The sequence below is a fragment of the Methylobacterium sp. CM6244 genome, assembly GCF_054817885.1.
This window is the reverse complement of the sequence record NZ_CM139247.1, coordinates 4,106,059-4,163,729: the sequence shown is the minus strand read 5'-3', so window position 1 is coordinate 4,163,729 and position 57,671 is coordinate 4,106,059. Positions and strand designations below refer to the sequence as shown.

At 63.4% G+C, this 57,671-nt stretch carries 44 protein-coding genes (2 of these 44 only partly in view); 29 read left to right on the top strand and 15 right to left on the bottom strand.

Annotated elements, in window-relative coordinates:
- The 3 genes from ACYQML_RS19555 to ACYQML_RS19545 all read left to right on the top strand — a co-directional run.
- Positions 1-518: the 3' portion of a PepSY-associated TM helix domain-containing protein gene (locus tag ACYQML_RS19555; RefSeq protein WP_461233771.1), read on the top strand. Its footprint begins 871 nt before the window's first position; the window shows 518 of its 1,389 coding nt (coding positions 872-1,389); its start codon lies off the left edge, out of view; its stop codon occupies positions 516-518.
- Between the two features lie 25 nt (positions 519-543).
- Positions 544-954 (top strand): hypothetical protein, encoded by a 411-nt coding sequence (locus tag ACYQML_RS19550; protein ID WP_461233770.1) that lies wholly within the window; start codon positions 544-546, stop codon positions 952-954.
- Positions 955-1,017: 63 nt separating this feature from the next.
- The gene (locus tag ACYQML_RS19545) at positions 1,018-3,339 is read left to right on the top strand and encodes a TonB-dependent receptor family protein (RefSeq protein WP_461233769.1); all 2,322 of its coding nucleotides are present in this window, start codon (positions 1,018-1,020) and stop codon (positions 3,337-3,339) included.
- Between the two features lie 79 nt (positions 3,340-3,418).
- Here ACYQML_RS19545 and ACYQML_RS19540 read toward each other — a convergent pair whose 3' ends face one another.
- Positions 3,419-5,635: a TonB-dependent siderophore receptor gene (locus tag ACYQML_RS19540; protein WP_461233768.1), complete on the bottom strand. Its 2,217-nt coding sequence runs from the start codon at positions 5,633-5,635 to the stop codon at positions 3,419-3,421.
- A 475-nt stretch (positions 5,636-6,110) separates the two neighbouring features.
- On the opposite strand from ACYQML_RS19540, the gene ACYQML_RS19535 reads away from it, so the two are divergent.
- From ACYQML_RS19535 to ACYQML_RS19510, 6 genes are all read left to right on the top strand, one after another.
- Positions 6,111-6,908 carry a lytic murein transglycosylase gene (locus ACYQML_RS19535; protein WP_461233767.1) on the top strand — a complete coding sequence of 266 codons (798 nt, stop codon included), beginning with the start codon at positions 6,111-6,113 and terminating at the stop codon, positions 6,906-6,908.
- A gap of 154 nt (positions 6,909-7,062) precedes the next feature.
- Positions 7,063-7,524, top strand: coding sequence for a DUF4126 family protein (locus ACYQML_RS19530; RefSeq protein WP_207411948.1), 462 nt, complete (start codon positions 7,063-7,065; stop codon positions 7,522-7,524).
- 419 nt (positions 7,525-7,943) lie between these two features.
- Positions 7,944-8,324 carry a response regulator gene (locus tag ACYQML_RS19525; protein WP_018043373.1) on the top strand — a complete coding sequence of 127 codons (381 nt, stop codon included), beginning with the start codon at positions 7,944-7,946 and terminating at the stop codon, positions 8,322-8,324.
- 84 nt (positions 8,325-8,408) lie between these two features.
- Positions 8,409-10,319, top strand: a complete 1,911-nt coding sequence (locus ACYQML_RS19520) for an AI-2E family transporter (RefSeq protein WP_056427234.1) — start codon at positions 8,409-8,411, stop codon at positions 10,317-10,319.
- 4 nt (positions 10,320-10,323) lie between these two features.
- Entirely contained in the window at positions 10,324-11,712 is a 1,389-nt protein-coding gene (locus tag ACYQML_RS19515) for a pentapeptide repeat-containing protein (RefSeq protein WP_246747904.1), read from the top strand.
- A 68-nt stretch (positions 11,713-11,780) separates the two neighbouring features.
- Positions 11,781-14,759 (top strand): response regulator, encoded by a 2,979-nt coding sequence (locus tag ACYQML_RS19510; RefSeq protein WP_461233766.1) that lies wholly within the window; start codon positions 11,781-11,783, stop codon positions 14,757-14,759.
- 138 nt (positions 14,760-14,897) lie between these two features.
- Here the strand turns inward: ACYQML_RS19510 and ACYQML_RS19505 are convergent, their stop codons facing one another.
- Positions 14,898-15,230, bottom strand: a complete 333-nt coding sequence (locus ACYQML_RS19505) for a hypothetical protein (RefSeq protein ID WP_461233764.1) — start codon at positions 15,228-15,230, stop codon at positions 14,898-14,900.
- Positions 15,231-15,347: 117 nt separating this feature from the next.
- Entirely contained in the window at positions 15,348-15,545 is a 198-nt protein-coding gene (locus ACYQML_RS19500; RefSeq protein WP_056427242.1) for a hypothetical protein, read from the bottom strand.
- Between the two features lie 273 nt (positions 15,546-15,818).
- Between ACYQML_RS19500 and ACYQML_RS19495 the strand changes: the two genes are divergently transcribed.
- The 7 genes from ACYQML_RS19495 (at position 15,819) to ACYQML_RS19465 (ending at position 24,925) form a co-directional block, all read left to right on the top strand.
- The gene (locus ACYQML_RS19495; protein WP_461233763.1) at positions 15,819-16,730 is read left to right on the top strand and encodes a glycosyltransferase; all 912 of its coding nucleotides are present in this window, start codon (positions 15,819-15,821) and stop codon (positions 16,728-16,730) included.
- A 245-nt stretch (positions 16,731-16,975) separates the two neighbouring features.
- Positions 16,976-17,950: a GDP-mannose 4,6-dehydratase gene (locus ACYQML_RS19490; protein ID WP_461233759.1), complete on the top strand. Its 975-nt coding sequence runs from the start codon at positions 16,976-16,978 to the stop codon at positions 17,948-17,950.
- 208 nt (positions 17,951-18,158) lie between these two features.
- Complete coding sequence (locus tag ACYQML_RS19485) at positions 18,159-19,343, top strand: FkbM family methyltransferase (protein WP_461233762.1); 1,185 nt, start codon at positions 18,159-18,161, stop codon at positions 19,341-19,343.
- 75 nt (positions 19,344-19,418) lie between these two features.
- On the top strand, positions 19,419-21,539 hold the full coding sequence (locus ACYQML_RS19480; protein ID WP_461233761.1) for a glycosyltransferase: 2,121 nt from the start codon (positions 19,419-19,421) through the stop codon (positions 21,537-21,539).
- Between the two features lie 30 nt (positions 21,540-21,569).
- Complete coding sequence (locus ACYQML_RS19475) at positions 21,570-22,502, top strand: GDP-L-fucose synthase family protein (protein WP_461233760.1); 933 nt, start codon at positions 21,570-21,572, stop codon at positions 22,500-22,502.
- A gap of 431 nt (positions 22,503-22,933) precedes the next feature.
- Positions 22,934-23,908 carry a GDP-mannose 4,6-dehydratase gene (locus ACYQML_RS19470; protein ID WP_461233759.1) on the top strand — a complete coding sequence of 325 codons (975 nt, stop codon included), beginning with the start codon at positions 22,934-22,936 and terminating at the stop codon, positions 23,906-23,908.
- A gap of 84 nt (positions 23,909-23,992) precedes the next feature.
- Positions 23,993-24,925: a GDP-mannose 4,6-dehydratase gene (locus ACYQML_RS19465; RefSeq protein ID WP_461233758.1), complete on the top strand. Its 933-nt coding sequence runs from the start codon at positions 23,993-23,995 to the stop codon at positions 24,923-24,925.
- Between the two features lie 39 nt (positions 24,926-24,964).
- Here ACYQML_RS19465 and ACYQML_RS19460 read toward each other — a convergent pair whose 3' ends face one another.
- From ACYQML_RS19460 to ACYQML_RS19435, 6 genes are all read right to left on the bottom strand, one after another.
- Positions 24,965-26,896, bottom strand: a complete 1,932-nt coding sequence (locus tag ACYQML_RS19460; RefSeq protein ID WP_461233757.1) for a glycosyltransferase family 4 protein — start codon at positions 26,894-26,896, stop codon at positions 24,965-24,967.
- Positions 26,897-27,117: 221 nt separating this feature from the next.
- Positions 27,118-29,964, bottom strand: a complete 2,847-nt coding sequence (locus ACYQML_RS19455; RefSeq protein WP_461233756.1) for a glycosyltransferase family 4 protein — start codon at positions 29,962-29,964, stop codon at positions 27,118-27,120.
- Complete coding sequence (locus tag ACYQML_RS19450; RefSeq protein WP_461233755.1) at positions 29,961-31,268, bottom strand: FkbM family methyltransferase; 1,308 nt, start codon at positions 31,266-31,268, stop codon at positions 29,961-29,963. Before ACYQML_RS19450 ends, ACYQML_RS19455 begins: the two co-directional genes overlap by 4 nt.
- Positions 31,269-31,648: 380 nt before the next feature.
- Complete coding sequence (locus ACYQML_RS19445) at positions 31,649-32,395, bottom strand: ABC transporter ATP-binding protein (protein ID WP_461233754.1); 747 nt, start codon at positions 32,393-32,395, stop codon at positions 31,649-31,651.
- Between the two features lie 7 nt (positions 32,396-32,402).
- Entirely contained in the window at positions 32,403-33,191 is a 789-nt protein-coding gene (locus tag ACYQML_RS19440) for an ABC transporter permease (protein ID WP_461233753.1), read from the bottom strand.
- Positions 33,192-33,390: 199 nt separating this feature from the next.
- Positions 33,391-34,323 (bottom strand): LysR family transcriptional regulator, encoded by a 933-nt coding sequence (locus tag ACYQML_RS19435; protein WP_461233752.1) that lies wholly within the window; start codon positions 34,321-34,323, stop codon positions 33,391-33,393.
- A gap of 99 nt (positions 34,324-34,422) precedes the next feature.
- On the opposite strand from ACYQML_RS19435, the gene ACYQML_RS19430 reads away from it, so the two are divergent.
- From ACYQML_RS19430 to ACYQML_RS19420, 3 genes are all read left to right on the top strand, one after another.
- Positions 34,423-34,770, top strand: coding sequence for a hypothetical protein (locus tag ACYQML_RS19430; RefSeq protein ID WP_461233751.1), 348 nt, complete (start codon positions 34,423-34,425; stop codon positions 34,768-34,770).
- Between the two features lie 162 nt (positions 34,771-34,932).
- Positions 34,933-35,115 (top strand): DUF3606 domain-containing protein, encoded by a 183-nt coding sequence (locus tag ACYQML_RS19425; RefSeq protein ID WP_056427268.1) that lies wholly within the window; start codon positions 34,933-34,935, stop codon positions 35,113-35,115.
- Between the two features lie 111 nt (positions 35,116-35,226).
- Entirely contained in the window at positions 35,227-36,078 is an 852-nt protein-coding gene (locus tag ACYQML_RS19420) for an endonuclease/exonuclease/phosphatase family protein (protein ID WP_244477999.1), read from the top strand.
- Here ACYQML_RS19420 and cls read toward each other — a convergent pair.
- Together cls and ACYQML_RS19410 are read right to left on the bottom strand one after the other, a co-directional pair.
- Entirely contained in the window at positions 35,969-37,405 is a 1,437-nt protein-coding gene (cls, locus tag ACYQML_RS19415) for a cardiolipin synthase (protein ID WP_056427276.1), read from the bottom strand. The two genes, ACYQML_RS19420 and cls, sit on opposite strands and share 110 nt — an antisense overlap.
- Before the next feature lie 68 nt (positions 37,406-37,473).
- On the bottom strand, positions 37,474-39,639 hold the full coding sequence (locus ACYQML_RS19410) for an FUSC family protein (protein ID WP_461233750.1): 2,166 nt from the start codon (positions 39,637-39,639) through the stop codon (positions 37,474-37,476).
- Positions 39,640-39,915: 276 nt separating this feature from the next.
- On the opposite strand from ACYQML_RS19410, the gene ACYQML_RS19405 reads away from it, so the two are divergent.
- The 7 genes from ACYQML_RS19405 (at position 39,916) to ACYQML_RS19375 (ending at position 48,619) form a co-directional block, all read left to right on the top strand.
- Positions 39,916-41,529, top strand: coding sequence for an ABC transporter substrate-binding protein (locus ACYQML_RS19405; protein ID WP_056427282.1), 1,614 nt, complete (start codon positions 39,916-39,918; stop codon positions 41,527-41,529).
- A 158-nt stretch (positions 41,530-41,687) separates the two neighbouring features.
- A complete protein-coding gene (locus ACYQML_RS19400; RefSeq protein WP_056427292.1) occupies positions 41,688-42,641 on the top strand; it encodes an ABC transporter permease in 954 nt (317 codons plus the stop codon).
- Positions 42,641-43,570 (top strand): ABC transporter permease, encoded by a 930-nt coding sequence (locus ACYQML_RS19395; protein ID WP_311275277.1) that lies wholly within the window; start codon positions 42,641-42,643, stop codon positions 43,568-43,570. The genes ACYQML_RS19400 and ACYQML_RS19395 overlap by 1 nt, the downstream gene beginning before the upstream one ends.
- A complete protein-coding gene (locus tag ACYQML_RS19390) occupies positions 43,567-44,625 on the top strand; it encodes an ABC transporter ATP-binding protein (protein ID WP_461233749.1) in 1,059 nt (352 codons plus the stop codon). Before ACYQML_RS19395 ends, ACYQML_RS19390 begins: the two co-directional genes overlap by 4 nt.
- 58 nt (positions 44,626-44,683) lie before the next feature.
- Positions 44,684-45,706 (top strand): ABC transporter ATP-binding protein, encoded by a 1,023-nt coding sequence (locus ACYQML_RS19385; RefSeq protein ID WP_461233748.1) that lies wholly within the window; start codon positions 44,684-44,686, stop codon positions 45,704-45,706.
- A gap of 146 nt (positions 45,707-45,852) precedes the next feature.
- On the top strand, positions 45,853-47,109 hold the full coding sequence (locus ACYQML_RS19380; protein WP_461233747.1) for an allantoate amidohydrolase: 1,257 nt from the start codon (positions 45,853-45,855) through the stop codon (positions 47,107-47,109).
- A 199-nt stretch (positions 47,110-47,308) separates the two neighbouring features.
- A complete protein-coding gene (locus ACYQML_RS19375) occupies positions 47,309-48,619 on the top strand; it encodes a PAS domain-containing protein (protein ID WP_461233746.1) in 1,311 nt (436 codons plus the stop codon).
- A gap of 66 nt (positions 48,620-48,685) precedes the next feature.
- Here the strand turns inward: ACYQML_RS19375 and ACYQML_RS19370 are convergent, their stop codons facing one another.
- On the bottom strand, positions 48,686-50,800 hold the full coding sequence (locus tag ACYQML_RS19370) for a hypothetical protein (protein WP_461233745.1): 2,115 nt from the start codon (positions 50,798-50,800) through the stop codon (positions 48,686-48,688).
- Positions 50,801-50,857: 57 nt separating this feature from the next.
- Complete coding sequence (locus ACYQML_RS19365; RefSeq protein ID WP_461233744.1) at positions 50,858-52,318, bottom strand: glycosyltransferase family 61 protein; 1,461 nt, start codon at positions 52,316-52,318, stop codon at positions 50,858-50,860.
- Positions 52,319-52,927: 609 nt separating this feature from the next.
- Between ACYQML_RS19365 and ACYQML_RS19360 the strand changes: the two genes are divergently transcribed.
- Positions 52,928-53,338 carry an EF-hand domain-containing protein gene (locus ACYQML_RS19360; protein WP_419952593.1) on the top strand — a complete coding sequence of 137 codons (411 nt, stop codon included), beginning with the start codon at positions 52,928-52,930 and terminating at the stop codon, positions 53,336-53,338.
- Between the two features lie 580 nt (positions 53,339-53,918).
- A complete protein-coding gene (locus tag ACYQML_RS19355; protein ID WP_018043414.1) occupies positions 53,919-54,152 on the top strand; it encodes a GcrA family cell cycle regulator in 234 nt (77 codons plus the stop codon).
- Positions 54,153-54,274: 122 nt separating this feature from the next.
- Here the strand turns inward: ACYQML_RS19355 and ACYQML_RS19350 are convergent, their stop codons facing one another.
- On the bottom strand, positions 54,275-54,910 hold the full coding sequence (locus ACYQML_RS19350; RefSeq protein ID WP_461233743.1) for a hypothetical protein: 636 nt from the start codon (positions 54,908-54,910) through the stop codon (positions 54,275-54,277).
- Between the two features lie 417 nt (positions 54,911-55,327).
- Here ACYQML_RS19350 and ACYQML_RS19345 point away from each other — a divergent pair, with 417 nt between their 5' ends.
- Positions 55,328-55,867: a superoxide dismutase family protein gene (locus tag ACYQML_RS19345; protein WP_056427325.1), complete on the top strand. Its 540-nt coding sequence runs from the start codon at positions 55,328-55,330 to the stop codon at positions 55,865-55,867.
- A 113-nt stretch (positions 55,868-55,980) separates the two neighbouring features.
- On the opposite strand, the gene dxs is transcribed toward ACYQML_RS19345, so the two are convergent.
- Positions 55,981-57,671, bottom strand: partial view of a 1-deoxy-D-xylulose-5-phosphate synthase gene (dxs, locus tag ACYQML_RS19340; RefSeq protein ID WP_311275273.1) — the 3' portion only. The gene runs 295 nt beyond the window's last position; the window shows 1,691 of its 1,986 coding nt (coding positions 296-1,986); its start codon lies off the right edge, out of view — the gene reads right to left on this strand; it ends in the stop codon at positions 55,981-55,983.

The window sequence follows — 57,671 nt, the reverse complement described above, 5'->3', positions numbered from 1 at the left end:
TCGACTGGGCCCTGGCCATCCTCGACGGGCTCGGCATGCCACGCGGCTACGAAGTCGCGCTGCCCGAGGGTCCCACCGGCATCTATGCCGCCGCGATCTATCCGCGCGAAGTCGATCGCCAGCGGCTGATCTCCCTCGACCAATATACCGGCGCCCCTCTGGTGGACGTAGCCTTCGCCGATCTCGGCAGCGTCGGGCAGGCGATCCAGTACGGAATCGGCCTGCACAAGGGCGAGTATTGGGGCCGGCTGAACCAGTTGGCGATGCTCGCCTTCTGCCTCGCCACGATCCTTCTCAGCGTCACAGCCGGAACCATGTGGTGGAAGCGGCGGCCGGCGGGCGGTCTCGGCGTCCCGCCCTGGCCGCGCGACCGCCGGATCGCCGCCACGGTCACCGCCCTGGTCCTCGGCCTGGGCGCGCTGTTTCCGCTGACCGGTCTCGCCATCCTCGCCATGATCGGGCTCGACCTCGGCATTCAGGCCCTGCGGCGCCAAGCGCGGCGGCCGGCGGCGGCCTGACGTCATCGACGCGGGAGCAGCCCCCGTGACCGACTTTATCCGCCAGTTTTGCGCCCTGCGCGCCATCCGCATCTGCCTCGGCAGCGGGTTGATCCTGCTCGCCCTGTGGGGACAGGCGATCGCGCCGCTGGCCGGCTTGCGGATGATGGCGGACCACGCCGTACCGGGAGCCTCGGTCGACCCACTCGTGCTCTCGGCGATCTGCGGTCATGCGGAGGGCTCCCCCGCCATCGGGGATCAGTCTCCCGCCGCGCCGGCCTGCAAGGCCTGTCCGCTCTGCGCCGTCGGGCTGTCGAGCCCACTCGTTCCCCAAGCGCCATCGGTGGCGCGGCGCCAGGGATGGCACGCGCTGGCCTGGCCGATCCCGCCGCCATCCGAGCCGGCCCGTCCGCATCGCCCCTCCGGCCAGCCGCGCGCACCGCCGACCGCGTCCTGATCCAGCGCGCGCCGTCTCCCCACGGCGCATCCCCTCTGCCGCGATCCGGAACGAACCCCCTCGATGCCCAGCACCCGTCCCCCTCACGCCCCACGCCGCACAGGCGCCCGGCGCGCCCTCCTCGCCCTCGCCGCCCTACCGCTTTCGTGCGCCGACGCCCTGGCGCAGGCCGCCGAGGACGGCGTCACCCTGCCGGAACTCTCCGTCGTCGGGGAGGCCGGCCGGAGCGGGTTCGGCGTCGCCTCGCCCCAGGGCTCGGCGCCCAGCGTCATCGAACAGCCCGTGGGGCAGGTGGTGACGCAGGTCGGGCGCAGCGGCACGATCGACAATCGCCCCGCCACGGATGTCGGCTCGGTCCTCGTCAACAGCCCGGGCGTCACCGTGCGCCAGGGCAACGGCGCGCGCGACGTCGTCATCTCGATCCGGGGCAACAACGCCCGCTCCACCGGCGTCACCAAGAACATGGTGGTCCTGGAGGACGGGTTCATCCTGACGCAGCCGGACGGGGCCTCCCGCTTCGATCTCGTCGATCCGCGCGCCTATTCCCGCATCGACGTGTTTCGCGGTCCGCAATCGGCCCTGTTCGGCAACTACGCCACCGGCGGCGCGCTGGCCTTCCGGACGCGGACCGGCCGCGAGATCGACGGCTACGAGATCGGCACCGAGGCGGGCAGCTTCGGCTATCTCAGCAATTACTTCACCGTTGGCGGCGCCAGTGGTCCGGTGGAGATCAGCCTGTTCGCCAGCGACGCGCGCGGCAATGGCTACCAGGGCCATTCCTCCTACGACACCCAGACCATCAACCTGCTGGCGAGCTACACGCCCACCCCTGACAACCGCTTCACCCTGAAGGTGATCAACAACCAGGTGAACGCGGACCTTCCCGCCCGCTCCTCCCTCGACCAGTTCGGCATCAATCCCTACCAACGCGGCTGCGCGGCTGCGGCCACCGCCGCCCCGGGCTGCACGCTCACGAACCTGCGCATCAACGGGGCCTTCGGCGCCACCGTGCCCGTCACGGCGGACGAGGGCGCCTTCGGGCGTAAGGACCGCCGCACCATCGTGGCGGCTCGCTGGGAGCACGATATCGACGCGCAGACCACGTGGCGCACACAGCTCGGCTTCGACGAGCGCAACTTCAACCAGCCCTTCTATACGTCCTCGTCGCGCGGCTCGTATCCGTCCTGGAACTTCCTCACCGACCTGACCCGGCGCGGCGACCTCTTCGGCCTGCCGGCGGTGGGCTACGTGGCGCTCGCCTACAACACCATCGACAACCACATCACGACCTTTAACCGCGCGCCCTATGGCGGACCGACGCTCGGCGCGCTGATCGGCGACCAGGAGGCCGTGCAATCGAATCTCGGCGGCCGCGCCCGGACGGAGGTCGCGCTCTCGGACCAGTGGACGGGCGTCCTCGGCATCGCGGCGGAGAACACCACCATCACCGGGCGCAACGTCGCCTACGGCTATTCGGCGGCGGGACGGACGACGACGGTGGCGACGACCGACCGCAGCTTCCTCAACGTCGCGCCCGAACTCGCCCTGGTCTACCGGCCGAACGCCGCCTGGGCGTTCCGGGGGCGGGCCGCCACGGGATACACCACGCCAGCGGCGAGCAACCTGTTCATCACCCCCGCCGGCCTTCCGGGCAGCAACACCCAGCTCCAGACCCAGGAGAATCTCGGCTTCGATCTCGGCGCCGACTGGACTCCGACGGAGAATCTGCGCCTCAGCCTGACCGGTTTCTACGAGTTCTTCCGCAACGAGCTCGTGTCACAATCCCCCGGCGCCGGGCTCCTGAGCTACACGTTCAACGCCCCGGCCTCGGAGCATCGCGGCATCGAGTTCGCGGCCGACTGGGCCTTCTCACCCGGATGGCGCGCGGTGGCCGCCTACACGTTCGACGACCAGATCTATACGACATACACCGAGCAACTCAGCGCCGGAGCCTTCACCGAAAGGTTCGACCGCGCCGGCAACGCCATCCCGGGCGTGCCCGCCCACCAGCTCCTCGCCCGCATCGGCTACGACCAGCCGACGGGTCCGCTCGCCGGCCTCGGCGCCTATGTGGAAGCGGTGGTCCAGGACGGCTTCTTCCTCGACAACGCCAACCAGTTGAAGGCGCCGGGCTACACCGTCGTCAATGCCAACGTGCATTACGCGGCCGACCTCCCCGGCGGATACGCCAAACGCATCAGCCTCTACGCGGAAGTCCGCAACGTCTTCGACGAGACCTACGTCTCCTCGGCCCAGAACCTCGCGAACTCCCTCAGCGCCACGAGCGGCCTGCAGAACGGTGCGGGCGTGCTCGCCGCCACCACGGGCTCGGTCTTCGCCGGGGCGCCGCGCAACGTGGTCGCCGGGATGAGGCTGTCCTTCTGAAAACGCCGACGGGCCAGATAGGGCATCCGGCCCGTCATTGTCAGGACGATCGCGGGGTCAGCGCCTCAGCGGACCCTTGTCACCACGTCACGCGCGCCGTCACCAGGGCCTGGAACGGCTCGCCCACGGCCACCAGCAGGTTGCTGGCCGCCGATGACGTATAATAGGTCTCGTCGAACAGGTTCTTGAGGTTGAGCTGGATCGTCGTCGCCCGACCGTTCACCGCCGTGCGATAGGCCAGGAAGGCATCGCAGACGAGGTAGTGGGGCATGGTGAAGGTGTTGGCGGCATCGCCCGGCCGCTCGCCGATATAGCGGGTACCGAAGCCGGCCTCGAGGAAACCGGGGCCGAGGCGCATGGAGCCGAGCTCGCCCTCCCGCGTCACCGCGCCGAACTGGTGGGTGAGGAAGGCGGAGGCCGTCACGCGCGGCGTGTTCTGAAGCTCCTTGCCCGCGAGGATGGGATCCTCGGTCACGAGGGCCTGGGTGAAGCCGTAGCTGCCGATCACCGCCCAATCGGGCAGGATCTGACCTGCGAAGTCGAGTTCGAACCCGCGCGAACGGGCCTTGCCGGCGGTGGTGGCGAGCCGTGCCCCGTCCACCACCTGGGTGACCAGCACATTGGCCTTCTCGACGTCGAACATGGCTCCCGTCACGGTGAGGCCGGGGCCGAGATCCGCCTTCACACCGACCTCGTAGGCCTCGCCTTCCTCGGGGGCGAGGGAGCCGTTGGTCTCCAGATCGGTGACGTTGGGCCGGAACGAGCGGCTGAAGCTGCCATAGAGCGAGAGGTCGGGCGTCAGCTTGTAGACGATCCCGGCACGCGGGACCGGCTGCACGCCGTTGATGTCGGTGGTGACCACGGACGGTCGTCCGGCATAGGCGAGCTGATCGTAGATCTGCGCGCTGATTCCGGCCACCAGGATGAGCTGGTCGGTGAGGTGGAACGAGTCCTGGAGATAGAGGCTGGTGTTGTTGAGCCGGTCGCGGACGTCGCTCCCCGTGAGCGAAACCTGGCTCGACGGGCCGAGGCGATCATAGATCGGGTCGAAGACGTTGAAGCCGCCCTGGTTCGCTCCGCGAATGGTGGTCTTGCGGAAGTAATCCACCCGCTCGTACATCGCGCCGGCCAGGATGTCGTGCCGCAGGCCGAACGTGTCGACGCGTCCGGTCAGGTCGAGGCGTGCCACATGCGCGTTGAAGTCGCCGCCCTGGGTCGAGTCGGCCCTTCGGGTCAGCATGCCCCTCTCGGCATTGTACGAGACCGCGCGGACCTGATTGTCGTCGTAGCCGAGATGGCTGAAGCTGTAGCCGAAATGCAGCCGCCAATCGTCGTTGAAGCGATGCTCGATGTCGAGGCTGGCGAGATGGCTCGTGGCGTCGACGCTGCTGAAGCGTTCGTCGAAGCGGCGGTCGCGCGGGACCTTCAGGGGACGGCCGGTGCGCGGATCGAAGATGGTGCCGCGGTCGAATGGAATATTATAATGCGAGAACTCGTAGGCCACCGTCACCTTGGTGTCGTCGCCCTTCCAGGTGAGTGATGGTGCCACGACCTGTCGTTCGATCGCTCCGAAATTGCGCCAGTATTGATAATCCTGGAAATCGCCGACCACCCGATAGGCGAGGTTGGTGCCTTCGATCGGCCCGGTCACGTCGGCCTGGACGAGACCGCCGCCGAAGCTCGTCCCGGTGATGCCGAGGGCGCCGTGTGACGTGAATTCGGGACGCTTGGAGACGAGGTTGATGAGACCTCCGGGCTCCGAGATGCCGTAAAGCAGGGAGGCGGGCCCTTTCAGCACCTCCACCTGCTCAATGGCGTAATTGAAGTTCTGCTGCAGGACCGTACGGCGGCCGTCCCGCAGGATCGAGCTGTCCCGCGTGGTCCCGAATCCGCGCCGGATCACGCCTTCCTGCGTGCCTCCGAGGCTGTTGGCCTGGGCGGTGCCGCTGACGTTCCGCAGGGCCTCGTCGAGGGAGAGGACGGCCTGGTCGCGCAGGACCGTGGCGGGCACCACGGCGATGTTGGCGGGCGTGTCGAGGAGCGAGGTGTCCGACCCGGCCCCGAAACTGGTGCGCCGGGGCTGATACCCGATGGTCCTCCGGCCATCGCCGTCGACGGTGATCTGATCGAGGGACACGGCCATCGGGGACGCGGCCTGCACCACGGGGCCGTCCTGGGCCCAGGCCGTGTCCGCGAGGACGAGGGCGGCTCCGCCCGCCAGCAACCACGGCAAGCGGTTGGCGGCTCGGCGGTCGAGCCCCACCGCGTTTGTCAGGCATCCTGTTTGGTCTTGCATTGTCGGCTCCGGGAACACTCCGGGATCACAAGTATTACCAATGATATATTCTGACAATATCTAGTGGAAACATTTTAATTCTTATAAATATGCAATTTAGTGACGAATCAATAGGTGATATTTTTCATAATAACCGATATTTCATGCGTCAGTAAATTTCTACTGCTTTGTCTTGCATGCATAATAGCCTGCTTATCGACGGCGCAAGGCGATATGCGTCCGATCGCATCCCCCTCGGAGGCGAGCGGAATCGAGCGCATCGCGGAGTCGGCGGATTGTGCAACGCTGCCGGATCGAGCTCAGGCAGGGCACTCGCGGACGGTCAGGGTGGTAACCGTAAGATCACATCTTGTCGGGAACTGGGACCGGGCGCCCCGACACCTCAGCAAGGTTGTAGCCTTCCCATGCGGAACGGCTTAGGGCGATCGGCAAAGCTGGCGGTCTCCTGAGAGCTGCCGCGACGAAGGAGTTTCGGATGACCAGACGCGGCTACAAGGGAGCCATCATCGCCGCCGGCCTCGGTGCCCTGGCCTGCATGGCCGGCACGGCGCAGGCGGCCCAATGCGGCAACACGGCCAGCGGTTTCGAGGCGTGGAAGACCCAGTTCGCGCAGGAAGCGAAGGGACGCGCCAGCGCCGCGAGCCTCGCCGCCCTTATGGAGACCTCCTATTCCGGCGCCACCATCTCGGCCGACCGGGGCCAGAAGAGCTTCCGTTTGACCCTCGACCAGTTCCTGGCCAAGCGCGGCGGCCCCACCATCGTCGCCCGCGGCCGCAAGCTGAAACAGACCAACGCCGCCCTGTTCGAGTCGATCGAGCAGCGCTACGGCGTGCCGGCCGGCCCGCTCCTGGCGATCTGGGGCATGGAGACGGGCTTCGGCGCCGTTCGCGGCAACATCAACACGCTCTCCGCCGTGGCGACCCTCGCCTACGATTGCCGCCGCTCGGACTTCTTCACCGACCAGCTCTACGCGGCCCTCACCCTCGTCGATCGTGGCATCCTCAACGCCTCGACCCGCGGCGCCGCCCATGGCGAGGTCGGTCACACCCAGTTCCTGCCCAAGAACGTGCTGACCTACAGCACCGGCGGAAGCCTCGACAGCGCCCCCAACGCGCTCAACGCCACCGCGAACTTCCTCAAGGGCCACGGCTGGAGGGCCGGAGCCGGTTACCAGCCGGGCGAGCCGAACTTCGCGGCCATCCAGGGATGGAACGCCGCCACCGTCTACCAGAAGGCGATTGCCCAGCTCGGACGCCAGATCGACGGCGAGTGACGGATTTTCGGGGCCCTGCGGGGCCCCGTTTTCGTTCGGTCGAGCCGATCGTATCGGGGACACGCGCGGCGCCGCTTCCCTAAGCCCACCTTGACTTGGCCCGTGCCCGGTCGATCTTCCGGCTTCGACGATGGCGTCGCAGCAGGAAAACTCCATGGCCGGGATCGTTCTCGCGGGATTGATCGGGATGGTGGCGGGACTGCGGACCTTGACCGCGCCGGCGGCCGTCGCCTGGGCGGCGCATCTCGGTTGGATCTCCCTCGACGGGAGCTGGCTCGCCTTTCTCGGCTACCGCTCGACGGCCGTCATCCTCACCCTTCTCGCGCTCGCCGAGTTCGTCACGGACACGCTTCCCGCCACGCCGAGCCGCACCGTGCCCGTGCAGTTCGCCGCGCGGATCGCGAGCGGCGCCCTTTGCGGCGGTGCGATCGGGACGGGCCTCGGACAGCCCGTCGCCGGAGCCCTGGCGGGCGCGGCGGGCGCCGTCATCGGAACGCTGGTCGGCTCCCGGGCGAGGGCGTGGATGGCCGCCTCCTTCGGGTCTGACCGGCCGGCCGCCTTCATCGAGGATGCCGTCGCCGTCATCGCTGCGATCCTCGTCACGAGCGCAATTTAGCACCGCGTCCGGGCTTCGCCTCCCGGCCCCGCCGACGGATTCGATCTCTTCCCGCCTTGCCGCTTCGTATCTCGTCCGTGACGGACGATAGAATTGTCGGCATCGAGGACCGGAAGCGCGATTGGTGCGTTGCAGTTCATCGTCACGCCTGACACCAGGACGCTCCGCCGTGGGGAGCGACCATCCGGGGCCGGGCGAGGAGAGGGCGATGGCCTTTGCACCACTCCGCCGCACGGCCGGACATATCCGGCTCCAGCCGGCGGCGGAGGGGGCAGGGACGTCGTGGCCGGGCCGGCAGGCACGGAGACCGATGTCTTCAACACGAGTGGTCGTGCGAGAGGGATCCAGGCCTCCCGAACGAACGATCACGCAAGCGCAGGCCCGAAGAGTCGGGTCGAGATGATGCCGGAGTTCCGTTGATGGCCAAGATCCTGCTGGTGGAAGATCATGAAGAGATCTGGGACTTCCTGTCCCGCCGTCTCAAGCGACGTGGCTACGACGTCATCCTGGCCCATGACGGCGAGGCCGGCGTGCAGCAGGCCCGCGCCGGACGGCCGGACGTGATCCTCCTCGATATGAACCTGCCCATCCTCGACGGCTGGTCGGCGGCCCGCGCCCTGAAATCCAGCGGCGATACCCGGGACATCCCGATCATCGCACTCACCGCCCACGCCATGCTGGGCGACCGCGACAAGGCGATCCAGGCCGGCTGCGACGATTACCATCCCAAGCCCATCGACTTCTCCAAGCTCCTCACCCAGATCGGCGCGGCTTTGGGCGGCGCGGAAACGCCGGCCTGACCGACGGTCCGATCCAGGACTTCGCGCGTCCCGTCGGGACGGGGCTTCCACTGACACGCGTCGAGACGAGAAGACCCATCCTCCATGAGTGACGATCCCATCACCGCGCGCCTGATGCGGCAGGCGATGCCGGTGTTCACGATCCTGGCCTCGTGCCTGCTGGTCGTCACCATCGCGTCGATGCTATATTTCGGCCGCGACATCATCGTACCCGTAGTCCTGGCGATCCTCCTCAGCTTCGTCCTGGTGCCCGCCGTGCGCGTGCTGAGGCGGGCGATGGTGCCGCGCGCCGCGGCGGCGCCCCTCGTGGTGGTGGCGGCTTTCGCGGCAATCATCGGGGTCGGGCTGCTCATCACCACCGAGGCGGGCCAGCTCGCCTCCGACCTGCCGCGCTACCAGATCACCATCCGCGAGAAGATCGCCTCGGTGAAGGAGGCGACCTCGGGCAGCGGAACCCTGTCTCGCATCGTCGACATGGTGCAGGACCTCGGCGAGGAACTGCAGCCCGCGGCCCCGAAGGACGAAGATCTTCCGGGCCGTTCGGGCAGCCGCGCCAACCCGCTCCACGTGGTGGTCGCGACCCCGCAGGCCGCCCTCGCCACGACGCTCGGCGCCTTCGTCGGACCGATCCTGCACCCGCTCGCCACCGCCGGCCTGATCCTCCTCTTCACGATCTTCATCCTGCTGCAGCGGGAAGACCTGCGGAACCGCGCCATCCGGCTCGCCGGCTCGGGCGACCTGCGCCGCACCACGGCGGCCATCGACGACGCCACGAGCCGGCTCAGCCGGTTCTTCCTGGCGCAGCTCGCCCTCAACATCGCCTTCGGCGCGGTCATCGGCACCGGCCTCTGGTTCATCGGGGTGCCGAGCCCGATCCTCTTCGGCGTGCTGGCGGCGATCCTGCGCTTCGTGCCCTATATCGGCGGCGCGATCAGCGCCTTGCTGCCCCTGATCCTGGCCGCTGCGGTGGATCCCGGCTGGTCGATGGTCATCGCCACCGCGCTCCTGTTCCTCATCGTCGAGCCCATCGCCGGCCATGTGGTCGAACCGCTGCTCTACGGCCATTCCACCGGCCTCTCTCCGCTGGCGGTCATCCTGGCGGCCACCGTCTGGACCTTCCTCTGGGGACCGATCGGCCTCGTCCTCGCGACGCCGATCACGGTCTGCCTCGTCGTCCTCGGCCGCCACGTGGACCGGCTCTGGTTCCTCGACGTCATCCTCGGCGACCAGCCCGCTTTGGCGCCGCCCGAAATCTTCTACCAGCGCATGCTCGCCGGAGACCCGGCCGAGGCGATCGAGCAGGGCCGGCAGGTGCTGAAGGCGCGGGCGCTGGTGACCTATTACGACGAGGTCGTGCTGGCGGGCCTTCGCCTCGCGCAGGACGACCTCGCCCGCGGGGCCCTCGACCGGTCGCGCCAGAGCGAAGTCGGCGCGGCGATCCGCACCGTGGTCGACAGGCTCAAGCTCGCGCCGATCAAGCGGTCGGGCTCCGCCGCGAATGCCGAAGCGGCGGCGGCCATCGCCGCCGCCGGACCGGATCGCAGCAGCGCCGGCATCGTCCTGGCGCGGGACGATCTCGCTGCGAACTGGCGCGGCACCACCCCGATCCTCTGCGTCTCGAGCCGCGGTCCCTTCGACGAGGCGGCGACCCTGATGCTGAGCCAGATCCTCGGCCGCCATGGTCTGGCCGCCCAGATGACCTCGCTGGCCGACCTGCGCGCCGACAAGCGGCCGGAGCGCACCGACGAGATTGCGATGATCTGCTTCTCCTATCTCGAACCGGTCAGCCTCTCGCAGATCCGCCTCACCGTCCGCCAGGCCCGCAAGGAGCTTCCCGGTGTGAAGGTGCTCGTCGGGTTCTGGCGCGAGCGCGACCCTTCGACCCTCGACCGCCTTCGCCGGACCACTTCCGCCGACGTGCTGGTGACCTCCCTCAACGATGCCCTCGACGCGGCCCTGCGCTATGCCGCGCCGGAGCGGGCGGGACGCGGCTGAGGCCATGACCGCTCGCGACCCCGCCCAATCTCATGCCGCCACCGATGGGCTTCTGGCCGGTATCACGGAGGCGGATGGGCGTCCTTTCCGCGCGGATGAGGACCGGCTCGCCTTGTCCGGCCTCCGGGCCGGGCGCGAGGAGCTGCTGGCGCGCATCCCTCCCGGCGAGGCGGCTCCCCCATGGTGGGACGGCAGGCATCGCGGCCTCGGCCTGTCCCGCGCGCATCTCGACGGAGCCGATCTCGTCGAGGCCGACCTGTCCGGCGCCAACCTGTCCGGCGCCTCCCTCGTCGGGGCACTGGCGCGCTCGGCCCGGTTCGAGGGCGCCATCTTGGAGGAAGCGAATTTCAGCGAGGCCGATTGCAGCGGCGCGGATTTCACCGGCATCGTCGGCGGCGAAGCGCATTTCTCCGACGCCATGCTGGAGGACGCCAACTTCACGGGCGCGACGATGCGCTTCGCCCGGATGCAGCGCGCTCTTCTGGACGGCGCGACCTTCGCCCGTGCCGACCTCTGGGGAGCCGACTTCACCGGGGCGGATGCCGATTACAGCCGGTTCGATGGCGGCCGCCTCGATGAGGCGAACCTCTCCGACATGAACCTGACCTTCGCCAATTTCGACGGGGCGAGCCTCAAGAAGGCGCGTCTCACCGGCTCGCGCCTGCGCGGCGCCAGCCTCGCCGGCGTCGCCCTCGACGGGGCCGACCTGTCGGGGGCCGATCTGTCCGACACCAACCTCGTGCGCCTCAACCTGATGTCGTGCCGCCTGAATCATGCACGGTTCTCGGGTGCGCTCCTTACCGGTGTCCGCTTCCGGGTGGACCAACTCGGCGGCGCGGTCGGTGAGGAGATCGCGGGCGAATACGAGGCCGCGCAAGCGAGCTATCTCGCCATCGAGCACAACATGAAGAGCATCGGCAGCCATGACGAGGCGAGCTGGGCCTACAAGCGCGGCCGGCGCATGGGCCGGCTCCATGCCGGTGCCGAGGCGCGGGCGGCCTGGGCCCGACGGACCCGGGCGCCCCAAACCTGGAAGCCCGTCCTGCAATCGGGATATCGCTGGGTCGCCGACCGGTTCGTGGAATGGCTGTGCGATTATGGGGAGAGCCTGTCGCGCATCGCCCGTGCCTTCGTAATCCTGATCTTCGTCTTCGGCGCCCTGTTCGGCATTGCCGGAGGGCTGATCCCCGAGGGCGGCAGCGGGAGCGCGACGTACAATCCCCTCGACCTCCTCAGTTATAGCGCCCTCAACATGATGACGGCGAACCCTCCCGAGATCGGCGTCAAGCCGGTCGGGAGGTTCACCAACCTCCTCGTCGGGATCGAAGGCGCCGCCGGGATCATCCTGATGGGCCTGTTCGGCTTCGTGCTGGGCAACCGGCTGCGACGATAGGCATTCGCCGGACGCGCCGTCCCCCGCACACCACCGATCCGTCATCGACATCACCGCGAGCCGCCCCGATGAGCACCCCGACCTCCTCCCGTCGCCTCTGGCGCTGGCGCAGCCCCAAGACGGTTCCCACCGCCCTGAAGGGGATCCCCGGATCACCCGTCGCCTTCGCCCTGTTCGCGGTCGCCCTCATCGCGGGCCTCGCCAACTACGTGTTCGCCGAGCGCAGCCGAACGGAAGCCACCCGCCAGCACGACATCATCACGCTGAACGAGCGCCTGCTCTCGACCATGAAGGACCTCGAGACGGGCATGCGCGGCTACACCCTGACGGGGCTGCCGAACTACCTCACGCCCTACAAACGGGCGCTCGACACCCTCGACGGACAGATCGGCGAGCTCGACCGGCTGGAATCGGAATCCGCCGATCCCGGAACCGCCCGGCGCCAGGAATTGCGGACCCTCATCACGGGTGAACGGGATTTCGCCCGCCGGGTGGTGGAAGCGCGGGATGCCAGCGGCTTCGAAGCGGCCGTGACCCTCGTCCGGACCGGGGAGGGCAAGCGCATGATGGACAGCATCCGCGAAGCCACCCGGGTCGGCCAGGACCATGCCCGCGACAGCCTCGCCCGCTCCGAGACGACGGAATTCTGGCGCGGGCTGATCCTGTCCCTCGTCTGCGCGGCCTCGGCCCTGGCTGCGATGGCGCTCCTCGGCCGCATCGCCCTGCTGCGCCGCCGTGACAGCCAGCGCATGACGGCTTTGCTCGACGGAGTTCTGGCCAACGCCCCCGTGGGCCTCGGCTTCCTCGACCACACCCTGTCGATCCGCCATATGAACCGCGCCCTGGAAACGATGAACGCGCGCGGATTCCAGGCGTCCCTCGGCGGCCCGATCTGGGCCGCCCTCCCGGAACTCGAAGACCTGCTCCGTCCGAAATTCGAGGCGGCGCGCGACAACGGCCTGATCACGCCCGATATCGACGTCGCGGTGCCGACCCCGAGTGCGCCGGGCGGCGTCCGCCATCTCCAGATCAGCGTCTATCCGCTGCCGGGCGCGGCGGGCCTCTCCGACGGGACGGTGGACGGCGTCGGTTTCGTCGTCACCGACGAGACCCTGCGCAAGCTCACCGAGGAGCGCACGCGCCAGAGCGAGCAGCGCTTCCGCTCTCTCACCGAGGCTACCTCCTCCATCGTCTGGGCGACTCCGCCGGATGGCGGCTTCACGGTCGCGCCGTCCGAATGGACCCGCTTCACCGGCCAGACTCCGAAGGAGGCCGCCGGCCACGGCTTCCTCGCGGCGATCCACCCCGACGATCGCGAGAAGACGCAGCTCGCCTGGGATCATGCGGTCACCCACGTCACCCTCTACGAGATCGAGCACCGCCTGCGCCGCCATGACGGCGTGTGGCGCTACATGGCCGTGCGCGGCGTCCCCATCCTCGACGAGGCGGGGACGGTCCGCGAATGGGTCGGCGCCCATACCGACATCACCGCGCGCAAGGAGGCCGAGCAGGCGCTGGAAGCCGCCAAGGAAGCGGCGGAAGAAGCCAACCGCGCGAAAAGCCAGTTCCTGGCCAATATGAGCCACGAGCTGCGCACGCCGCTCTCGGCGGTGATCGGCTATTCCGAGATGCTGCAGGAGGAGATGGAGGATCTCGGCCAGGAGAGTCTGCTCGCCGACATGCGCAAGATCGAGTCGAATGCCCGTCATCTCCTCGGCCTGATCAACGACGTCCTCGACCTCTCGAAGATCGAAGCCGAGCGGATGGAGATCTATGCCGAGGCCTTTCCCGTGGGCGAGATGGTGCGGGAGGTGGCCTCCACCGTGGACGCCCTCGTGGCCAAGAAGGGCAATACCCTCGTCCTCGATCTCGCGGACGATCTCGGCATCGCCCATACCGACCAGACCAAGCTGCGCCAGTGCTTGATCAACCTCCTCAGCAACGCGGCGAAATTCACCGAGAACGGGCAGATCACCCTCTCGGCCGTGCAGGAAGGCATCGCCGGGTCCACCTCGCTTGTCTTCCGCGTGACGGATACCGGCATCGGCATGAGCCCGGAGCAGCAAGCCAAGCTTTTCGAGCGCTTCACCCAGGCGGATGCCTCGACGACGCGCCGCTTCGGCGGGACCGGCCTCGGCCTCGCCATCACGCGGGCCTTCGCCACCATGCTCGGCGGACAGATCGACGTGGCGAGCCGGGAAGGGGAGGGAACCACCTTCACCATCCGGATCCCCGCGCAATACCGGGAGACCGCCACCGAGGCTCGGGAAGAGGCCCCCGACGGTTCCCCGGCGCAGCCGGCAGCCACGCCGAAGACCGGCGACCGGGTTCTGATCATCGACGACGACCCCGCCACGCGGGACCTGCTCACCCGCTTCCTCGAGAAGGAGGGCTTCCGGGTCGCGAGCGCGGCCGACGGCCGCGAGGGGCTGGAGCTGGCGCGCAGCCTGCGGCCCCGCGTGATCCTCCTCGACGTGACCATGCCGCGCATGGACGGCTGGTCGGTGCTGCGGGCCCTGCGCGCCGACCCCGATCTCGGGGCGACGCCGGTGATCATGGTGACGGTTCTCGACGAACAGAGCCTCGCCTTTTCCCTCGGCGCCACCGACTACTTGCACAAGCCCATCGAATGGGGGCACCTGAAGGAGGCGATGGAGCGATTCAAGGCAGGGGCGTCCGATGGGCCGGTGCTCGTCGTCGATGACGATGCCGACGTGCGCGAGCGGATGACCGCGATGCTCACCCGCGAGGGCTGGCGCGTGACCTCGGCCGAGCATGGCCGGGCCGGGCTGGAAGCGGTGGCCGTGAAGAAACCCTGCCTGATCCTTCTCGACCTGATGATGCCGGAGATGGACGGGTTCGGCTTCCTGCGCGCGCTCCGGGCGAAACCGGAATGGCGCGACATCCCCGTCGTCGTTCTGACCGCCAAGGACGTCACCGCCGACGACCGCCGGCGTCTCGCCGGCCAGGCCGACCGAGTGCTGCAAAAGGGCCAGCTCAGCCTGTCCGACCTCTCTGACGCCCTCAGATCCCTCGTGGCCTCATAAAAGGGTGGGGCCCAACTCCGACGCCGCGGCCGGCCGCGGCGTCGGCTCTGAAGGAGCGGGCCACGCCTCGATCCGCGGCCAGAGGTCCCCGTCGAACATCGGCGGTCATCCTCAGGCGGGCAGACGGTTCGCATCGGTTCAGATCGACTCGTAGGCAAAGAGGAGCGTGATCGTGGACAGGCCGATGAGGCCGATGACGAAGCAGATATCTGCAATCCGCTCCAATCGGAGAGCGAAGGGACGGCCATCGTCGAGGCGCATCGAGAGATACGAAGCCGCCGCACTGGCGAGGAACAGGATCGCCGTCAGCGAAACGGCCTCGTCCACGTGGCTCGGGCCGATCCGGGCCTCGGCGATCTTCACCAATCCCACCAGCGTCGTGCAGACACCGATCATCGTTCCCGCAGCGGGCAGGATGTGCTGAGACAGGGCACGGGCGCCGTGACTGCCTTTCGGGCCTCGTCCGTTCATGGGAGCTCCGGCGCTTGGAAGGTCGAGGCCGGACCGATCGCCGTCCCGCCCGGACCAAGGCAAGAGGCGAGCGAAACGGGAAGACCGGCCGGACATTTCCTGCCGGACCGCGGGCGGTCAGGTCGGGTTCTGCGGATCAATGGTACCCGCTTCGGTCTCGGTTTCTCCACCGGGAGCTTCGTCGAAGGCCTGCATCCAGGCTGCGTGATCGTCGCTTCCCTCAGAATAGGGGCAGCTTTCGCGTGTCCTGCCATAGAGGCGGGCGTTCCGCCCCTTGATGAAAGGGCTGTCGCTTGCGGTGGCGCCGTCGCTCATGGTTCGTGTCCCATCCCGGATGTTGCTGGAACCTGGGAAACGCGGCAGCGGCGGTGAGGATCGATTGCGCCGTCACCCTGCGACGAAAAACCCGCCGCGGCGTGAGCCGGGCGGGTGAAGGGAGAGTCTCTTAGCTGAACCATAACGGGCTCGCTCGCGGCAGGTTCCCTCATTCGCCCGGACGAACCGTTTCCCGAAACGCGACGTCCGCAGCTTGCGCGGCGCTCACCGGAATGGCAGTCCCGCCTTAACGTGCCGCAACGGGAAGCCACCTTGTCCGCGCAAACGCAGACGATAGCCGGGATCGTCATTTATCACCCCGACCAGGCGAACCTTCTCCGTCTCGTCGGCGTGCTCGCGCCCGACGTGCGAGAAATCGTAATCTATGCGAATTCCGCTCTGTCCCCGCAGGACGAGGAAACCCTCCGCGCGGCGGCGCAGGGCACGGATCTGTCCGTCATGCGGCCCGGCGTCAATCTCGGTCTCGGTATCGCCTATAACGCGCTCCTGGATCATGCCCGCCAGCGGGGCGCCACTTTCCTGTTCCTTCTCGATCAGGATAGCCTGCCAGAAGACGGCACGATCCCACGGCTCGCAGCACTCCATGGACGCCTGTACGCATCGGGCGAACGTCCCGCCATCGTTGGCCCGCGACCGACGGATTGGTCAGGCAAGCCTCTGAGGGCGCCCCCCGTTGAGACGAGCGATAAGGACGAGGCGCATGTCACGCGTGTGCAGTTCGTCATCTCTTCAGGCTCCCTCTTGGATTGCCGGGCGGCGCTGCCGATCGGCCCCTTCCGCGCGGACTTCTTCATCGACGCCATCGACATCGAGTGGTGCATGCGCGCGAATCACCTCGGCTACTCGATCTGGATGGCGGACGATGTCCTGATGGCACATGAACTCGGGCGAGGCCTGATCCGGCTCCCTTTCGGCCTGCTACTCACCGACCAGCCGCCGCGGCGACTCTATACCTTCCTGCGCAATCAACTGGTGATGCTCCGCATGGCGCACGTGCCGCTCGCCCACAAAGCCAAGACCCTGCTCGCCCTTCCCCTGCGCATCGCCGCATATCTCGTCCATAACCGCTTCTCGAGGGAAACACGGAATGCTCTCTGGCATGGTATTATCGACGGGGCCCGCGGCAAGCTGGAACTGAGAGAAAATGTGCTCGGGAAACCTTGATAAAAATCTAGAACATCGGCGCTTTGTGACAAAAACTCCCTATATATTGATAATTTAAGATATTCTCTATACCTCATCATACGCCAACACTGGTCCATCAAGTCGAAATCGCAGCGAACTCTGGAAACGATGCTCCGTAACATGCAATTGCGTTGCACGCACCAACCTCGTAAATCCATCTGACATTGAAAACCTCATTCACCCGTTGCGGTTTGTGACCGCGCCGTTCTGGGATCTGCACGATTATGGCGAAGAAGGCCCTCATCACCGGCATCACCGGCCAGGACGGTGCGTACCTGTCCAAACTCCTTCTGGACAAAGGATACGAGGTCTCGGGGCTCGTCCGCCGCTCCAGCACGGCGGAGGTGAACGATGTACGCCTGAAATGGCTCGGCATCGAGAAGGACATTCGCCTCATCGACGGCGACCTGCTCGATCTCTCGGCGATCCTGCGGACGGTGCAGGAGGTTCGTCCAGACGAGATCTATAATCTGGCCGCGCAGTCGTTCGTGAAGTCGTCGTGGCAGCAGCCCCTCCTGACGGGGGCCGTCACGGGCCTGGGTGTCGGAAACGTACTGGAAGCCTGCCGCCTGCAATGCCCGGACGCCCGTTTCTACCAAGCCTCGTCCTCTGAGATGTATGGCCTGGTCCAGCAGGAGATGCAGTCGGAGACGACGCCATTCTACCCCCGCTCGCCCTATGCGGTGGCCAAGCTCTACGGTCATTGGATCACGGTGAACTATCGCGAGAGCTTCGGTCTGCATGCGTCGAGCGGCATCCTGTTCAACCACGAATCCCCCCTGCGGGGCATCGAGTTCGTCACCCGCAAGGTCACCGACGGCGTCGCGCGGATCAAACTCGGCCTCCAGAACGAACTCCGGCTCGGAAACATCGATGCCCAGCGCGATTGGGGGCATTCGCGCGACTATGTCGAAGCCATGTGGCTGATGCTGCAACAGGACGTCGCCGACGACTACGTCGTCGCCACAGGCCGGACGGTGACGGTCCGTGACATGTGTCGGATCGCCTTCGAGCATGCCGGTCTCTCCATGAACGATTATCTCGTGATCGACCCGGCGCTCTATCGGCCAGCCGAAGTCGACATCCTCCTCGGCCAGCCCGCAAAAGCTCAGGCCAAGCTCGGCTGGAAGGCGAAGACGACGTTGGAAGAGATGATCGTGGAGATGGTCGATGCAGACATGGCACGCATCCGGCGCTGAAATCATAATGCCAATTACAATGTATTCCGAATTTTTTAAGCATGCGGAATACCTGATCGCCATCCATCGTTAGTACAATCTAAGAGAACAACCCCATACAATCGAGGATTAGCGGAATGCTTAAAATATCAGATAAGTTCACTCAATGATTTATCAAACATAATAATTGTACTGAATGGATCCGGTCGACCTTTAGGGAACGGTGCCTGTGGCCTACTTCATATCATATGCACAGAACTGCGAAGACGTCATGTTATGGCGCGCGCTTGGCTCGGCAATTCCCGAAGGAGAGGCTGGCTTCTACGTTGACTTAGGTGCGGGCGATCCAACGCGAGACTCGGTCACCTTGGCTTTTTACGACCGTGGTTGGCGGGGGATAAATGTCGAAGCCAATCCACGTTTGCACGCATGCTTGCAAACGAGCCGCCCCAGGGACATAAATCTAAACCTTATAGTCGGCGAAAATACTGGAACAGGCACTCTATACATTGCCGAAGAAGATGACAGAATTTCAAGCACAGTCGGTACAATCATAGCCGAACTGACAGATTCAGGCAGAGCATTAAGTGCGGTGTCTGTCCGCAGTGAACCGTTGAGTAGCATTCTCACTAAACACGCAGAATTAGAAATCCATTTTTTAAAGATAGACGTCGAGGGTGCTGAGTATCTCGTACTAAAACATACTGATTTCACAAAATGGCGCCCTTGGATCGTTGTAGTTGAAGCTTTAAACCCAACAAATTTACTCCCAAGCCACTCGACTTGGGAAAGTATCTTAATAGAATCAGGCTACCATTTTGTATATTTTGATGGTCTGAATCGCTTTTACGTTGCGAACGAACAAGGCTCACGCCTCGACAAAGCCTTCGAAGCCCCCCCGAATGTTCGCGATGGGTATGTCCGCAGCGAAGAAGCGACGAAGATGCAGCTTAAAGAGATTGAGCGAACTCACACAGAAGTCGTCGTGAACCTACAGCACGATAATTATGCGCTGCAAAAGGAAAGAGATGCCTGTCTTGCAGAACGAGACCAAAACAGATTTGTCCTCAATAGGGCGCTGGCTGACTACGAGAAAGCAAATATGAATTCTTCAGATCAAGAGAACGAGACTTCAGATCTGCGCAAGCGCATATCGATTTTGACTGACCAGAATGAATGCCTAACGGCCGAACGTGATGGCTGGATGCAAGAAATGTACGAAACTAACCGGCATCTTGCATATTTAGCCCAAGAAAGGCAAATCCTACTAGAACAGCTTGATCGCAAAGTTCAAGAGACAGAACAGCAAACAATAGCATTAAGCCAGCAAGTACAAGCAATATGGTCTAGCACATCTTGGAAGATAACTGGCCCCATGAGACGGTTGATGCGTCTATTAGGAAGAGCGCGTTAAGCCATGGTACACCTTACAAATACGGACGCACAAGTTTGCGTAGTCGGTCGATGCAATTTCTCGACCGGAATTGGAATGATCACTTACGGCGTGGCAGAGGTGTTGTCTCGAAGCTTTGCAACCTGCATCCTGCCTACCGAACCAGAACTACGAGCGCAACCGTTTATTGTCTTGCCGAACGGCAGGAGAATACCTGTTTGCAAAGCCACGGACGGCATAAAAGTTTCTTTCTTCTGCGATGTCCTATGGAACGGCGTGCATGATTATAACTATACACTTATGCCCGCTGGTAGCTTAAAATATGCCTATCTTTGCTACGACTCAGACCAGCTTCCTCCGCGCTGGACCCAACTATTAAACCAGCATTTTGATTTGATTATTGCCTCAAGTCCCGAAATGATAAATGTAGCGATTGACTCGCAGGTCGAGACACCAATTGCGACCCTGCCGATTCCCTTGGACATAGAATCCCTTCTAGCGAAGGGATTAGACGGAGTAGAAAACGACAAGATCAGATTTGGCTCTATAGTTGCATTCCATCCCCGCAAGGGGGTACAAACGCTTGTCAGAGCTTTTATCGAAAATTACAGCAACAGACAGGACGAAGCAGAGCTTATCCTTCATTCCAACCTTAGTTTTGGAGAAGGACTTCAAGATATCCGCCGCATGGTAGCACAAAGCGGCATTAACAACATCATAATCACTCATGGATCGCTCAGTCATCAAGATAAGAACAACCTGATCTCGACGTTTGATGTATTCGTGAATTGCTCACGAGGAGAGGGATACTCAATCGGAGCACGTGAAGCACTCGCTTACGGCAAAAGTCTTATCCTCTCTGATGTCGGCGCACATAAAGATCTCATCGATTTGCCTGGCGTATTTACAATTGATGGGGACGTAAGTTTCCCGGCGCGTTATCCGGAGATCGACAACGGTGTGTTTGGCCGGCAAAAAGCTATACGTGTTTCTAGTACAAAAACCGCACTGAAACATGCTTTCGATTTTGTGCGATCAGACAATTACAAGAAAACAATTATAGAGCGTCGCCGTCGCGCCCATATATTTACGTTCACTGCTCTTACTACACCATTTGCTATGCTTGTCGATCCAACCATTGGACATTTTAGACATTACAAATCTCATTCGCGTCTAATTGATATCCCAGACGATGTTAAATCTGTTGTCCTTGAGCGTCTTGGACCAAGGGCAAATTCCCTGAGCCACAAACGGCGAAAGGTTATAGCCGCGCACGATGGCGGTCTGTTCTCAATTTTTAATGCCTTCATGAATCATTTAACCTGGGATATTCACGAGGATCGTTGCCATTGTACTTTGCCCGATTGGGACGTAGATCGTCTGATAGAGCGATTGCAGGGCACTCGCATCATGAGCTTTTGCTATGGCAGGCCAGGAGACGGCAACATATGGACCCGACTTTTTGAGCCTTTACATGGTCTAACGGCTGAGCAGATGAACGACCGGGCAATTCTTTATCAGGGTAGCGGCGACCCCCTTTTTGGAGGCGACTATTCCAAAGAGCCATTTATGACTTATGTTCACGCCCATAAACTGTATCGTAGTCGCGACTTTTTGGCTTGGCGCAAACAATACCATACGGTTTTCAACCGTTATATCCATCTGCTTCCTCATTTACAGGCTGAGATCGATTGCTTCGCTAGGGATAGGATGAGTTCGACGTTCATGATCGCTGCCCACGTCAGACATCCGAGCCATACAGTCGAACAACCCGACCATGTTATTGCCGGCACAGAGAAGTATATCCGGCAGATTTACGAGCTATTGGCGCAACGAGGCATTCAAGTGGCCGATCCTGATTGGGGTGTATTCCTAGCCACTGATCAGGAAAAAGTGGTGAGATCGTTTCAAGAAGAATTTGGCGACCGTGTCGCCTATTTCGAAGATGTCCGGCGAACTAGAGCCAGCGAGGATGCAGCTTTTGAAAAGCTTTCTGACGCGGAGAGGAACCAAGAGGGCTATCAACTGCAACATCTGGTAGCAGCATCGAGAGACCAGTGGACAACGGATATGGCATGGGAAGTTATCCGTGATGCCTATTGCATGGCTCGCTGTAATGTTCTTCTACATGTCGTAAGCAATGTATCTACTGCGGTCTCCTACATGAACCCTGATACAGAAATGGTGTTCTGCTCAACCACTCATGATACGCTGTAAATAGATTTTCCAAGGAGAAGGATGGCTCAAATGGCGAACACAAACCGTATCCTCGTAACTGGCGCCGGCGGCCTTATGGGAACGGCATTGATTGATGAGCTATCGCAGAATTCTGGTAAGACTGTGATTGGCGTCAACAGCGATGACGCGGACCTGACTGATTTTGAAGCCACGTGTCGTTTATTGAAGAAAACATCTCCTGATATTGTCTATCATCTTGCGGCCCGAGTCGCGGGAATCATGGGAAACATGAAAGCTCAAGGGCAAGCTTATTTCGATAATATTAGAATCAACACAAACGTCATAGAAGCATCACGCTTAGCGGGCGTAGCAAAAGTGGTCGGCATGGGCTCAACTGCAGTATATTCTGACGTAGTCCCGCTGCCGATGAGGGAGGAAAGCGTTTGGTTTGGCGCGCCGCATAGCTCGGAAGCAGGCTATGCTCATGCTAAGCGGGCTATGCTCGCACAAATGGAAGCTTATCGCGACCAGTACGGAATGGATTTTGCCTTCTGCATTTCAACCAACTTGTTCGGACCAAATGATAAATTTGATGAGAAAAATGGTCATGTTCTACCGTCTTTGATCTCGAAGTTCCATCGTGCGGTAAAAGAGCAGAAGAATATTACTATTTGGGGAACAGGCACACCCGAGCGCGATTTTTTATATACAAAAGATGCAGCGCGAGCCATGCGTCTCATAGGCGAAAACTTTAGCGGTGCTATTAATATGGCCTCGGGGAACGCGATATCAATTTTAGAAACAGCTAATTTGCTAAAACGTATTTCCGGACTTGAGGAGGCTTTGGATTGGGATCGCTCAAAGCCGGACGGCCAAAAATTGAGGAGCTATGATACCTCAAAACTTCAGTCGCTTGGATTTTCTCCCAAGTATGACTTGGAAAGCGGTTTAACAGAGACCTACAATTGGTATAGCGAGAATGTAGATCGCGCCCGCCGCTAAACCGTATGCGTTTAGACGATAAAGTTCTGAATAAATGAGAACCACCTTGCGATAGGCGTTGGTTGCTTAGAAGTGCCGTCAATCTAATATCTGAAAATTCAGCTAAACATAATCATGGCATAGAAAATCACTGATGCACTTATTTACACCTACTCCTTATCTTCGCATCTAACCACATGCTGCAAAATATGCTTTTGTCTGTGCTAGAACTTGTCGCGCAGCAATGGCGATTGCTTAGAAACAGGGGTATGTTTAGAATTAGATTCGGTTCATGCGACAGCAAATGCCGGCCAAGTTGAGAACCAAATGCTGGACGTTGAGGGTGCGGAGAATTTGCCTTGCGTAACGGCGATCCGTACAACGCCGCGTCATTGAAAACCTCATTCACCCGTTGCGGTTTGTGACCGCGCCGTTCTGGGATCTGCACGATTATGGCGAAGAAGGCCCTCATCACCGGCATCACCGGCCAGGACGGTGCGTACCTGTCCAAACTCCTTCTGGACAAAGGATACGAGGTCTCGGGGCTCGTCCGCCGCTCCAGCACGGCGGAGGTGAACGATGTACGCCTGAAATGGCTCGGCATCGAGAAGGACATTCGCCTCATCGACGGCGACCTGCTCGATCTCTCGGCGATCCTGCGGACGGTGCAGGAGGTTCGTCCAGACGAGATCTATAATCTGGCCGCGCAGTCGTTCGTGAAGTCGTCGTGGCAGCAGCCCCTCCTGACGGGGGCCGTCACGGGCCTGGGTGTCGGAAACGTACTGGAAGCCTGCCGCCTGCAATGCCCGGACGCCCGTTTCTACCAAGCCTCGTCCTCTGAGATGTATGGCCTGGTCCAGCAGGAGATGCAGTCGGAGACGACGCCATTCTACCCCCGCTCGCCCTATGCGGTGGCCAAGCTCTACGGTCATTGGATCACGGTGAACTATCGCGAGAGCTTCGGTCTGCATGCGTCGAGCGGCATCCTGTTCAACCACGAATCCCCCCTGCGGGGCATCGAGTTCGTCACCCGCAAGGTCACCGACGGCGTCGCGCGGATCAAACTCGGCCTCCAGAACGAACTCCGGCTCGGAAACATCGATGCCCAGCGCGATTGGGGGCATTCGCGCGACTATGTCGAAGCCATGTGGCTGATGCTGCAACAGGACGTCGCCGACGACTACGTCGTCGCCACAGGCCGGACGGTGACGGTCCGTGACATGTGTCGGATCGCCTTCGAGCATGCCGGTCTCTCCATGAACGATTATCTCGTGATCGACCCGGCGCTCTATCGGCCAGCCGAAGTCGACATCCTCCTCGGCCAGCCCGCAAAAGCTCAGGCCAAGCTCGGCTGGAAGGCGAAGACGACGTTGGAAGAGATGATCGTGGAGATGGTCGATGCAGACATGGCACGCATCCGGCGCTGAAATCATAATGCGCTCTCACGTTTCGTTCACGCCGGACATGAATCCCGGTCTCCGGACCATCTGCTGTCCGGAGCGCTCGGCCCAATGACGCGGATCATTGCCGTAACAGGTTCATCCGGCTTCGTCGGACAGTGGATGTTGCGCCATCTCGATGAAGCTGATGCCACTTGTGGGGTCACCTTCTTTGAGGGCGGCCATGGCGACATGCGAGATGTAGCTCAGGTCAATGATGCGGTTGCACGACTCAAACCGCACGCAGTCGTACATCTGGCGGCAATCGCCGCCCCGGCGAGAGCGAAGGACGACATCCGGACGGCGTTTGACGTCAACCTTCTTGGAACCTTGAATCTCGCCCAAGCCATTCTCGCGCACTCTCCGCAGACCCGTCTCGTTTTTGCTGGAAGCTCGGAAGTCTATGGACGCAGCTTCAACCGCTCGGTCACGGCTGTCTGCGAGGACGTGCCATTGGAACCGACTTCCGCCTACGGTGTCACAAAGGCATCCGCCGACATCCTGCTAGCGCAACTCAGTGGCGAGGGGCTCGATGTCGTCCGCATGCGACCCTTTAACCATACAGGCCCGGGTCAGACCGATGCTTATGTAGTTTCGTCGTTCGCGCGACAGATCGCCCGTATAGAACAGGGCCTACAACAACCGGTCATGAAGGTTGGTAACCTCCTCGCGGAACGGGACTTCCTAGACGTAAGAGACGTGGTAAGGGCCTACGTTATGGTGGCAAAGGTTGAGGATTCTACGCTTAAGGGCCGGGCCATCAACCTTGCGAGCGGAGTTGGAATCAAGATCTCGGAAATTCTAAAAATTCTCGTATCTATGAGCTCTGCGGAAATTGTGGTTGAGCAGGATCCGGCACGGATGCGGCCCTTAGAGATCAGTCGGTCAGTAGGCGACCCCTCAGCGGCACTTCATTTATTAGGATGGTCACCGACGATTCCGCTTCGGAAAACGCTATCAGACGTCCTGTCCTACTGGCGGGACGAGACTGCGCGCCGGCCCTAAGGGTGGAAAACGATCATGACAGGTCGTTTTGGTAATCTGTCATAGCTTTCGATAGCGTTTCTTGAGAAATGTGGCCAGTTGTCTGGCAAGGACTCGCGCCGCCGCCGCGAAACCGTTAGCAGACCATGTCGTCCGGAACGATCGGGTTGCTATGGTAACCCTATTGGCGGCACCGAACCATGCCTCGCGCCCTGCATCTTCGAGCAATGTCACTCGCGTTTGCGGGCGATGCCTACCTCCATCGGGCTTGGCCCGATGGAATCTCCAGACGCCCTCGTTCGTCTCGACGTCCGTAAGACCTTTGCGCAGTGCCAATGCCGTATTGCGCCATGTAAAACTGCGACGAATCAGGCGCATTCCAGCTAATCCGACTTCTTTCCGGCCCTGATCGCCGAGGTCGTAGGCCTCGCGCATGCGCGCGACGAGATCTCCAACATTCGGCTCCCACCAATGCCCGACATCGGCGAACCCCATATCGGAGTAATCGGCTGGCGCCTTCCGTCCTTCAAAGAAAAGTGCACTCGGATAGACGAACTCTCTCGAAGCGCCATAATTGGCAAAAATCGAAGTTGTGCCGCATGCCAGGGACTCGGCCGTTACAAATCCGAATCCCTCGCTCCGAGCGGTCGATAGCACTACGTCGACACCACGGTAGATCGCCGCGATGTCACCATCGCTCAGCGAGCCGACGATCTCCCATACACTGATTCCGTCTTGCGACCGCTCCTCGATGGCAAAAGGACCACGACGAATCGGGGCCGCGGCACTCCCGCAGAAGGCCCCTTTGAGCGCCGTTCCCATTACGATCAAACGGGTCAATGGCCGCTCTAGCCGAAACAGCCGCCAAGCTTCAAGACATACATCAAGGCCCTTGCGGTGCTGATTGTGAGCAAACCAGAGGAAGGTCGTCTCGTCGTAGGCGCGATGCGGGGTGCCCCACGGATGGAACAGATCCGTGTCAACACCCAGAGGAACGTGCCGGACGTTACTGAAGCCGCCGGAGCGGAAAACCTCGGCATTCCAAGCGGAGGCGACGAAAACCGCTCTGTAGCGCCCTTCGAATCCAACCCAGTTGGACGGCAACCTGTCCGTCTCCCACACAGAATACAAATAGTCGAAGGGACGCAAGCCAGGGTGGGCAAAGGACAAACGCGGCGCACGCATGTCGAGGATACCGCAACGATCGAGTTCCTCGCGAAGGTTGCGCTTCACGCGCCCCCAGGAACTGGTGTCGTTTAGATGAGGACTGTTTAGACGCACGCCATGCGTCGATAAAGATCGTATACCGTCGAGCCCGGTGGTAAGGCTTGAAGTTACTACAGGCTTCGTCAGGGTGATGCTGACCTTTGGTAGGGAAGCGCAGGCATACCCCGCATCCCGTAATCGAAGGCCCAGCCCAGCACTGAATCCGACCAGATCCTGCTGCAGAGCGCTGGCGTCGAGGTCATCAATGGCGGACATGCGCAGGAGAGCGCAGGAAAGGAGACAGTAATCTGCCTCCAGACGATTCGGGGTGGGATCGAGCACCTTCGGGTCGGGACCCAACCGGTTGTGGCGGAGATCCCAACCCGAGCGTTGCGCCTCGATCCTGCTACCGTTTTGGTCGGTTAGAGTAAGGGCGGGCGACACGATCGCCAAGCCCGGATCCGCCTGCATTTCTGAGAGTAGTACGCTCACCAGGGGGGGCACACTCTCCGCGCTGCCATCGATGAGGAGAAGGAAGGCCGCGGATCTGGATCGTGCAACCCGATGCGTTTGCGTCCACAACTGATTGAAGGAAAGGTCTTCATCAACGGGAAAGAATTCGATGTTGAGGGTGCGGCAAAGCCGGGTCATGTCGTCACCGGCCGAGCCACCAAAAACCAGAATCTGCCCGCTAGGCGCATCGATCGTCGCGATAAGGCTGGATAGATACGCGCTGCTCTGAGGCGCAATGACAGCCACCAACAGGCCGTTAAAGATGGCTGGCATGAGCGAACATTTCTTCCCTAAGGCGCAAACACCAAGAACCGCCGGGTGCGCTCCGTCCCCGATGCCCCTCATTCGTTACTTGGCGACGGACAGACCGGGAGTCACTCTGAGCGCAGCCTCTCAAACTCCCAGTCTGAACTGACTTACGCCGCCTCCCAGTGCCCAAGCGCAATGCAATGTAAAATCTTGGCCTGAATATGATCCAACGTAGAGGCGCTTGTTCACAAGATCGGTACGCGCAGGACATCACCCCAGCCCTTACCATCTTGAGTTGCTTCCAACTCCACTAGGGCGCTTCCGGCGGGGATAGTAACAGCAAGAATGATGTCGCGGTCGGAGGGTAGGATGAACGGAATTGTCGCACGAGCCACGTCACCAATCGGTGCCCCAATAACGGTAAGCGATCGCACCGTTAGAGCGAAGCCGAGCCTCTGCTCGTCATCGAGATTGCTCGACCACGCGACCCCAGAAAGATTAGTCACCCGCACCCGAATTCTAGCTCTACTATTTCCGAATAGTTCGATGGATATTACTTGGATACTATGAGCCCTTTCTCCCGGCTCAAGTAGCCGCAACATCCGAGTTTCACCGATATCATATGCAGATGCATAGGGGTGTCCGTCTTTGGGACGATACTCCATTTGCCATTTGCCATCTCTCACGACCCGCAAGGCGAGCCGTGCCGACTCGTCCCAGTCCGGCCATGTGAAACTTGTGCTGTCTTCAGCAGATGTACGTCGCTCGCCGCGAATGAACCGGCGAACCACATTCGCAAGGGAGGAGGCGTCACCGGGGGTAAAGAACAGGACGTTCTCCGTGCCTTCCGTTACCTCGTGAAAAACAGGAATATCGGCAGCGATTACCGGCTTGCCGAAATGCCGGGCCTCGACTACCGGCAATCCGAAGCCCTCGGTATACGAAGCCGCGATCAGCGCGTCGGCATCGGCATAAGCCTCGATCAGTTCGACGTCTGAAATACCCTGACGCAAATGAAGCCGCCGCCCATATTCCGGATGGGTTCGTATGCGCTCAATAAGCAGCTCGGTGCTCCATCCGGCTCGCCCTATGATAACTAGTTCAGTATGAACACCGTCCGCCCAAAGCGATTCAAACCCTTTTAAGGCAACGTCATAGCCTTTCCGCGGCTCGATCGTCCCCACCATTAGAAAGCGGAGCCCCTGGTCGGATGATCGCGAATGTGAGGGTCGATCCACCGTCTTAAGATCGGCACCGAGCATAAAATAACCGATTTTCACTGGCCTAGGAAAGTTTAATGCCTCTAGAAGAGAAAAAAACTCCCTAGCTGTAGTGCGAGAATTGCAAATGAATCCTGTTGAGTATGCAAGGGCTGAAGCAAGCCAGTTTTTGAAGATGCTTGGCAAAAAATCTTCACAGAAAGCCGGGTAGAACAGCGGAACAAGGTCATGCAACATCGAGACAACATTTGCCCCGCGCAAACGCGCAGGAATGAGTTGGAGGCGATGGGCTTCGTGAAACAACCATGAACTATCTAACATGAAGACTGTATCGTCGGGTCTGATGAAAAATTGTTGATCAACGATCGGCTCGATCGGCTTAGTTGGCTTAATCCCTACCCAGGAGGCCGGTTGCAAGGAGATATCATCGTCTCCGAAAAGTATCACGGCCCCCGCGGTTGCACTCATCCGCTGACTGATTTCCCGAGTAACCCGCTGGATGCCCGTGCCGCCATCGTTGGCCAAAGTCGCGGTACAATCGATGAGAAGCCTTGGAGGCAAAGAGGCAATGGGTTCAGCGCGCGCAAGAATCTGGGCAATGTTCGCGGATTGCAGACATTCTTCTCGAATAATGGCCAGAGCAGCGCGGCGGCGTGCTTCCAACGACGGGGGCATAGCGTGCTTGGCAGTCACGACCCCTGCGAGAGCGGCGTGCGCTCGTTGCGCCGATCGTTCCCAAGTAAAGGTCTCAGCCCTGAAACGCCCGGCCACGGTGACGGCGCGAGCGAAGCCGGAATCCTCGATCATTCTAGCGATCAAGTTCGAAAGGCGGTCATGATCGTCCGGATCGAACATCAAGTCCGGGTCCTGGACGACTTCAGGCGCAGCACCCCGATCCGCGACAATGACCGGAGCGCCGCAACGCATTGCTTCGAGGGCGGTAAGGCCAAACCCCTCGAGATGAGACGGCTGCACGACCACAGCGGCGGCCCTATACAACGAGACAAGCTCCAAATCCGAGACATGCGCGCGAAGGACGAGCATGTTGGATGGCAATCCAAGCTCCTGCCATCGGCGAATAATGTTCTGCAGCAGTTCCTGTGGGTGATCACCCGCTAGGACGAAACGAGTCGTAAAACGCAATGTGCTGTCGAGACGGGCAAAGGCTTCTATTACGGCTACGACATTTTTTCGCCAATCAAGACCGCCGACATAAAGCACATAAGGCCCAGGTGGCGTTTGCATCGACGGCATATCAAGTAAATGAAGGAAATCTGCTGACACGCCAGCGCCGATATTGACGTGATTTCCTTCTCCGGCGATCGCAACCGCTTCCCGCGTGGAATACTCCGAGATACAGAGATTTAGATCGTATTGCTCAAGAATTTTCAGTCTACGATTGTAGCTCGCCCGTAAACCAGCATCGTTGAGATATCGATCAGGGTAGCGGTATGGAATCGCGTCGTAGAAAATCGACGCGAGCGGGCACCCAAGAAGCCGACTAGGTTCGAGCGGCATTGCCACATCGCCTTGACCTTCGAACGGACTCGTAGAGACAGCAACATCCACGCCCAGGCAGGCGACGTGATGGGCGAGTGCAATCTGTCCCAACCGACGTGCAGGGGTATGGCCGAAGACTGCCTCGCCCCCTTCGCGCGGGCTCTCCCACATATGGATGTCTCGCGGCGCGATCCATGCGGAAACAGCACCACGTGCAGCCAATGCTTCATCGGGCATCGAAGCATTGAACGATATCGACAACTCGATATTGTCACGCTGCGACAATGCGCGAAGCAATTCCTGCGCATAGCGGCCGATACCCCGAAGCCGGCTCCCAGTCTGCAGGCACTGACCGTCGAACCACACTTTCATGAAACTTTTCCGTTGGAAGGCAGTGCATCGATCAAGGCGTGCCATTCGGTAAGGCGCTCAGGTTCGACGGACAACGCGTAATTGGTATAGGCTAGCCTCTTAACGATCGCGCGCTCGGCCCGTTCGTGTTGCAGCGCTATAAGCAATCTGTCCCGGAGAGGTGGGATGAAGTCGAGCAAAGTAAACGCCGCTCGCCTTAGAGACGGTCGTTCGCGCAAGAATGAGGATGCCCTGGCAAGCACGGAGCGAGCTCGCCGCTTCAATCCGATAATTTTGCTTGGACGATTTGCAAATCGACTAAAGGATGTGAAGTCTCCCTGTGTTGCACGTTTAGCGACACGCAAAGGCGCCGTAACACGCCAGGATGTGCTTGCACGCGTCGCGGAGAGCAAGCGTTCAATATTTTGCGCTGAAATTGCATGGTCCACCATCGCGGTTAATTGACGGCGCATTCTATCGCACTCAGATACGAGCGCCTCGCGGTCATTCGCAAGTCGGTCACGCTCCAGCAATAGGAGATCGCGCTGCGCAGAAATCTGATCAAATTCCTTTTGCGAGGCCCCGGGATAAGATTTGGTATTCAAGAATGCTTCACGAAGTCGGGCTGCGCCAGGAGCGCGCCCAAGAAGACTTATTTCGAATCGATCGAAAATGTTTGCGCCTGGCCCAAAGAACACAGCCAGATCTATATGCGTCTCAGATAAATAATATCGGTTGAGTCCGTCGAAATAGGCGTACTGATAACCTCGTTGCAGCAACTCCGACTCCCAGACATGATGAACCGGAGTTTGTGCCAGCGGCTCCATACTCTCGATCACGACGATCCAGGGCCGGATGTCACAATCGCCCCAGCTTTCTAAAACGCTGGCCTCGAATCCTTCAACATCGATCTTCAACCAGTGGATATCGACACGACAGGCATCCCTCAAGACCCGATCGAGCGACAGCACGGGAACGACCGTCTCGACGCAATGGTATCCCTTGGCCTTATGCGCCGCCGCAACCGTTGCATCCGCAGTACTCAGACCAGTCTCGGGAAACTCGAAGAAAGTAAGATCTTGATCTCCCGTTCCGATGGCGGCCTGAATGATCCGTTCGTCGGGGCGGTCTGCGCGTAACTTGTCGGCATAGGCTTGCGTCGGCTCAATGCTGAAGCCACGCCAGCCATTCTCGTAGAAGCCGCGGCTGACAGAATCGATGTGAGGATCCTGAGCGCCGATGTCGACATAAAAACCATTTGGAATGTCCTTCAATGCCCGCCACAAAAGGACATCCTCAAAATTCTGCGCATAGCAAGTAAACATGTCAGCGTTTCCCAAGCTAGAAGTCCGTTTCGATAGCACCTCATCATCGAGGAATATGCGAGTGAAAATGCAATTATCAGCAGTAGAATGCCATGCTAAAGACGAGCATGACTACGATTCACCAAGCCTATCAGTTACGCAATTTCAGGCAAGAATCCTGATTAATTACAATCTGAATCATCTACGGACTTCGTCACGAATTAATTCATTTCTTGATCCTCTAGATAATTAATGATGCTTCGTATTCTCAACAAATAGATGCTAGAAACGAAATAAAAGCGCCAAAGGCGAACTAAATGATCAATTTTTACCAAAATTATAGACCGAAAACAAACAATTGATGTCGACTTTTCAAATTTTTACTTAAGATCGTCCTGAGCTTAATCCCCTGCATACGCCGCTAACACCTCGTCCGGCGCTCCGTCCATCATCAACGTACCGCCCTTCATCCAGAGCGTGCGGTTGCAGAAGCGCTTGATTGAGCTGTTGTCGTGGGAGGCGAGGAACATGATGCTGGCCTTCTGGATCATGCCGTGCAGCCGCTTCTCGGCGCGTTCCGCGAAGGCGGCGTCGCCGACGCCGATCACTTCGTCGAGGATCAGGATGTCGGGGTGGACGGCCGTGCTGACGGCGAAGGCCAGCCGCAGCATCATGCCGCTGGAATAGGTGCGGATCGGCAACGAGAGGAACTCCCCGAGTTGGCTGAATTCCTCAACGTCGGGGACGATCGCCTGGGCCTGTTTGTGGCTCAGCCCCAGCATGATGCTCCGCATCTCGATGTTGTCGTAGCCCGTGGCATCGCCGTCCATGCCCATGGACAGATCGATCAGGGAGGAGATGCGCCCATCGATCATGGCGGTCCCCGAGGTCGGCGGATAGACCCGGCTGAGCACCCGCAGAAGCGTCGTCTTGCCGGCGCCGTTTCCGCCAACGAGGCCGATCCGGTCGCCATCGCGTGCCACGAAGCTGACCGCGTTGAGCGCCTTCACCACCTGGACGCTGCTGTCGCGGTCATTCTGCAATCCTCCGCCGACCGTGCGACGCAGGATCTCGCTCTTCAGGGCACGACCGCGCGAATTGTAGACAGCGAGCTCGACGCTCGCCTTGTCGAGGACGATATGAGCCATCCTGCCCTCAGAGCCAGTACACGACGCGGTGCGAATATTTGCCCGAGAATGCCAGGGCGACCAGCCACCCGGTGACCAGCAGGCTGAGCAGGATCAGATAGGACGTTGCGCCCGGCAGATGGCCTAGCAGTGGCTCGCGCATCACGTCCAGCATGCTGGCAAAGGGATTCAGGATGAGCACGGGATGGTCGACCCGCAACTGTGAAGGCTTGAACACGACCGGCGAGACGAAGAACGCGACTTGTACGACGCTCGCGATGATCTGCGGAATGTCGCGGAAGCGCGCCGACAGGATCGCCAGCAGATAGCCGATCCAGGCTAGGTTAGCGAGCACCATCAGCAGGCCGGGAACGAACAACAGGATGTGCCAGTCGATCGCCGTGCCGGTGACGAGGAACAGGACCGGTAGAATGATCAGGTTATGGGCGAAGATGAAAAGATTCCGGGCGATCGTCCGTAGCAGATAGGTGAACCGCGGGAGCGCAACCTGCCGGATGATGCTGTCGTTATCGGTAAAGCTCGAGCAGCTCTCGATGATGATCTGTGAAATCAATCCCCAGAGGACGAGGCCGGTGCCGAGATGCGGCAGATACTCGGCCATGGAGGTGCCGAACAGCGAGGCGTAGATCCCGCCCATGCCGAAGATCATCACGGCCATGCTGAGGGTCAGCCACAACTGGCCGACGCGCGAGCGCCGGTACCGACGGATCACGTCGTTCTTGGCCAGCATCCACCACATGCGCCACGCGCCGAAGCCTCCCAGGACGTCGGCTGCCCCTCCTGCTACCAAACCCATGCAGTCTCTTTCCCGGAGCCCCGCTCCTGTGGAGCGGCTCATGATGGCCCCCCCCAAAGCATGCGCCCGCGCGCATTGGCAAGTTTTTGATCATCGGGGGGCAGGATATCCGCTCCGGAAGCGGCACCGGGGCGGATGACGGACAGAGCTATGACGGCTCGCGGCCGGCGGCATGCCGGGCCGGGCGAATCGCGGCGTCTCAGATTACCTGCGCCGCGTCGTCGGCAAGGGCGAGAAGCGTCTGGCGCAGCCAGCGATGGGCCGGGTCGTCGTCATAGGAGGCGTGCCACAGCATCGAGATCGCCACCTCGTCGAGGGCCAGCGGCGCCGGGCTGACGGCGAGGCCGAGGGTCCCGGCAAAGAGGGTGGCGAGGCGCTCCTGCATGGTGGTGAGAACGGGCGCGCTCCGCACGAGGAAGGGCACAGCGAGGAAGCGCGGCGTCGTCACCGCAAGGTCGCGGCGAAGGCCGAGGAGGGCGAGGGCGTCGTCCACCACGCCATGCGCCGTTTCCTTCAGGCTGGTGAGCACGTGGGGAAAGCGCAGGTAATCGTCCAGCGAGATCGGCGGAGTGAGCCCGACGAGGTCGGCATTGAACAGGCAGACGTAGCGGTCCCGGTAGAGCAGCCTCTGCTTGTGGTGGGTCTGGCCGTGGCTGAACGTGCCGATGCCGAGATCGACCCTGTCCGCATCGAGTTCCTGCAGGATGCGGATACGGTCGATGGAGCGCAGGAGCAGGCTGATCCCCGGTGCGTGCCGCCGCAGATAGGCCAGGAGCCGCGGGCCGAGCAGCACCTCGGTCGAATCGGGCAGGCCGATGGTGAAGGTGCGCGTTACGCTGCGCGGATCGAACGCCTCGTCGCGCCGGACCAGCGACTGGATCTGGCGCAGCAGGGTACGGACGGGTTCGGCGAGGGCGAGGGCGCGAGGGGTGGCGCGCATCCCCTCCGGTGCCCGGGTGAGGAGTTCGTCGCCGAAGGTGGTGCGGAGCCGGGCGAGGCTGCTGCTCATGGCCGATTGGCCGATGCCGATCCGGGCGGCGGCGCGGGTGACGCTGCGCTCCGCCAGCAAGGCATCGAGGGCCACGAGGAGATTGAGATCGATGCGCGACAGATCGACGTGATCAATAGTCATTATCGATTCTATCTTTTTGATCCATGCTGCAGCGCACAGCATATCCGGTCTCGAAGCAAGGGCGCGCCGCGCCCCGCCCAACGAGCGAGTCCCGATACCATGACCTTTCGCAACCTCATCACCAGCGTCCTTCTCGCCGGCCAAGCTTCCGCCGAGACGATCAGGCCCTTGGGTGGCGGCAGCGTCAGCCTCGGCGACCTCTCCGGCGTGGCCTATTATACCACCGAACCCAAGGGCTATCGGGTCGTCGTGACCCTGGCCCGCACCGAAACCAGTCGCGCCGTGCGGTTCGAGACGATCCTGGCTTCCGGCCAGAGCGTGACCCTCTCGACGCCGCAGGAACTCGGTGCCACGGCCGATTCCATCGAGATCACCCGCTCCGGTGACACGGTCGCGGTGAGCAGGCCCCGGCCCGAGCCGCGACGGGAGGCCGCCGCCCGCGATTGAGGCAACACCAGACGACGATGAGTGTGGCTCATCGTCGTCTGCCCGGGCGATTGCTCGGAAGCGTGCGGGGGCACTCTTCACGAAGCCTGTCCTGCGGGGCAGAACCGTCCATCATCGGTTGGGCTTTCTCCGCGAGGTGGAATTCATGGTGGGACAAGATTCATGGCAGGACTGAAGGACAAGCGCGGCTTCATCGACAAGGACAGGCTCGATCTGTCCGAGCGGCAGGCCGTGGAGCACTGGATGAAACGCTGGGGCGTTACGCGCGATCAATTGATCGCCGCCCACCGCAAAGCGGGCCATATGGTCAAGGACATCGCCGCCGAACTCGGCAAGAAGCGCTGATCGGGCGGATGCCGGCCAGAGGTCGCCGGCACGAGACGCAGCGGGACGGGAAACGTCGGGACCACGAGGCGCGTTGAGACGCGGCGACGGGCGAGAGCGGGAGGCGGGCGGGTGCCACTGAAGAGACACGGGCTGCTCCCCTGGGGCGGCATGCTGAACGACCGCCGCTACGCCGTCTCAGAATCCGCCCGCAGCGCCGACCTGCGCGCCCTCAGCGCACCGGACCGCGGCCGTTTCCGCAAGATCGTGAGCTGGAACCTGCTTCGGCGCACGGGTGCCAAGGTCGACAGCATCGTCGAACTCGTCCTACGCGAGCAGCCCGATCTCCTGCTGATGCAGGAGGCTACGAAAGAGATCGCATCGATAAAAGAGCGGCTCGGGGGCGACTATGCCTGGGCTCCGCTGCCCGGCCGTATCCATGGCCTCGCCATGTGGAGCCCGGTGGCCTGGGCCGCGCCTCCGATCGTCATCAAGCTGCCGTCCGGCGCCTTGGTCGACCGCGTCTGCCAGATTCTCGACATGGGGGATTTCGGGGTCGCCAATGTCCATCTCTCGCATGGGCAGGTGCTCAACCGGCGGCAATTGCGGCGGATCGAGCAGAGCCTTCCGGCGCGCGCGGCGGTGATCGGCGATTACAATCTCATCGGTCCGGCCCTGCTGCCGGGTTTTCGCGATGCCGGGCCGCGCATTCCCACGCATGCCATGGTGGACCTCGTGCCCCTGCGCATCGACCGCTGCCTCGTACGCGGCCTCGCCTGCCTCGGGCGTACGGTGCTGCCGCGCGGCGCTTCCGATCACCGGCCCATCGTCGTGCACCTCGCCCCGGCCCCGGCGCAGCCGACGGCGCACGATATCAGAGGTATGGCAGCATTAGTCGCACGGCTGCGTCGCGCAGCCGGACGGGAAGCGACCGCCGCGCCAGTTCTTCGGACGTCAGGCGCGCCTCCATCTTCGTCCGCATGAACCGGTCGAGCCGGTCAGCGAAGGCGCGGTCATAGACCTCGACATTGAGCTCGAAGTTCAGTCGGAAGCTGCGCATGTCCCAGTTCGCACTGCCGACGAAACTCCACTCGCCATCCACCACCAGCAGCTTCGAATGGTCGAAGGGCGGCTCGTCGAGCCAGATCCGCACACCGCTCTCGAGCAGGGGCGCCACATGCGCTCGCGTCGCCCAATCGACGAAACGATGGTTGCTCGCACGGGGGATGATGACGTCGACGCGGATGCCGCGGGTCGCCGCGAGGGCGAGGGTGGTCGATAAAATCTCGCTCGGCAGGAAATAGGGGGTCACCAGCCGGATGCTGTGCTGAGCGCAGCTGATCGCCGACATCACCGCGAACTCGATCTTCTCGATATCGGCATCCGGGCCGGAGGTGACGACGCGCGCCTCGATCTCGCCCGCCGCACCCAGCGGGGGAAACCAGTGCGGACCGTCGAGCTCCTCCCCCATCACGAAGGCCCAGTCGCTGGCGAAGGCCTGGGAGAGCTGTTCGACCACCGGACCTTCGATGCGAAAGTGACTGTCGCGCACGGGGTCGGGCGGCGACGTCGCCACGAGGTTTTCGTCGGCGATGTTGATGCCGCCCGTGAAGGCGATGCGCCCATCGACGATGAGGATCTTCTTGTGGGTGCGCAGGTTCAGGAACGGCATGCGCCAGGGCAGGGCGGAATGCATGAACAGGCCGACCGGCACCCCCGCCCGGCGCAGGCGCCGCGCCATGGCGGGAAAGAAGTAGCCGCTGCCGATCCCGTCGATGAGCACCCGCACTTCGACGCCCCGTTGCCGGGCGGCCAGCATGGCCTCGAAAAAGCGGCCACCGGTGATGTCGTTGCGGAAGATGTAGCTCGACAGGGCGACGCTCCGTTGCGCGCCCTCGATCGCCGCCAGCATCGCCGGATAAGCCTCGTCGCCGTTGCGCAGGGCCTCGAACGCGTTGCCGCCGAGGAGGGGTAGCTGGGTGATCTGCCGGACGGCGCGGTCGAGGGGACGGAGTTCGTCCGGCACGGTGGCATCGGGAAGGGCCGGGGCGTTCGCCCGCTGCGACGGCCTTACCCGCAACTGGCGCGCCCGGCGCGAGACCCGGTTCACGCCGAAGATCGCGTAGAGGGCCGTCCCGAAGATCGGCGACAGCCAGGCGAGGCCGATCCAGCCGATGGCGGTTCCGATCTCGCGCTTGCGCAACAGGGCATGGACCGTGACGAGAAGCGCCAGCACGATGCCGAGGAGGGCCAGCACCTCGGCCCGGATCGACCCGGTCGCCTGCAGCCATCGGTGGAGGAGGTCTTCCAAGGATCACCCCAGCCTGAAAACGGGATCGCGCAACGCGGACCTCTTTAGCCCCGCGCCCGCGGAAAAACCTAGCCTTTGCCCGGCGCGGCGGCAGGCACCGGAGGAAGCGCCTCCGCACGCGAACGCGGTGGCCGCAGGGTCTCGGCGAGCAACTCCACCTGCGTCACGAGGCGGACGAGAGAATCGGGGCGGGGCAGATCCGGATGGGAGGGCAGGGCGCCGCCCTCCTGGGCGAGACGGGCGAGAGTCTCGGTGATCCAGGCGATCCAGGCGCAGCCGACAGGCCCATCGGTGCTGGGGTCGGCGGCATAGCGCAGGGCGGACAGGCGCGCGCCGATCCGGCGCAGGGTCGCATCGGCGACCATCGCGGTCTGGACCTGCGGGTGGCGCCCGGCGCGGGGCTGCTGGAGGGCGCGGGAGAGGGCGGCTTCCAGGGTGTTGAGGGCGAGGCCGCTGGCCCGCGCCGCGGCTTCGGCGGCCCCGCTCCGTTCGGCTTCCGCCCGGTTCGAAAGCACGGTGCGCGCAAAATCGGCATGCGCCTTCACCGCCTTTCGCAGTTCCAGGCGGACCTGATCCGGCTCCCAGACCGGCCATAGCAGCAGGCTGCTCACCACGGCGATGAGGCCGCCGAGCAGAGTGAAGAGCGCGCGCATGCCCGCCACTTCCCAGGAGGCATGGCCTGGCTCCATCACCTCCACGAGCAGCACCACCAGGGGCGTCAGGCAGGCGATGAAGAAGGCATAGCTCACCTGCCGGGCGGCGAAACCGATGATGCTCAAGGGGAAGATCAGGGCCGAGAGCGCCAGGGTCGTCGTGGCGAGGCTGGCGAGGAGGGCGCCGAACAGCCCGCCGAGCACCGTGCCGCCGATCCGCTCCAGCGCCCGCTGCCAGGTAGCGGCGTAGAAGGGCTGCATCGTCAGCACCACCGTGATGGTGAGCCAATGCGTGAACGGCCCCGGCCAGAGCAGGGTTAGGCCGAGGACAGGCGCGGTGACGACGCTGGCGCGGATCGCGTGCCGCAGGTTCGGCGAGGCGAGGGTAAAGTTCGCCTTCAACGGGCCGAGCAGCCGTTGGCGCAGGGGCAAGCTGGCGCTCCCCAATAACGTGCCGCCGGGGCGATACCCTTCCGGCGTCGAGAGCTTGGCCCCGATGCGGACGCGGTCGAGGATGCGCTCGGCCAGCGCCTTGAGAGCCGGGTCGGATGCGAATCCGCGCCCCGCCCGCGCGATCGAGCGCTCGATGCGCGGCAGGTCGAGGACGGTGTCGTCGCGGATCGCCCGCGCGACCACGAGGAGGAGCGGTCTCAGGCGACGTAACAGACGCCGCGTCCGGACCTGCCGATTGGGATTGCGGTCGGCCTCGATCCGGTCGGACAGGGCGATGAGGGCGGCGAAGATCTGCTCCGCGGTCTCCAGCCGGATCAGAGCCTGGGCGGTGCGGTCGGAGACCCTCTCGCGGCTGCGGGCGATGTCGACGATGAGGCTGCGGGCGAGTTCGATCGCTTCCCGCGCGCCGCGGCGATGGGCGCGCGCATGGTCGTCGAACCCGGTCGCATCGGCCTCCTCGGCGGCCGCGAGGTCTTCGAGATCGCCGCTGAGCAGAGCGAGCCTGCGCCAGACCTCGGCCACGGCCCGCTGCGTCGGGCGATAGGGGTTGAGCCGCCAGAGGGCGAGGGCCAAAACCGTCGCCCACAGGCCGCCGGCCAGCACCATCGCACCGGCGATGACGGCCTCGCCGCCGGTGAGCGGACGGTCGAGGGCGAAGGCCAGGACGAGGACGAGGACGTTGCCGGCGGTCTGCTCCTGCACGCCCCAGACGCGGGCATAGGTGCAGCAGAAGATGACGAGGGTGGCGAGCGGCACGACCACGGCCGGGCCATGGGGCTGGAGCAGACCGAACAGGCTCCAGATCAGGCTGCCGAGCACCGAGAACACGGCCAGCACCATCAGGCGGGAGCGCACCGGACCGCCGATATCGGCAAAGCAGGTGAGGTTGGCCGCCAGCGCCATGATGAGGAGCGGCGACCACGCCACGAATTCGTGGAGAAGGATGACGGTGCCGAAGGCGCAGGCCGCCCGTATTCCCTCGATGATGCTGAGCCCGCGCGGGTCGAGGGCGACGGGCAGGCGGGCCAGGTTCGATCCCGGCGCGGACAGGGAGCCCCGGCCCATCAGGAAGTCCGCCACGCGCCCACGCCGGAGGCCGCCGGACCTTGGGGCACCCGTCTTGGCCATGGGTTTCGGGGAGAGAGGCAACTGGGGCGCTCCACCGGGCGGCCTGCCCGAAGACGGGCGGTTTAGAGCCGATCGCGGCGGCGCAAAACCCTCGATGGCCGCCTCGCCACCCGGGCCGGCATCCAGCGCATGCCGACCCGGCGGGCTTTCACATGAATCGTATACATTTTTCTCCCGGTGAGCTGGAAGGAGTCCAGTCTGGCCGGTGCTTTGCATGGGGGGACCGGAGACCGGCAAACTTGCCGGACGTGGATCCTCGAGGAAAAGCACAACACGATGAGAGCCTTGGCAGAACGTCTTCGCGTTGGACTCGTGGCCGCGGCGCTGGCCAGCGGCGGCATGATGCCGGCGGCTTGGGCTCAGGGAACGCTGCGGATCGGCATGACCGCATCGGACATTCCGCTCACCACGGGTCAGGCCGACAATGGCGGCGAAGGCATGCGCTTCACCGGCTACACGGTCTACGACGCCCTCATCAATTGGGACCTATCGAGCGCCACCAAGCCCTCGGAACTCGTCCCGGGCCTCGCCTCGTCCTGGGCGGTGGACGCCACCGACAAGACCAAGTGGATCTTCACATTGCGGCCCGGCGTGACCTTTCACGACGGCTCGCCCTTCACCGCGGAATCGGTGGTGTGGAATCTCGACAAGCTCCTGAAGAACGACGCACCGCAATTCGACCCGCGCCAATCGGCGCAAGGGCGCTCGCGCATCCCCGGCGTCGCCAGCTACCGCGTCGTCGATCCGATGACGGTGGAGATCACCACCAAGGCGCCGGACGCGACGCTGCCCTACCAGATCGCCTGGATCATGATGTCCTCGCCGGCGCAGTGGGAGAAGCTGGGCAAGAGCTGGGACGCCTTCGCCAAGACCCCGTCGGGGACCGGCCCGTGGAAACTGACCCTGTTCGCCCCACGCGAGCGCGCCGAGATGGCACCCAACGCCGAGTATTGGGACAAGGCGCGGGTTCCCAAGCTCGACAAGCTGGTCCTGGTGCCCCTGCCGGAGGCCAATGCTCGCGTGGCGGCCCTGCGCTCGGGTCAGGTCGACTGGATCGAGGCCCCGCCGCCGGACGCTGTCGCCTCGCTCAAGGGGGCGGGGTTCAGCATCGTCACCAATGCCTATCCGCATAACTGGACCTGGCACCTGTCGCGAGCCGAGGGCTCGCCGTGGAACGACATCCGCGTGCGCAAGGCCGCCAACCTCGCCGTGGACCGCGAGGGCATGAAGGAGATGCTCAACGGGCTGATGATCCCGGCCGAGGGATTCATGCCGCCGGGCTCCGCCTGGTTCGGCTCGCCGACCTTCAAGCCGACCTACGATCCCGAGGCGGCCAAGAAGCTCCTGGCCGAGGCCGGCTACGGCCCGAACAAGCCCATCGTCACCAAGATCCTGATCGCGCCCTCGGGCTCGGGCCAGATGCAACCCCTGCCGATGAACGAGCTGATCCAGCAGAACCTCGCCGATATCGGAATCAAGGTGAATTTCGAAGTCGTCGAGTGGAACGCGCTCATCAACCTGTGGCGGGCCGGCTCGAAGGCCGACGTATCGCGCGGCGCCACGGGAATGAACTTCTCCTACTTCATCCAGGACCCTTTCACCGGCTTCATCCGCCATCTCCAATGTAATCTGGCCGCCCCCAACGGCACGAACTGGGGCCATTACTGCGACCCCGAGATGGACAAGCTGTTCGACCAGATCCGGACGACCTTCGATCCCGTCGAGCAGATCAAAGTGCTGCAGAAGGTCCACGAGAAATACGTCGACGAGGCGCTGTTCCTCATGGTCGCCCACGACACCAACCCGCGCGCCATGAGCTCGAAGGTGAAGGGCTTCGTCCAGGCCCAGAATTGGTACCAGGACTTCTCGCCCATCACGGTTGGGAAGTGAGACGCATCCTCCCTCCCCCTTGTGGGGAGGGACCGAGGGTGGGGGTCGCTCCGCTAGCCTCCGCAGGAAGAGGATCGCCCTGCCACCCCCACCTCCAACTCCTCCCCACAAGGGGGAGGAGAGCCGCCACACTCGATTGAGGTCCTCTGGATGCTCCCATGCTGAGCTTCATCCTCCGCCGCCTCCTCACCGTCACCCCGGTGGCACTCGGCGTCAGCATCGTCTGCTTCTCGCTGGTGCATCTGGCGGAGGGCGATCCCCTCAGCTCCATCCTGCCGGTGGACGCCACCCAGGAGACGATCGACGCCATGCGGATCGCCTACGGCTACGACAAGCCGCTGCCGGTCCAGTACGCCCTGTGGCTGTGGAAGGTGCTCCACGGCGATCTCGGCACGTCCATCGCCACCGGCAGGCCGGTCTTGAGCGAGGTCGGTCGTGCGGTCGTCAACAGCCTGATCCTCGCCTCCGTCGCGACCCTGATCGGCTTCACCTTCGGCTGCCTGTTCGGTTTCGTCGCCGGCTATTTCCGCGACTCCGTCCTCGACCGGGCGGCCTCCGCCATCTCGGTCTTCGGTGTGAGCGTGCCGCATTACTGGCTCGGCATGGTCCTGGTGATCGTGTTCTCGGCCCAGCTCGGCTGGCTCCCCTCGACCGGAGCCGGCCCAGACGGATCGGGCAACTGGAAGCCGGATCTCGAGCACCTGCGCTACATCATCCTGCCCGCCATCACGATGTCGGTGATCCCGATGGGCGTCATCGCCCGCACCGTCCGGGCGCTGGTGGGCGACATCCTCTCCCAGGATTTCGTCGGGGCGCTCAGGGCAAAGGGCCTCTCCGAGTTCGGCGTGTTCAAACACGTGGTGAAGAACGCCGCTCCCACCGCTCTCGCGATCATGGGGCTGCAGCTCGGCTACCTGCTCGGCGGCTCGATCCTGATCGAGACGGTGTTCGCCTGGCCCGGCACCGGCTTCCTCCTCAACGCCGCGATCTTCCAGCGCGACCTGCCGCTGCTGCAGGGCGCCATCCTCGTCCTGGCGATGTTCTTCGTCGCCCTCAACCTCATCGTCGACGTCGTGCAGACGGCGCTCGACCCGCGCATCGAGAGGGGCTGATGGCACTCGGAACCAGTCCGGCCGCATCGGCCATCGACATCGCCGGCGGGGCGCCCCCGCTCACCTCCACGCCGGATGCCTTCGTCGCCTCGCGCGGCTTCTGGGGCAACGTGCTGGCCAAGCTCCTGCGCGATCCCGTGGCGATGACAGCGGCGTGTCTCATCCTCGCCATCGTCGCCATCGCGTTGCTGTCACCCTGGATCACGCCCATGGATCCGTATCGCGGCTCGATGGTGCGGCGGCTGAAACCCGTCGGCGACGCCACATACATTCTCGGCTCGGACGAGCTCGGGCGCGACATGCTGAGCCGCCTGATGCTGGGTGGGCGCCTCTCTCTGTTCATCGGCGTCACGCCGGTGATCCTCGCCTTCCTCCTCGGTTCCAGCATCGGCATCCTCGCCGGCTATGTCGGCGGCTGGCTCAATACCGTGCTCATGCGCACCGTCGACGTGTTCTTCGCCTTCCCCTCGGTGCTTCTGGCCATCGCGCTCTCGGGTGCGTTGGGAGCGGGCGTGTTCAATTCCATCGTCTCGCTGACCTGCGTGTTCACACCTCAGATCGCCCGCGTGGCCGAGAGCGTGACGACGCAGATCCGCTCACGCGACTATGTCGATGCCGCCCGCCTCTCCGGCGCCTCGACCCTGACGATCCTGCGCGCGCAGGTGCTCGGCAACGTGCTCGGACCGATCTTCGTCTACTCCACCAGCCTCATCAGCGTGTCGATGATCCTGGCCTCGGGCCTCTCCTTCCTCGGCCTCGGCGTGAAGCCGCCGGAGCCCGAATGGGGCCTGATGCTCAACACCCTGCGCACGGCGATCTACGTGAACCCGATGGTCGCGGCACTTCCGGGCCTTGCGATCTTCATCGTCTCGATCTCGTTCAACTTGTTCTCGGACGGCCTGCGTTCGGCAATGGAAGTGAAGTCATGAGCACGCCCATCGCGTCGAGCCCGCTCTCCCCCCGCGACCGCGGCGGCCCGGGCCAGCCACTTCTCACCGTCGAGGGGCTGGTGAAGCATTTCCCGGTCAAGAAGGGGATCGGCGGAAAGAAGGCCGTCGTGCGCGCCGTGGACGGCGTCGATTTCGACATCAAGAAGGGCGAGACCCTGGGGGTCGTCGGCGAATCCGGCTGCGGCAAGTCCAGCACCGCCCGCCTCATCATGGGCCTGACCCAGCACGACAAGGGAGAGATGCTGTTCGATGGCGAGCGCATCGGCAGCCGGGCCCTGCCTCTGCGCGAGTTCCGCGCCCAGGCCCAGATGGTGTTCCAGGACAGCTACTCGTCGCTCAACCCGCGCATGACCATCGAGGGGTCCATCGCCTTCGGCCCACGGGTCCACGGGGTGCCCAAGCGCCAGGCCATCGAGCGGGCGCGCAGCCTGCTCGCCCGCGTCGGCCTGGAACCGGCGCGTTTCGCCGCCCGCTATCCGCACGAACTCTCCGGCGGCCAGCGCCAGCGCGTGAACATCGCCCGCGCCCTGGCACTGGAGCCGCGCCTCGTGGTCCTCGACGAGGCGGTCTCGGCCCTCGACAAGTCGGTGGAGGCGCAGGTTCTGAACCTGCTGATGGACCTCAAGCAGGAATTCGACCTCACCTACCTGTTCATCAGCCACGACCTCAACGTCGTCCGCTTCATCTGCGACCGGGTGGCAGTGATGTATCTCGGGCAGGTGGTGGAGATCGGCCCGGCCGACACCGTGCTGGCCGACCCCGCCCATCCCTATACCAAGGCGCTCCTGTCCTCGATGCCCTCGATGGACCCGGACAACCGCACCACCGTTGCGCCCCTCGCCGGAGACCCGCCCAACCCCATCGACCCGCCGCCGGGATGCCGTTTCAACCCGCGCTGCAGCCTCGTGGAGGATGTCTGCCGGAGCCAGGTTCCGCCCCTCGCCCCGGTCGACCCCGTCCACCGCGTCGCCTGCCTCGCCCGCCAGCCGGGATCCGGCCATTCGGCGGCGCTCGCCCTGTCGGTGGCCGCATGAGCACGGTCCTTCGCCACCGAGGCACGCCCCGATTCACGCCGAACCCGAGATGCGACCGATGACCCGAGCGGTTGGCAAGGAACCCGCCGTCGAAATCCAGGGCCTGAAGGTCACCTTCGGCGGCAAGGTCCGCGCGGTCGATGGGGTCGATCTCACCCTCGGCCGAGGCCAGGCCATCGCCCTCATCGGCGAGTCGGGATCGGGCAAGAGCGTGACCCTGCGCGCGATCATGCGCCTCAACCCCGAGCGCAAGACCACGATCGAAGGCCGCATCCTCGTCGCCGGCCGCGACGTGATGGCCATGGGCAAGCGCGATCTGACGGCATTGCGCGGTCGCGAAGTCGCGATGATCTTCCAGGAGCCGCTGCTCGCCCTCGATCCGGTCTATACGGTGGGCCGCCAGATCATGGAGGCGATCCGCCAGCACGAGGGAATCGGCGCAGCCGAAGCGCGGGCCCGCGCGCTTCAACAGTTCGAACGGGTGCGCATCCCGAGCCCGGAGCGGCGACTCGACGCCTATCCGCACGAGATGTCGGGGGGTATGCGCCAGCGCGCGATGATCGCCCTCGCGCTCGCCTGCAACCCCAAGGTCCTCCTCGCCGACGAGCCGACGACGGCCCTCGACGCCACGGTGCAGATCCAGATCCTGCTTCTCCTGCGCGACCTGCAGGCGGAACTCGGACTGTCTACTCTCTTCGTCACCCACGATCTGGGTGCCGCCGTCGAAGTCGCCGACCGGATCGCGGTGATGTATGCCGGCCGCATCGTGGAGGAGGGCTCCGCTCGGCAAGTGGTGCTGAACCCGCATCATCCCTACACGATCGGCCTGCTGCGCAGCCGCGCCGACGGGGCGCTCGCCAAGGGCTCCCGGCTCCAGACCATCCCGGGAAGCCCGCCCGACCTCGCCAACCGCCAGCCGGGCTGCCCCTTCGCACCGCGCTGCTTCCTTGCCGAGGAACGCTGCCGCGTGGGCGACCCGCCGGTGGTCGAGGCCGGACCGGGCCATCGCGCCGCCTGCTGGAAGACCGACGAGGCGGCGCGGAGCTTCCAGGCTCAGCGGGCGGAGTTGGCGGACGCGTAGCCCCCCTCCCACGACCTCGCCCTGAAGTGCCGAAGCGAAGCACGGACGTTTTTCGAGGCCCCTTCGCGCGGCACCTTGGACTGAGGTTGAAGGTTGAAGAACCGCCCCCATTCCGCAGCGACTGAACCGAGACAACGGATAGGCATATGAGCACGACCCACAATCTCCGCGTCGACGGCGCGCGCCTGTGGTCCACGATCATGGAGACCGCCCGGTTCGGCGCCACCCCCGCCGGCGGAATCAACCGGCTGACCCTATCGCAGGAGGATGGCCAGGTCCGGGACTGGTTCCGGGATGCCTGCGAGGCGGCGGGCCTCGAAGTGGGTGTCGACGCGCTGGGTACGCAATTCGCCCTGCGGCGCGGACGCGACATGACGCGCCTGCCCGTCGCCTGCGGCTCGCATCTCGACACACAGCCCACGGGGGGCAAGTTCGACGGCATCCTCGGCACCCTGGCGGGGCTGGAGGTTATGCGCGCCCTCAACGATGCCGGCATCGAGACCGAGGCGCCCCTGCTTCTGGTCAACTGGACCAACGAGGAGGGCTCGCGCTACGCACCCGCCATGATGGCGTCCGCCGCCTATGCGGGCGAGTTCACGGTGGAGGACATCCATTCCCGTCGCGATGCCGCCGGCATCGAGGTGAGGCAGGCGCTGGAGGCCATCGGCTATCGCGGAGACGAGCCGGTGGGCGAGCGCAGGATCGGCGCTTTCGTAGAACTGCATATCGAGCAGGGTCCGATCCTGGAGGCCGAGGAGACCACCATCGGCGTGGTCGAGGGCGGGCAGGGAATCGCCTGGTTCGACGGCGTGGTGACGGGTTTCGAGAGCCATGCCGGCACGACACCGATGCTGCGCCGGCGCGACGCCCTCAACGGCTTCGCCGAGATCGCACTGGCCGTCGAGCGGATCGCCCATGCCCACGGTCCCACGGCGGTGGCGACGATCGGCGAGGCGGCGATCGGCGCGCCATCGCGCAACGTCATTCCCGGCCGCATCCGCTTCACCCTCGATGTGCGTGACCCGAAAGCCAAGACCCTCGATGTGGTCGAGAGTGAATTGCGAACGGAACTCGACGCCATCGCCGGTCGGCGCAAGCTCACCATCGAGCTGACCCGGATCTGGCGCAAGGAGCCGGTGCCGTTCGATGCCGGAGTGGTGGGCGCCGTCGAGGCGGCGACCAAGGGTTTGGGCTTCAGCCATCGCCGCATGGTCTCGGGCGCCGGCCACGATGCCTGCAATATCGCCGCCCTCGCCCCGACGGCCATGATCTTCGTGCCCTGCCGAGACGGGATCAGCCACAACGAGGCGGAATCGGCGACCCAGGGCGATTGCACCGCTGGCGCCGACGTCCTGCTCCAGACCCTTCTCACCCTGGCCAATTCACCGGTTCGGGCTGGCTGAACCGGAGTCGTCCGGGTTGGTTGGCGAGGTTCGGCAGCGACGCCATACATGTCTGCTGGAACGCACGCTCCGGCCTATCCGGCGTCGAGCTCAGTGGATCGACCATCTCCCTCTCTCGCAGCGACAGGCATGCAATATGATGCTTTGCGCTGCCGAGGTGCGGGGCGGGGCCGGTTGTGGCCTCGCATACAGCCCCTTCATGGCGCAGCCGGAAGACCGCGGCGAAGTGAGGGAGATGCATGACAGAGACAATCTATGTGAATGCGACGAGTCCCCACAAAAGCAACTACAGGAAAATCCCTTTATCCCCTCTTCATTGGGTTGTGTTGCGCGCAAAAAACACGCAACGACATATTCTCCAAGCATATCCTGGAACAAATTCATTCCTGTAAGGCGGCATATTGGCCGAGGAGAAAGTAGCATGTCGCCACGGTCGCCGATGGATCCATCCGGACGGTCGGATGGCGCATCGCGCCGTGTCCCGTCTCGCCGCCTGCTGAAGCTCATGGACAACGCCACGGATATCGCTTTCTGGTCGGCCGATCTCGAAGAACTCGGCATCCATGGTTCGATCGGGCTTCACCGCGTTCTCGGCCTGCCCCCCTCCGTCGCCCTGAGCTTCGGCGTCGTCGAGGCCATGATGCATCCCGATGACCGGGCCGCGCATACGGACATGCTGACCGTTCTCCGCAATGGCCGGCCTCTCAAGCGCGAGTTCCGCATCATCCGGCCGGACCAGACACTGCGTTGGATTGCCAGCCATGCGGAGGTTGTGCATGGCCCCGGCAATCGCCCGAGCCAAGCCATCGGCGTCGTCGAGGATGTGACCGACCAGTACGACGCGAAACATTCCGCCGAACAAGGATACGATCGCTTCAAGGCCCTGCTCTCGGCTACCGCCGCCGTGGTCTGGATCGTCAGCCCCGACGGCAGGTCGATCGACATGCCGCTATGGGAAGAGCTCACCGGACAGCGACACGAGCAGTTCCAGGGGCTTGGCTGGCTCGACGTGCTTCATTCCAACGACAGGGAGCGCACGAACTTCGCCTGGCGCACGGCCCTCAGCCACGACACGGCCTATAACACCGACTATCGGATCCTTTGTGTCGACGGGATCTATCGCTGGTTCAACGCCCGTGGCGTGCCGATTATGAACCGAGACGGCTCAGTGAAGGAATGGGTCGGCGTGTGCCTGAGCGTCCCAGGACAGAGCCGATTCCAGGCTGCTTCATCGACAACGGAAGTACGCGGCCCCGCGAGCGATATTGGTCGCGGCGGGGAGATCACGTCCGCACAGGTTCGGGCCGCCCGCGGGATGACCGGCCTGTCGAAGGACGAGCTGGCGCGACGCGCGAGCGTTTCGGTTTCGACCATCGTCCGGATCGAAGACCCCGACGCCACGATCCGGCCGCGACGCGACACGATCCAGGCGGTGCGTCAGGTTCTCGAACAGGCCGGCGTCGTCTTCACCTTCGATCCAGGGCACAAACCCGGCGTGCGAGAGGCGTAAGGCTGGGCCTCGTCGAGTCTGATCTGTGTTTCCGGTTCACCGATATGGGGTCGAGACCACCTTCGCTCACGCGCCCGTGTCGCTGGAGACTGGCTGCCTAAACCGTTGCTTCAGCCGCTTGCCGAGTTCTCCCCTGCGCGCATACGAGGCTTGACGGATCGCGCGATCGAGCTCGGCAGGGGCGACCTCGTTGAGCTGATCCGCCAATGCCATCATGCGCTCGTCATCGGCAAAGGCGAGTTCGCTGCGAAAGAGCAGGATCAGCCCGCGAATGTGTCGTGGGTCGATATGAAGCACGCGTGACAGGACCTGAGATGACTCCCTGGCAGCGCCGTAGCGGAACAGCCGATCACCGGCTTCCACCATAAGGTTGAGATCCCCACCCGCCACATGTGCCACGGCGCGCCACGCGGCCAGGATGGATTCCTCGTCCCCTGTCGATTCGAGGGCCTTGGCAGCTAGCCGCCGAACCCTGCCCTGATTGTTCGTCATCAGCACGGAGATGTAAGAGCTGAGCCGATCCTCGTTCTTCTCTTCCTCGGCGAGACGGCCGAGAGTCTTCCAGGGCTCTTGCAACTCCGCATCCGTCTGGCAGGCGCGCAGGATCAGGTCGCCGCCGCGCTCGCGGTCCCCTTTGATGAGGGCGATTTCGCCGAAGAGCCATATGCCTATGGCGCTGTCCGCGTCCCGCCGGAACTCAGCCTCGGCGATCTCGGCCATGGCAGCGACATCCTGTAGTTTCATGGCGCGCCGAATCCGCACCGGAAGCGCTTCATCGACTTGCGCTTCCAGTAGGGCGGGCGCGCCATTCTCGTCGATCAGCTTCGCCTCCAAACGGCGCGCCCGCTGGGCGAGGCGGATCGCCCGTTCGATCTCTTCCGGGCAAATCGTCATCATGAGAACCACCAGATCGGCCAAACGCTCGTTGTCGGAGAAGAGCAGTTCGCTGCGGTACAGCATCAGCAGGATGCGTCCATTGGTCGGATCGTCCGCAAAGGCTGCCTCGAAGATCCGTGCCGCATCCTCCCCCGCTCCCGCGCGGAGCAGGCGGTCTCCGGCCTCGATCTGGAGGTTCACATCACCCTGAGCCGCCACCGCGACCTGACGCCATGCTTCGACGGCCGCTTCGTCGGTGCCGGTCCGCTCGATGATCTTGGCGGCTATCCGCTTGATCCGGCCTTTACCGTTGGTCATCAGCACGCTGGCCAGGAGCTTGAGCCGCTCCTCGTCCTGTTCGTCTTCGGCGATTCGCGCCAACGCCTTCCACGGCTCCTCGAAAGAGGGGTTGGCCTGACAGGCACGTAGGATCAAGTCGATGCCACGTCGACGCTCTCCGCGCGACAGGGCGAGTTCCCCATACAGCCAGATCGCCGTTGTACTGTCCGGATCACCCTCCATCTCGGATGCGGCGATGGAGGCCACCATCGGCCAATCCTCGAGCTTCAGAGCGCGACGGATCCGTGCCAGCAAAGTCTCTGCGGCATCGACGTCGGGCCTGTTGAGGTCGACTAGCCTCATGTATTCGTGGATGGCCCGCTGAGCGTTAGAGTAGAGGACGATCTTGTCGCTCTGCACTACGCCGACGATGTCGCAGAATTCCCGAACCAGCGTGACGTTCGACGAGATGACGATGAAGCCGCTCGCGGCCGAGCGCTGCTTAACAACGCTGGCGAAACGGTCGGTGAACTCGGCCGTCTGCGGAATAATGTCCCCGTCAACGAAATACGTCTCGTAGGGCAGCCCATAAGACAGGGCATACCGGAAGGAGAGGGCGATATCGGCAGGCACCTGCTTGTAGGGCACGTCCATGAAAGCGTCGATATTGGCCACGAACGCGACGAACTTGATAAGGCTCGTCGGCTCGATCCGGTGCATCTTGGCGGCGAATACGCAGTTCCGCCTCAACGTGTGTTGCACCACGATTCCCGCCATACGGCCGACGGGGCTCGAAATCTCCGCCTCGCGCCGGACTTTGCCGATACTGGGCGCCCGCACCCCCATGATGAGGTCGCTGAAAGCACGGCGCTCGATCTTCGAAGCGCAGAGAATCCCGACACGCCGGTTCGTCGGGATGACCCCGGTGAGGCCGCACAGAACCGCGTGCGACCGCGACTGAAGCGACCTGAGCCAGACGTTCTCCAAGATCAGCATGAAACATCTCGTACGGAGAGCGATAGGCACCGTTTCACCGCACGTGTCGCCGGTCGCGCGCTCAATCCCGATCTCCCAATCCGAAATCTAAAACCGCGTCACGCGAGGAAGCAACATCATGCCTTCATCCAGCATGCGTCGACAGAGACCGAACCGAATTTCCCTGTCCGACCTTCCTTGGCGAACCAAGCCCCAATCCCGGCCCTGACGTCGATCCGGCGTGTTTGTCACGATCGACGGTCCTGCTGCAACGACATGGCCGGAATGAGGTCCCGCGATTGTCGGCTCTTGTCCAACAATCGCGTGATCCGCTCGTTTTCCCGTCGCTATCGGCCCTGTCATATTCCCTGGGAACGGTCGCCGACGGGATGCGCCAGGGCCGAGATACCCGTATCGATCATCCCTCCATCGAGAAAATCGAGAAAGGCCGGCGTATCCACGGTCCAGACTGTCCATGGCGCCGAGATGCGGCTCCAACCAGCCTCGATAGCGGTGTCCCATCACGAGGCTGAGCCGGGCGAAGTTCAGGCGCAGGAAGTAAGTGCCGTCCTGCACCGGCACCATCTCTGTAATCTGCGCTCCCGATTGCGCGAAGAGGATATGCGCCAAGCCCGCACCATGGGGAGCGACGATCCGCGTCGCCGACGATACGGTGAAAACCTGCTGCCACAGCGGCATGGTTCCTAGGGTGATGCCCGCGTATTCTCGCTTCGCGATCTGCGCCTCGAGTTCGGCCTCGTTCCTCATGACGCGCCGGCCCGAGTCGCGGCGAGAGATGTAGATCGCGTCGCAAGCACTCACCATCTCCCGAGCGGCGATGGCCCTGGCGGCCTGCTTCACCCGTTCGATGACCGGCGCCACCTGGTCCCAATAGGTGAAGCCCTGCATGCCGCTGCGGGCGATCAGCAATCGCTCGACGAAGACCGCTTCCCCCACACCGACCACAGCATGGGAGAGGCCGGCCAATTGCAGCGTCTCCCTCTCGAAGGAAGGGGCCTGGTCGCTGAGGAGGATTGCCGCCTCCGGCGCCCCGTCCTCGAGCATCCAGGAGAAGAGCGGGAGACGGTCCACCAGCCAATGGTAGATGCCGCGTGTGGCCTTGATGGCGAAGAAACCTGTCGTGATACGGGGGGCGTCCAGGCGCGACAGGCTGGGGATGGGAGCCCCCTTCGAGACGATGACGCTGCCGTCCTCCTTCCAGATCTGGCCGTTCCGGTCCACGAACACATCCCGGTGTTCGATGATCTCGGGCGGCTTCGCCCGGGCGGCCTTTTGTCGGAAACTCTCGATATCGGCCGCAATCCGCACCGCGTGTCGCGGCGGGGTGCGCTCGCTCGACACGATCTCGACGGTGCCCTGAACCTGTCGCCCGGACCCGGAGAACGGAAAACGAATCGCTGTCGACATCGCCATTGCGGCGCTGGCCGTGGCACCGGGAGCAGGGGGGCTGGCCTTCGCCATGGCCGCCTTGATCTCGGACCGCAGGGCCGGATCCTTGGTATGGGGGAGAAACGATTTCGCCTGCTGCGCAAATCGCGGCTCGGCCATTACCGATGCGTCGGCCAGGAAGACCGCCCAGGCGGACGACGCCTCGCCGATCAGCAGGAACCTCTGGCTCACCGCATAACGGTCTCGCTTCGGCCATTCCGCACGAAGGGACTCCTGCTCGGCCCAACGGAGCGCCTCCACGTCCCGCATCTCGCCAGCGGCGCGAATGAACATGCCCATCATCGAGGGGCTGTTCTTGAGCCGGTTCGCCTTACGCGCCCGCGTCAGGATCGTCGTCCAATCGCCGCGTTCGAAAGCCGCCTCGAAATCCCGGTACTTGAACCCACGTCCTCCGAGGACGGTCCAACGCCAGACGCGTCTCAGCAGATGACGACCACTTTCCATGACGGGCCGAAACATAGCGATCGATCACAGCCTTTGTCGTTGAACTACGGCACCGCCTCTTCAGGTTGAAGAAGGAAAAGACCGGGGTCTTGCGGGCGGGGATCGCCGGACGGACGCTCCCATGTCAATCCAGTTCGTCCAAAGCGACGGATCGGCCATCCACAGCTGGCCTACAAACGAGCTGCTGCCCTGCAACAGGACACCTTCGCATCTGCGAAGGCGTGTGATAGTGCCACTATGCTGATTAACTTAGGAGCTTTACGCATGATTGCACGTTCCAAACTTCCTATTTTCCTTGCCATCGCCGCCCTGGCCGTCCCCGTCGCTCTCGCCACTCCGGCCTCCGCCAAGGGCAACAAGATCATCTCGATGATCGACACCGACAATGACGACACGATCGACCTGAAGGAAGTCCAGGCTGTCGCAAGTGCCAAGTTCGACGCCCTCGAAGGCGATAAGGACGGCACCCTCGACGCCAAGGAACTGAAGGGCCGCGGCGGCAAGAAGGTGATCGCCGAAGCCGATCCGGACAAGGACGGCACCCTCGACAAGAAAGAGTATCTCGCCCTCGTCGAGTCCCGCTTCAAGGCGGCCGATCCGGACAACGACGGCACCCTCGATGCCGCCGAGCTGAAGACCCCGGCCGGCAAGGCCTTGGTGAAGCTGCTCAAGTAAGCACGCGGCTCACCCTCGCGACGAGCCGCTAGCCAAGTCTTACGGCGTCGATAGAACGACCAGACCCCATGCACCGGCTCGAACCGGCGCATGGGGTTTTTGTCTTGCCGTTCCGGAACCGCAGACAGCTTGGGGCATCTGCCGCCGGAACGATCCCATCAGGCCATCGACCCGGTACCACGAACCGACCCGAACGGGTCGAGCACCTATGCTACCGGCGAATCACTCGGCGTCTTCAAGCCTATCGCGGACGACTCACGTTGCCGGAACTTCCCGAATCGAAAAAGACAGGGTGCGAAAAAGCCCAACCTTCGCCCGCTGAACGCGCAGAAATGCACGAATTCCTGTGCGCTGCAGCACCTTGGTGCACAGAGACTTGTTTAAGGGCGAAAGATCCCTAGATACAACGACATCATGACAGCGTCGTATCGTGACTTTCCAGAAGTCATGGGGCGGATCGGAAGGAACTGGGGCACGGATCGTGTTCCGGAACCGAAGAAACGTTCGCGCGGCGGATTTCAATCCGGTCCCATCGGGCGTGCGCCCGCCAGAGACGCAGAACCCTGCGAGTACGTTTTACATGAATCAGCTCGTTCGCCTGTCACAGATCGGCGATGCAGACGCCATTGCCGAGCCATCGGCTGAACTGCGTGTCCCCTTCGCGCAGTCGGGTGCCTTCGTGTGTAAGTTCATCATCGGCGAGCCTAACGATCGCGCGGTGTGCTGTGGAGCGCCTGCGCCGGATGGAAAAAGCTGGTGTGCCTTCCACCGTCGCATCGTGTTCGAGCCGGCCCGCCCCGGGCGGCTTCGCTAACGCGCCACTCATTCCGCGTAGATCTCAGGCCTCGCTGGCATTCCCGGCGGGGCTTTTTGCGTGAGCGTCACCGGACGCGCCCATACGCAGCGAAAGTCTCAGCGACCTAGTTTGGTCAGGGATCAATCCTCGGGATCGTCCTGATCCTCTGGCTCGCGGAGGGTCTCCAGGGGCCGTCCGCGAAGAGTACGAAGATCGCTGCCACGGACGACGAGATATCCCGCTTCCCGTGCCTGGCGCAGACGGGCCGCCCGGTAATCCGTCACTCCGTCCTCCCTACGGTGATAGGCAGGAGCCTCGTCCAGGACATAGCCGTAGCGATAGGCTGGCGCCTCCTCCCGTGACGGCTGAAAGGCCCGGACGGTCCAGGCGCGGTCTCCTGTGGATCGGTGGGTGGGAGCCCGAACGGCCGTGCGTCGGATCGGCGGGCGGTCGGCGGGAGCGATGCGGCGCGCGACCTTGGGTGCGGATGCCTTCCTGCTCACTTGCCCATGAGCCACCGCGTCGCGACGGCTGCCGGCAACCTGTCTCGCGCGAGTCGGCGCGTTCCCCTTACGAACCTCCTGCGGCTTACCCTCCTCGAGGGCGGCGACAGGCGAGGGAGTGGCCTTACGATCGGGCGGGTCGGTCCATGCTCGCCCGGCGGGAGGGGGCGAAGCATCCTGAGCGAGAGCGGGATCGACCGGGGACATGGCCCAGACCGCCAACAGGCCGAGCGCCGCAACGATCGTCGAAACCCGATGAATCCGCACTGGCATCGACGTTCTCCAGGCTGGTGCCGAGAGATCGAACGCATATCGGCGATCCACCTCTGCACGCGCCGCCCGGCAATCGGAGGCGGACAGCGGTAAGAGCTTAACGAAAGCTTACGATGGCGTCCACGATGCTATGTTAACCGACCGCCGATGGGGACATCGACCTATGCAGGGCAGCGCAGCGGCGTCACTGCTCGCTACCTGTCGCGTGGCCATGGTCGGCCCTACGCTGTGCAAACGGAGCATGGCCGCACGCACCATGCCCACCGCGACCGGTTGCCGTCCGGGGTCTGCCGACACACATGGCTAACGACTCGAAAGCGAAGGCGTCGCCGCTCCAGCGATCGTCCTCGGCTACGGTCGGCCGGGATTTTCCCTGTATCGCTCCACAATCACCCCGGCGTGGAGAGGAGAAACGCCATGAGACGATTCCTGTCGGTCCTCGCCCTGCTGGGCAGCGTCGCGCCAGTCCTCGCACAGGCCCCGGCCCCCGCCACGCAGAATGCCGCGCCGCAGACCTATGAGAGCAAGGTCGTCAACGGGAAGGGTGAACCGATCGGCACGGCCACGATCCGCGACGGAGCGAGCGCGCTGGTGCTACGCTTGGCGATTCAGCCCGGCGGGCTGCCTCCCGGCTGGCACGGCATCCACTTCCACGCCGTGGCGGATTGCTCGGACATGGAGAAATTCGAGAAGTCGAAGGCCCATGTGAACCACGACCAGAGCAAGCACGGCCTGCTCAATCCGGAAGGACCGGATGAGGGTGACCTGCCGAACGTCTATGCCAATGCCGATGGCTCGGTGAATGCCGAGGTCTCGAGCGAGACGCCACTCACGGGCGAAGGCGGCCTCAAGGATGCCGACGGCTCGGCGTTGATCATCCACGCCAATGAGGACGACCATACGAGCCAGCCCATCGGTGGCGCCGGCGCCCGCATCGCCTGTTCGGTGATCAAGTAACCCGCCATCGCATCCCCGGCCCGAAGCCGGGAGGGGATGCGAGCGCAGAGGGCGACATCACGATCGCCGCGACCGCGGGGCCGTGATGTCCGCCCCGGTTCAGTAACGGTCGGTCAGCGTTGGGCCTTGCCGATGCTGACGAGCTTGGCGCCGGCCCGTGCCTTCTGCTCGGGCAGGGTAGCCTGAACGGTGCGGACGATGCTGTCGGCGTCGAGGCCGGCCTCGGCATACATGGTGTCGGGGCTGTTGTGGTCCTGGTAGGTGTCCGGCAGCGTCAGCGTCCGTACCCGTACCCGGCCCGCATCGAGCGCGCCCTTCTCCGACAGGAGATGCAGCACCATAGCCCCGAAGCCGCCCACCGACCCCTCTTCCAGGGTGATCAGAACCTCGTGGCTCGCCGCCAGATCCAGGATCATCGCCTCGTCGAGCGGCTTGGCGAAGCGCGCATCCGCCACCGTCACGGCGATCCCCGCCGTCTCGAGCAGGTCGGCCGCCTTCAAGGCTTCGCCCAGACGCGTGCCCAGGCTCAGCAGCGCCACCCGTGCGCCCTCGGGACGCCGCACGATCCGGCCCTTGCCGATCGGCAGCGGCACGCCGCGCTCGGGCAGGTCGACACCGACCCCCTCGCCGCGCGGATAGCGCAGCGCGATCGGGCCGCTGTCATGGGCATGCTGGGTCGCCACCATGTGGACCAGCTCGGCCTCGTCGGAGGCCGCCATCACCGTCATGTTCGGCAGGCAGCAGAGATAGGCGAGATCGAACGCGCCTGCATGAGTCGCCCCGTCCGCACCCACCAGACCCGCCCGGTCGAGGCAGAACCGCACGGGCAGATTCTGCAAAGCCACGTCGTGCACGACCTGATCGTAGGCCCGCTGCAGGAAGGTCGAGTAGATCGCCACGAACGGCTTGTAGCCCTCCGTCGCCAGACCGCCCGCGAACGTCACCGCATGCTGCTCGGCGATGCCCACATCGAAGGTCCGGTCCGGATGCGCCTTGCCGAACAGGTCGATCCCAGTGCCGCCCGGCATCGCCGCGGTGATCGCCACCACCTTGTCGTCGGCATCCGCCGCCTTGATCAGGCTCTCGCCGAAGACCCGCGTATAGGCCGGCGCGTTCGGCTTGGCCTTGGCCTGGACGCCCGACAGGACGTCGAACTTCACCACGCCATGATAGCGGTCGGCCGACGCCTCGGCCGGGGCGTAGCCCTTGCCCTTCTGGGTCACGACATGGAGCAGGATCGGGCCCTGGTCCGAATCGCGCACGTTCTTCAGGATCGGCAGGAGATGGTCGAGGTTGTGCCCGTCGACCGGGCCGACATAGTGGAAGCCCATCTCCTCGAACATCGTGCCGCCGCCCACCACCAGCGAGCGGGCGTATTCCTCCGCCGCCGCGGCGCGCTGGTAGATCGCCTTCGGCAGCAGCTTGCCGAGTTGCTTGGCCGTCTCGCGCAGGCCGCGATAGGTCCCGCCCGAGGCCAGGCGCGCGAAATAGGCCGACATCGCCCCCACCGGCGGGGCGATCGACATGTCGTTGTCGTTCAGGATCACGATCAGCCGCGAATGCAGCGCGCCGGCATTGTTCATCGCCTCGTAGGCCATGCCCGCCGACATCGAGCCGTCGCCGATCACCGCCACCATGTTGCGGCGCTTCGGAGCGGGCTGGCCCTTGGCCTTGGCGGTCGACTCGTCGAGATCGCGGCCCACCGCCATGCCGAGCGCCGCCGAGATCGAGGTCGAGGAATGCGCCGCCCCGAACGGGTCGTAGACACTCTCCGACCGCTTGGTGAAGCCCGACAGCCCGCCCG

Bases quoted from the DNA above. Each gene is read 5' to 3' on its own strand.
- ACYQML_RS19545 (WP_461233769.1), top strand. From the start codon at position 1,018: ATGCCCAGCACCCGTCCCCCTCACGCCCCACGCCGCACAGGCGCCCGG.
- ACYQML_RS19540 (WP_461233768.1), bottom strand. From the start codon at position 5,635: ATGCAAGACCAAACAGGATGCCTGACAAACGCGGTGGGGCTCGACCGC.
- ACYQML_RS19535 (WP_461233767.1), top strand. From the start codon at position 6,111: ATGACCAGACGCGGCTACAAGGGAGCCATCATCGCCGCCGGCCTCGGT.
- ACYQML_RS19530 (WP_207411948.1), top strand. From the start codon at position 7,063: ATGGCCGGGATCGTTCTCGCGGGATTGATCGGGATGGTGGCGGGACTG.
- ACYQML_RS19525 (WP_018043373.1), top strand. From the start codon at position 7,944: ATGGCCAAGATCCTGCTGGTGGAAGATCATGAAGAGATCTGGGACTTC.
- ACYQML_RS19520 (WP_056427234.1), top strand. From the start codon at position 8,409: ATGAGTGACGATCCCATCACCGCGCGCCTGATGCGGCAGGCGATGCCG.
- ACYQML_RS19515 (WP_246747904.1), top strand. From the start codon at position 10,324: ATGACCGCTCGCGACCCCGCCCAATCTCATGCCGCCACCGATGGGCTT.
- ACYQML_RS19510 (WP_461233766.1), top strand. From the start codon at position 11,781: ATGAGCACCCCGACCTCCTCCCGTCGCCTCTGGCGCTGGCGCAGCCCC.
- ACYQML_RS19505 (WP_461233764.1), bottom strand. From the start codon at position 15,230: ATGAACGGACGAGGCCCGAAAGGCAGTCACGGCGCCCGTGCCCTGTCT.
- ACYQML_RS19500 (WP_056427242.1), bottom strand. From the start codon at position 15,545: ATGAGCGACGGCGCCACCGCAAGCGACAGCCCTTTCATCAAGGGGCGG.
- ACYQML_RS19490 (WP_461233759.1), top strand. From the start codon at position 16,976: ATGGCGAAGAAGGCCCTCATCACCGGCATCACCGGCCAGGACGGTGCG.
- ACYQML_RS19480 (WP_461233761.1), top strand. From the start codon at position 19,419: ATGATCACTTACGGCGTGGCAGAGGTGTTGTCTCGAAGCTTTGCAACC.
- ACYQML_RS19475 (WP_461233760.1), top strand. From the start codon at position 21,570: ATGGCGAACACAAACCGTATCCTCGTAACTGGCGCCGGCGGCCTTATG.
- ACYQML_RS19470 (WP_461233759.1), top strand. From the start codon at position 22,934: ATGGCGAAGAAGGCCCTCATCACCGGCATCACCGGCCAGGACGGTGCG.
- ACYQML_RS19465 (WP_461233758.1), top strand. From the start codon at position 23,993: ATGACGCGGATCATTGCCGTAACAGGTTCATCCGGCTTCGTCGGACAG.
- ACYQML_RS19460 (WP_461233757.1), bottom strand. From the start codon at position 26,896: ATGCCAGCCATCTTTAACGGCCTGTTGGTGGCTGTCATTGCGCCTCAG.
- ACYQML_RS19455 (WP_461233756.1), bottom strand. From the start codon at position 29,964: ATGAAAGTGTGGTTCGACGGTCAGTGCCTGCAGACTGGGAGCCGGCTT.
- ACYQML_RS19450 (WP_461233755.1), bottom strand. From the start codon at position 31,268: ATGTTTACTTGCTATGCGCAGAATTTTGAGGATGTCCTTTTGTGGCGG.
- ACYQML_RS19445 (WP_461233754.1), bottom strand. From the start codon at position 32,395: ATGGCTCATATCGTCCTCGACAAGGCGAGCGTCGAGCTCGCTGTCTAC.
- ACYQML_RS19440 (WP_461233753.1), bottom strand. From the start codon at position 33,191: ATGGGTTTGGTAGCAGGAGGGGCAGCCGACGTCCTGGGAGGCTTCGGC.
- ACYQML_RS19435 (WP_461233752.1), bottom strand. From the start codon at position 34,323: ATGACTATTGATCACGTCGATCTGTCGCGCATCGATCTCAATCTCCTC.
- ACYQML_RS19430 (WP_461233751.1), top strand. From the start codon at position 34,423: ATGACCTTTCGCAACCTCATCACCAGCGTCCTTCTCGCCGGCCAAGCT.
- ACYQML_RS19425 (WP_056427268.1), top strand. From the start codon at position 34,933: ATGGCAGGACTGAAGGACAAGCGCGGCTTCATCGACAAGGACAGGCTC.
- ACYQML_RS19410 (WP_461233750.1), bottom strand. From the start codon at position 39,639: ATGGCCAAGACGGGTGCCCCAAGGTCCGGCGGCCTCCGGCGTGGGCGC.
- ACYQML_RS19405 (WP_056427282.1), top strand. From the start codon at position 39,916: ATGAGAGCCTTGGCAGAACGTCTTCGCGTTGGACTCGTGGCCGCGGCG.
- ACYQML_RS19400 (WP_056427292.1), top strand. From the start codon at position 41,688: ATGCTGAGCTTCATCCTCCGCCGCCTCCTCACCGTCACCCCGGTGGCA.
- ACYQML_RS19395 (WP_311275277.1), top strand. From the start codon at position 42,641: ATGGCACTCGGAACCAGTCCGGCCGCATCGGCCATCGACATCGCCGGC.
- ACYQML_RS19390 (WP_461233749.1), top strand. From the start codon at position 43,567: ATGAGCACGCCCATCGCGTCGAGCCCGCTCTCCCCCCGCGACCGCGGC.
- ACYQML_RS19385 (WP_461233748.1), top strand. From the start codon at position 44,684: ATGACCCGAGCGGTTGGCAAGGAACCCGCCGTCGAAATCCAGGGCCTG.
- ACYQML_RS19380 (WP_461233747.1), top strand. From the start codon at position 45,853: ATGAGCACGACCCACAATCTCCGCGTCGACGGCGCGCGCCTGTGGTCC.
- ACYQML_RS19375 (WP_461233746.1), top strand. From the start codon at position 47,309: ATGGCGCAGCCGGAAGACCGCGGCGAAGTGAGGGAGATGCATGACAGA.
- ACYQML_RS19365 (WP_461233744.1), bottom strand. From the start codon at position 52,318: ATGGCCGAGCCGCGATTTGCGCAGCAGGCGAAATCGTTTCTCCCCCAT.
- ACYQML_RS19360 (WP_419952593.1), top strand. From the start codon at position 52,928: ATGATTGCACGTTCCAAACTTCCTATTTTCCTTGCCATCGCCGCCCTG.
- ACYQML_RS19355 (WP_018043414.1), top strand. From the start codon at position 53,919: ATGAATCAGCTCGTTCGCCTGTCACAGATCGGCGATGCAGACGCCATT.
- ACYQML_RS19350 (WP_461233743.1), bottom strand. From the start codon at position 54,910: ATGCCAGTGCGGATTCATCGGGTTTCGACGATCGTTGCGGCGCTCGGC.
- ACYQML_RS19345 (WP_056427325.1), top strand. From the start codon at position 55,328: ATGAGACGATTCCTGTCGGTCCTCGCCCTGCTGGGCAGCGTCGCGCCA.